At 71.3% G+C, this 56657-nt stretch carries 53 protein-coding genes (2 of these 53 cut by a window edge); 27 read left to right on the plus strand and 26 right to left on the minus strand.

Annotated features, from left to right (window positions below; translation table 11 throughout):
* Nucleotides 1-1442 carry the end of a fused isobutyryl-CoA mutase/GTPase IcmF gene (icmF, locus tag CF165_RS41280; protein ID WP_093953027.1) on the plus strand. The gene continues 1792 nt to the left of window position 1, outside the view, so 1442 of the gene's 3234 nt are visible here — the last part of the coding sequence; the start codon falls outside the window, past its left edge; the stop codon is at nt 1440-1442.
* Here icmF and CF165_RS41285 read toward each other — a convergent pair.
* Nucleotides 1439-2134 (minus strand): class I SAM-dependent methyltransferase, encoded by a 696-nt coding sequence (locus CF165_RS41285; protein WP_093953028.1) that lies wholly within the window; start codon nt 2132-2134, stop codon nt 1439-1441. The genes icmF and CF165_RS41285 overlap by 4 nt on opposite strands.
* Nucleotides 2135-2211: 77 nt before the next feature.
* Here CF165_RS41285 and CF165_RS41290 point away from each other — a divergent pair, with 77 nt between their 5' ends.
* Entirely contained in the window at nt 2212-3042 is an 831-nt protein-coding gene (locus CF165_RS41290; RefSeq protein WP_093953029.1) for an LLM class F420-dependent oxidoreductase, read from the plus strand.
* An 8-nt stretch (nt 3043-3050) separates the two neighbouring features.
* Here CF165_RS41290 and kstR read toward each other — a convergent pair whose 3' ends face one another.
* Nucleotides 3051-3677: a cholesterol catabolism transcriptional regulator KstR gene (kstR, locus tag CF165_RS41295; protein ID WP_086849903.1), complete on the minus strand. Its 627-nt coding sequence runs from the start codon at nt 3675-3677 to the stop codon at nt 3051-3053.
* A 245-nt stretch (nt 3678-3922) separates the two neighbouring features.
* On the opposite strand from kstR, the gene CF165_RS41300 reads away from it, so the two are divergent.
* The 3 genes from CF165_RS41300 to CF165_RS41310 all read left to right on the plus strand — a co-directional run bounded on the left by CF165_RS41300 (nt 3923) and on the right by CF165_RS41310 (nt 10176).
* Nucleotides 3923-5977: an acyl-CoA dehydrogenase family protein gene (locus CF165_RS41300; RefSeq protein WP_093953030.1), complete on the plus strand. Its 2055-nt coding sequence runs from the start codon at nt 3923-3925 to the stop codon at nt 5975-5977.
* Between the two features lie 186 nt (nt 5978-6163).
* A complete protein-coding gene (locus tag CF165_RS41305; RefSeq protein WP_093953031.1) occupies nt 6164-9016 on the plus strand; it encodes a DEAD/DEAH box helicase in 2853 nt (950 codons plus the stop codon).
* The gene (locus CF165_RS41310; protein WP_093953032.1) at nt 9016-10176 is read left to right on the plus strand and encodes an SWIM zinc finger family protein; all 1161 of its coding nucleotides are present in this window, start codon (nt 9016-9018) and stop codon (nt 10174-10176) included. Before CF165_RS41305 ends, CF165_RS41310 begins: the two co-directional genes overlap by 1 nt.
* A 94-nt stretch (nt 10177-10270) precedes the next feature.
* Here the strand turns inward: CF165_RS41310 and CF165_RS41315 are convergent, their stop codons facing one another.
* On the minus strand, nt 10271-11506 hold the full coding sequence (locus CF165_RS41315; protein ID WP_093953080.1) for an alpha/beta hydrolase: 1236 nt from the start codon (nt 11504-11506) through the stop codon (nt 10271-10273).
* Nucleotides 11507-11571: 65 nt separating this feature from the next.
* Between CF165_RS41315 and CF165_RS41320 the strand changes: the two genes are divergently transcribed.
* Entirely contained in the window at nt 11572-12966 is a 1395-nt protein-coding gene (locus tag CF165_RS41320) for a WS/DGAT/MGAT family O-acyltransferase (protein ID WP_093953033.1), read from the plus strand.
* Here CF165_RS41320 and CF165_RS41325 read toward each other — a convergent pair.
* Both CF165_RS41325 and CF165_RS41330 read right to left on the minus strand, forming a co-directional pair.
* A complete protein-coding gene (locus CF165_RS41325) occupies nt 12953-13447 on the minus strand; it encodes a nitroreductase family deazaflavin-dependent oxidoreductase (RefSeq protein WP_093953034.1) in 495 nt (164 codons plus the stop codon). The two genes, CF165_RS41320 and CF165_RS41325, sit on opposite strands and share 14 nt — an antisense overlap.
* 14 nt (nt 13448-13461) lie before the next feature.
* The gene (locus tag CF165_RS41330; protein ID WP_167441726.1) at nt 13462-14298 is read right to left on the minus strand and encodes an alpha/beta fold hydrolase; all 837 of its coding nucleotides are present in this window, start codon (nt 14296-14298) and stop codon (nt 13462-13464) included.
* A gap of 86 nt (nt 14299-14384) precedes the next feature.
* On the opposite strand from CF165_RS41330, the gene CF165_RS41335 reads away from it, so the two are divergent.
* From CF165_RS41335 to CF165_RS41360, 6 genes are all read left to right on the plus strand, one after another.
* A complete protein-coding gene (locus tag CF165_RS41335) occupies nt 14385-15434 on the plus strand; it encodes an acyl-CoA dehydrogenase family protein (protein WP_093953035.1) in 1050 nt (349 codons plus the stop codon).
* A gap of 4 nt (nt 15435-15438) precedes the next feature.
* Entirely contained in the window at nt 15439-16593 is a 1155-nt protein-coding gene (locus CF165_RS41340; RefSeq protein ID WP_093953081.1) for an acyl-CoA dehydrogenase family protein, read from the plus strand.
* The gene (locus tag CF165_RS41345; protein WP_093953036.1) at nt 16590-17498 is read left to right on the plus strand and encodes a bifunctional MaoC family dehydratase N-terminal/OB-fold nucleic acid binding domain-containing protein; all 909 of its coding nucleotides are present in this window, start codon (nt 16590-16592) and stop codon (nt 17496-17498) included. Before CF165_RS41340 ends, CF165_RS41345 begins: the two co-directional genes overlap by 4 nt.
* Nucleotides 17495-17881 (plus strand): hotdog family protein, encoded by a 387-nt coding sequence (locus CF165_RS41350; protein WP_093953037.1) that lies wholly within the window; start codon nt 17495-17497, stop codon nt 17879-17881. Before CF165_RS41345 ends, CF165_RS41350 begins: the two co-directional genes overlap by 4 nt.
* Nucleotides 17878-19047, plus strand: coding sequence for a lipid-transfer protein (locus CF165_RS41355; RefSeq protein WP_093953038.1), 1170 nt, complete (start codon nt 17878-17880; stop codon nt 19045-19047). The genes CF165_RS41350 and CF165_RS41355 overlap by 4 nt, the downstream gene beginning before the upstream one ends.
* 88 nt (nt 19048-19135) lie before the next feature.
* Nucleotides 19136-19687 (plus strand): DUF5134 domain-containing protein, encoded by a 552-nt coding sequence (locus CF165_RS41360; RefSeq protein WP_093953039.1) that lies wholly within the window; start codon nt 19136-19138, stop codon nt 19685-19687.
* Between the two features lie 3 nt (nt 19688-19690).
* On the opposite strand, the gene CF165_RS41365 is transcribed toward CF165_RS41360, so the two are convergent.
* Genes CF165_RS41365 through kstD form a run of 6 tightly spaced genes read right to left on the minus strand, consistent with a single transcriptional unit; the run spans nt 19691 to nt 25132 of the window.
* Entirely contained in the window at nt 19691-20143 is a 453-nt protein-coding gene (locus CF165_RS41365; protein ID WP_093953040.1) for a riboflavin kinase, read from the minus strand.
* A gap of 53 nt (nt 20144-20196) precedes the next feature.
* Nucleotides 20197-21048, minus strand: a complete 852-nt coding sequence (chsH3, locus tag CF165_RS41370; protein ID WP_093953041.1) for an enoyl-CoA hydratase ChsH3 — start codon at nt 21046-21048, stop codon at nt 20197-20199.
* Nucleotides 21049-21056: 8 nt separating this feature from the next.
* The gene (locus CF165_RS41375; RefSeq protein WP_093953042.1) at nt 21057-22088 is read right to left on the minus strand and encodes a ferredoxin--NADP reductase; all 1032 of its coding nucleotides are present in this window, start codon (nt 22086-22088) and stop codon (nt 21057-21059) included.
* On the minus strand, nt 22081-22338 hold the full coding sequence (locus CF165_RS41380; RefSeq protein ID WP_093953043.1) for a hypothetical protein: 258 nt from the start codon (nt 22336-22338) through the stop codon (nt 22081-22083). Before CF165_RS41380 ends, CF165_RS41375 begins: the two co-directional genes overlap by 8 nt.
* Nucleotides 22335-23471: a 3-ketosteroid-9-alpha-monooxygenase, oxygenase component gene (locus CF165_RS41385; protein WP_093953044.1), complete on the minus strand. Its 1137-nt coding sequence runs from the start codon at nt 23469-23471 to the stop codon at nt 22335-22337. The genes CF165_RS41380 and CF165_RS41385 overlap by 4 nt, the downstream gene beginning before the upstream one ends.
* Nucleotides 23468-25132: a 3-oxosteroid 1-dehydrogenase gene (gene kstD, locus CF165_RS41390; protein WP_093953045.1), complete on the minus strand. Its 1665-nt coding sequence runs from the start codon at nt 25130-25132 to the stop codon at nt 23468-23470. The genes CF165_RS41385 and kstD overlap by 4 nt, the downstream gene beginning before the upstream one ends.
* A gap of 123 nt (nt 25133-25255) precedes the next feature.
* Between kstD and CF165_RS41395 the strand changes: the two genes are divergently transcribed.
* The 7 genes from CF165_RS41395 (at nt 25256) to CF165_RS41425 (ending at nt 33905) form a co-directional block, all read left to right on the plus strand.
* The gene (locus CF165_RS41395; protein WP_093953046.1) at nt 25256-26857 is read left to right on the plus strand and encodes an FAD-binding protein; all 1602 of its coding nucleotides are present in this window, start codon (nt 25256-25258) and stop codon (nt 26855-26857) included.
* 34 nt (nt 26858-26891) lie between these two features.
* Nucleotides 26892-28055, plus strand: coding sequence for a 3-hydroxy-9,10-secoandrosta-1,3,5(10)-triene-9,17-dione monooxygenase oxygenase subunit (hsaA, locus tag CF165_RS41400; RefSeq protein ID WP_093953047.1), 1164 nt, complete (start codon nt 26892-26894; stop codon nt 28053-28055).
* A complete protein-coding gene (gene hsaD / locus CF165_RS41405) occupies nt 28055-28900 on the plus strand; it encodes a 4,5:9,10-diseco-3-hydroxy-5,9,17-trioxoandrosta-1(10),2-diene-4-oate hydrolase (RefSeq protein ID WP_093953048.1) in 846 nt (281 codons plus the stop codon). Before hsaA ends, hsaD begins: the two co-directional genes overlap by 1 nt.
* Nucleotides 28900-29814 (plus strand): iron-dependent extradiol dioxygenase HsaC, encoded by a 915-nt coding sequence (gene hsaC / locus CF165_RS41410; RefSeq protein WP_093953049.1) that lies wholly within the window; start codon nt 28900-28902, stop codon nt 29812-29814. The genes hsaD and hsaC overlap by 1 nt, the downstream gene beginning before the upstream one ends.
* Complete coding sequence (hsaB, locus tag CF165_RS41415; RefSeq protein WP_093953050.1) at nt 29811-30350, plus strand: 3-hydroxy-9,10-secoandrosta-1,3,5(10)-triene-9,17-dione monooxygenase reductase subunit; 540 nt, start codon at nt 29811-29813, stop codon at nt 30348-30350. The genes hsaC and hsaB overlap by 4 nt, the downstream gene beginning before the upstream one ends.
* A 135-nt stretch (nt 30351-30485) precedes the next feature.
* Entirely contained in the window at nt 30486-31085 is a 600-nt protein-coding gene (locus tag CF165_RS41420; RefSeq protein ID WP_093953051.1) for an Rv1733c family protein, read from the plus strand.
* Between the two features lie 42 nt (nt 31086-31127).
* Nucleotides 31128-33905, plus strand: coding sequence for a hypothetical protein (locus CF165_RS41425; RefSeq protein WP_093953052.1), 2778 nt, complete (start codon nt 31128-31130; stop codon nt 33903-33905).
* Nucleotides 33906-33909: 4 nt separating this feature from the next.
* Here the strand turns inward: CF165_RS41425 and CF165_RS41430 are convergent, their stop codons facing one another.
* The 13 genes from CF165_RS41430 to CF165_RS41490 all read right to left on the minus strand — a co-directional run bounded on the left by CF165_RS41430 (nt 33910) and on the right by CF165_RS41490 (nt 45611).
* Nucleotides 33910-34164 carry a Smr/MutS family protein gene (locus CF165_RS41430; protein ID WP_003092780.1) on the minus strand — a complete coding sequence of 85 codons (255 nt, stop codon included), beginning with the start codon at nt 34162-34164 and terminating at the stop codon, nt 33910-33912.
* 154 nt (nt 34165-34318) lie between these two features.
* On the minus strand, nt 34319-35380 hold the full coding sequence (locus CF165_RS41435) for an MBL fold metallo-hydrolase (protein WP_093953053.1): 1062 nt from the start codon (nt 35378-35380) through the stop codon (nt 34319-34321).
* A 9-nt stretch (nt 35381-35389) separates the two neighbouring features.
* Nucleotides 35390-36406 carry a fatty acid desaturase family protein gene (locus CF165_RS41440; RefSeq protein ID WP_093953054.1) on the minus strand — a complete coding sequence of 339 codons (1017 nt, stop codon included), beginning with the start codon at nt 36404-36406 and terminating at the stop codon, nt 35390-35392.
* Between the two features lie 186 nt (nt 36407-36592).
* Nucleotides 36593-38971, minus strand: a complete 2379-nt coding sequence (locus tag CF165_RS41445; RefSeq protein ID WP_093953055.1) for an ATP-binding cassette domain-containing protein — start codon at nt 38969-38971, stop codon at nt 36593-36595.
* Between the two features lie 36 nt (nt 38972-39007).
* The gene (locus CF165_RS41450) at nt 39008-39265 is read right to left on the minus strand and encodes an AraC family transcriptional regulator (RefSeq protein WP_093953056.1); all 258 of its coding nucleotides are present in this window, start codon (nt 39263-39265) and stop codon (nt 39008-39010) included.
* Nucleotides 39250-40467, minus strand: coding sequence for an MFS transporter (locus CF165_RS41455; RefSeq protein WP_093953057.1), 1218 nt, complete (start codon nt 40465-40467; stop codon nt 39250-39252). The genes CF165_RS41450 and CF165_RS41455 overlap by 16 nt, the downstream gene beginning before the upstream one ends.
* A 32-nt stretch (nt 40468-40499) precedes the next feature.
* Nucleotides 40500-40910, minus strand: coding sequence for a VOC family protein (locus CF165_RS41460; RefSeq protein WP_093953082.1), 411 nt, complete (start codon nt 40908-40910; stop codon nt 40500-40502).
* Nucleotides 40911-40920: 10 nt separating this feature from the next.
* A complete protein-coding gene (locus CF165_RS41465) occupies nt 40921-41364 on the minus strand; it encodes a helix-turn-helix transcriptional regulator (protein WP_093953058.1) in 444 nt (147 codons plus the stop codon).
* Nucleotides 41365-41956: 592 nt separating this feature from the next.
* Nucleotides 41957-43396 carry an NAD(P)/FAD-dependent oxidoreductase gene (locus tag CF165_RS41470; protein WP_093953059.1) on the minus strand — a complete coding sequence of 480 codons (1440 nt, stop codon included), beginning with the start codon at nt 43394-43396 and terminating at the stop codon, nt 41957-41959.
* Entirely contained in the window at nt 43389-43619 is a 231-nt protein-coding gene (locus tag CF165_RS41475) for a ferredoxin (RefSeq protein WP_093953060.1), read from the minus strand. The genes CF165_RS41470 and CF165_RS41475 overlap by 8 nt, the downstream gene beginning before the upstream one ends.
* A gap of 1 nt (nt 43620) precedes the next feature.
* Nucleotides 43621-44238: a ferric reductase-like transmembrane domain-containing protein gene (locus CF165_RS41480; RefSeq protein WP_093953061.1), complete on the minus strand. Its 618-nt coding sequence runs from the start codon at nt 44236-44238 to the stop codon at nt 43621-43623.
* Nucleotides 44231-45022, minus strand: a complete 792-nt coding sequence (locus CF165_RS41485; protein ID WP_093953062.1) for a DUF4142 domain-containing protein — start codon at nt 45020-45022, stop codon at nt 44231-44233. Before CF165_RS41485 ends, CF165_RS41480 begins: the two co-directional genes overlap by 8 nt.
* Nucleotides 45006-45611 carry a hypothetical protein gene (locus CF165_RS41490; protein ID WP_093953063.1) on the minus strand — a complete coding sequence of 202 codons (606 nt, stop codon included), beginning with the start codon at nt 45609-45611 and terminating at the stop codon, nt 45006-45008. The genes CF165_RS41485 and CF165_RS41490 overlap by 17 nt, the downstream gene beginning before the upstream one ends.
* 239 nt (nt 45612-45850) lie before the next feature.
* Here CF165_RS41490 and CF165_RS41495 point away from each other — a divergent pair, with 239 nt between their 5' ends.
* The 4 genes from CF165_RS41495 (at nt 45851) to CF165_RS41510 (ending at nt 50049) form a co-directional block, all read left to right on the plus strand.
* Nucleotides 45851-46411 (plus strand): sigma-70 family RNA polymerase sigma factor, encoded by a 561-nt coding sequence (locus CF165_RS41495; RefSeq protein WP_093953064.1) that lies wholly within the window; start codon nt 45851-45853, stop codon nt 46409-46411.
* A gap of 7 nt (nt 46412-46418) precedes the next feature.
* Nucleotides 46419-47210 carry a zf-HC2 domain-containing protein gene (locus CF165_RS41500; protein WP_093953065.1) on the plus strand — a complete coding sequence of 264 codons (792 nt, stop codon included), beginning with the start codon at nt 46419-46421 and terminating at the stop codon, nt 47208-47210.
* A gap of 317 nt (nt 47211-47527) precedes the next feature.
* The gene (locus CF165_RS41505) at nt 47528-49027 is read left to right on the plus strand and encodes a DUF1996 domain-containing protein (RefSeq protein WP_093953066.1); all 1500 of its coding nucleotides are present in this window, start codon (nt 47528-47530) and stop codon (nt 49025-49027) included.
* A gap of 53 nt (nt 49028-49080) precedes the next feature.
* Entirely contained in the window at nt 49081-50049 is a 969-nt protein-coding gene (locus CF165_RS41510) for an SCO0930 family lipoprotein (protein WP_093953067.1), read from the plus strand.
* A gap of 588 nt (nt 50050-50637) precedes the next feature.
* Here CF165_RS41510 and CF165_RS53550 read toward each other — a convergent pair.
* Nucleotides 50638-51702 carry an Lrp/AsnC family transcriptional regulator gene (locus CF165_RS53550; protein ID WP_276209765.1) on the minus strand — a complete coding sequence of 355 codons (1065 nt, stop codon included), beginning with the start codon at nt 51700-51702 and terminating at the stop codon, nt 50638-50640.
* A gap of 68 nt (nt 51703-51770) precedes the next feature.
* On the opposite strand from CF165_RS53550, the gene CF165_RS41520 reads away from it, so the two are divergent.
* The 4 genes from CF165_RS41520 to CF165_RS41535 are packed head-to-tail and all read left to right on the plus strand — an operon-like array spanning nt 51771 to nt 55826.
* Complete coding sequence (locus CF165_RS41520; RefSeq protein ID WP_093953068.1) at nt 51771-53003, plus strand: M20 metallopeptidase family protein; 1233 nt, start codon at nt 51771-51773, stop codon at nt 53001-53003.
* 5 nt (nt 53004-53008) lie between these two features.
* Nucleotides 53009-53206, plus strand: coding sequence for a hypothetical protein (locus CF165_RS41525; RefSeq protein WP_093953084.1), 198 nt, complete (start codon nt 53009-53011; stop codon nt 53204-53206).
* The gene (locus CF165_RS41530; protein WP_093953069.1) at nt 53203-54627 is read left to right on the plus strand and encodes a sodium:solute symporter family protein; all 1425 of its coding nucleotides are present in this window, start codon (nt 53203-53205) and stop codon (nt 54625-54627) included. The genes CF165_RS41525 and CF165_RS41530 overlap by 4 nt, the downstream gene beginning before the upstream one ends.
* Nucleotides 54624-55826 (plus strand): metal-dependent hydrolase family protein, encoded by a 1203-nt coding sequence (locus tag CF165_RS41535; RefSeq protein ID WP_093953070.1) that lies wholly within the window; start codon nt 54624-54626, stop codon nt 55824-55826. The genes CF165_RS41530 and CF165_RS41535 overlap by 4 nt, the downstream gene beginning before the upstream one ends.
* Before the next feature lie 4 nt (nt 55827-55830).
* Here the strand turns inward: CF165_RS41535 and CF165_RS41540 are convergent, their stop codons facing one another.
* Nucleotides 55831-56657, minus strand: the 3' portion of a protein-coding gene (locus CF165_RS41540; RefSeq protein ID WP_093953071.1) for a hypothetical protein. It continues 676 nt past the right edge of the window; the window shows 827 of its 1503 coding nt (coding positions 677-1503); its start codon lies beyond the right edge, outside the window; the stop codon is at nt 55831-55833.

Consider the following 56657-nt stretch of genomic DNA (forward strand, 5'->3'; position numbering starts at 1 on the left):
TCTCGGCCGACTCCGAGGCGAAGCGGCTCTCGACGGCGTTCGACTCGGTCACGCTCTACGGCCACGACCCCGGCACCCGCCCCGACATCTACGGCAAGGTCGGTACCTCGGGCGTGTCCATCGCGACGCTCGACGACATGAAGGTCCTCTACGACGGCTTCGACCTGACCGCGCCGAACACGTCGGTGTCGATGACCATCAACGGCCCGGCGCCGACGATCCTCGCCTTCTTCCTCAACACGGCGATCGACCAGAAGCTGACGGACTTCCGCGACGAGCACGGCCGCGAGCCGTCCGACGCCGAAGCCGCCGAGCTGCGCGAGTGGGTGCTGCGCACCGTCCGTGGCACGGTGCAGGCCGACATCCTCAAGGAGGACCAGGGCCAGAACACCTGCATCTTCTCCACCGAGTTCAGCCTCCGGATGATGGCGGACATCCAGGAGTGGTTCATCGAGCACGGGGTGCGGAACTTCTACTCGGTGTCGATCTCCGGCTACCACATCGCCGAGGCCGGGGCGAACCCGATCTCGCAGCTGGCGTTCACGCTGTCCAACGGCTTCACCTACGTCGAATCGTACCTCGCGCGCGGCATGGACATCGACGACTTCGCGCCGAACCTGTCGTTCTTCTTCTCCAACGGCATGGACGCGGAGTACTCGGTGCTGGGCCGGGTGGCGCGGCGGATCTGGGCGGTGGCGATGCGCGAGCGCTACGGCGCGAACGAGCGGTCGCAGAAGCTCAAGTACCACGTGCAGACCTCCGGGCGGTCGCTGCACGCGCAGGAGATGAGCTTCAACGACATCCGCACCACGCTGCAGGCGCTCTGCGCGCTGTACGACAACGCGAACTCCTTGCACACCAACGCCTTCGACGAGGCGATCACGACGCCGTCGGAGTCGTCGGTGCGCCGCGCGATGGCCATCCAGATGATCATCAACAAGGAGTGGGGCCTGTCGAAGAACGAGAACCCGCTGCAGGGCTCGTTCATCATCGACGAGCTGACCGACCTGGTCGAGGAGGCCGTGCTGGCCGAGTTCGACCGGATTTCGGAGCGCGGCGGCGTGCTCGGCGCGATGGAGACCGGCTACCAGCGCGGCAAGATCCAGGACGAGTCGATCCTGTACGAACGCAAGAAGCACGACGGGTCGCTGCCGATCATCGGCGTCAACACGTTCCGCAACCCGCGCGAGGGCGAGGATGACGTCGAAGTCGAGCTGGCGCGCGCGACGGAGGACGAGAAGAAGTCCCAGCTGGACCGGCTGGCGGACTTCCAGCACCGCCACCACGAGGAGGCCCAGCAGGCCCTGAAGGCGCTGCGCGAAGCGGCCACCCGCGGCGGCAACCTGTTCGGGGTGCTGATGGATGCCGCGCGGGTGTGCTCGCTCGGTCAGATCACGGAGGCGTTCTTCGAGGTGGGCGGCCAGTACCGCCGCAACGTCTAGCGGCGCACGGCCGTCAGGTACCAGACCGGGACGAGGGCCCGGCCGTCGGCGTCGGTGTCCATCCCGGTGAGGCCGCCCGGCTCCTCGCCGAGCACCACGCGGACGCTCTGCCGCAGCTCTTCCGCCGTCATCGACGTCGTGTAGACGGTCGGTTCGAGCTTCTCGATCGTCCAGTCCTTCCCCACGGTCTCCCGCAGGTCGGCCTCGCTGATCAGGTACGGCGCCGGGAAGCCGTCCGGCACGTCCGGGGAGAAGGCGAACAGGTGCAGGCGCGCCCCCGGCCGCGTCGCGCGGGTCAGCGCGGCGAGGTATTCGCGGCGCTCGTCCTCGCTCAGGCAGTGGTAGAGCGCGCTGTCGAGGACCGTGTCGAAGCGGCCTTCGTAGCCTTTGAGCTTGGTCGCGTCGGCGACCGCGAACTCGATGTCGAGGCCCTTGTCCGCGGCGCGGGCGCGGGCCTGCTCGACCGCGGACGGTGCCCCGTCCAGGCCGGTGACGTGCAGGCCGCGGGAGGCGAGGAACGCGGAGTTGTCCCCGAGGCCGCAGCCGATGTCGAGGACGTCACCGGTGAACGCGCCCCCGTCGGCCAGCGCGACGACGGCGGGCTGCGGCGCGCCGAGGTCCCACGGCATCTTCCGGCCCATCGGCGTGTCGCCCTGGTAAAGCTCCTCGAAGTCGACGTCCTGAACGTCCATCACTGCCCCCTTATTCAACGTATGATGAGATGACTCCATCCTGCACCCCCTGGCAGGCGGGTGGTAGTCCTTGAAGCATGAAATTCGGGATTTCGACGTTCGTGACCGACGAGGGCATCCGGCCGGACGTGCTGGGCGCGGCACTGGAGGAGCGCGGGTTCGACTCGCTGTTCCTGGCCGAGCACTCGCACATCCCGGTCAGCCGGGAGACGCCCTACCCGGGCGGGGGCGACCTGCCCCGCGTCTACTACCGCACGCTCGACCCGTTCGTGGCGCTGGCCGCCGCCGCGACCGCGACGTCCGAGCTGCTGCTCGGCACCGGGATCGCCCTGCTGATCCAGCGCGACCTCATCCACACCGCCAAGGAGGTCGCCTCGCTGGACCTGATCTCCGACGGCCGGGCGCTGTTCGGTGTCGGCGTCGGCTGGAACCGCGAGGAGATGCGCAACCACGGCACCGACCCGACGACGCGGGGCGCGCTGATCGACGAGCAGCTGGCCGCGCTCAAGGAGATCTGGACGAAGGACGAGGCCGAGTTCCACGGCGAGCACATCGACCTCGACCCGATCTTCAGCTGGCCGAAGCCGGTGCAGAAGCCGCACGTCCCGATCTACATCGGCGGCGAGAGCGAGGCCGCCCTGAACCGCCTGGCCAAGTACGGCGACGGCTGGCTGCTCCGGGGTTACACGAAGTACCAGGAGGCTCAGCGGGTCCGTGGCTGGCTGGCCGAACAGGGCCGCGAAGACGTCCAGTTCGCGGTCTTCGGCGGGCCGACGACGCCGAAGGTGATCGACGGTTTCCGCGAGGCCGGCGTCGAGCGGTACACGTTCCTGCTGGACACGCTGCCGGAAGCGGAGACGCTGAAGGCGCTCGACGAGCTGGCGAAGGTGGCCGCCGCCCACCGCTGAGGCGGCGGCTACTTGTCCAGCAGCAGGTGGACCGACAGCTCGAGGCGGTTGGCGACGTCGGCGGCCGAGGCGCGGCGGGTCACCCAGGCCACCAGGTTCGCCATCCAGACGTCCGCGACCACGTGGAAGATGTCGCGGTCGGCTTCGGTCGGCTCGGCGATGCCCATCGCCTTGGCGAACATGTTCTCCATCAGCCGCCCGACCTGCTCGACCTCGGCCGCGGCGGAGGTGTCGGCGAACATGAAGGCCCGCACCATGGCTTCGGTCAGGTGCGGGTCGCGCTGCATCATGCGGGTGTTGCGGCCGAGCACGAACATCAGCCGTTCGGCGGGCGTGTCACCGGGAATGGCCTGGCGTTCCAGCTTCTCCTGCGCGCGCTCGAACTCGCGGGCCAGCCCGGAGACGAGCAGGTGGATCTTCGACGGGAAGTACCGGTACAAGGTGCCGAGGGCGACGTCGGCCTTCTCCGCGACGGCGCGCATCTGCACGGCGTCGTAGCCGCCCTTCGAGGCCAGTGCGAGGGTCGCGTCGATGATCCGGCGGCGGCGGTCGCGCTGCGCGGCCGAGCCGAGTTCGTCGGCGCCGATCGCGCTCAGGCCGTTGCCGCGGGCCTTCGTCTTGCCGGGCATCGGCATTCTCCCGTCCTTCGGAACTTGTTCCAGTTCACGAAGTAGATTACCCGTCCTGGCGAAACGTTCAACGATCGACTCGCTGGCCTAAAAACTATAACACGTTCTACACTCGTGAGTAGTGTTGCCGATCCGGCCGCGAAAGCAGGCGGAAACGGTCCGGAGCCGACCTGCTCACCGGCACCCGTTCCGCCGTGGCTGCCGGCCGGATCGGCAAGGGTAGACACAGCCATGGCTTGCGAGGAGACCTCATGCCGGTCGCGCTCACCGAGGAACAGGCCGCGCTGGCCGAGGCGATCCACGCCTGGTCGGCCGCGCGCCACCCGCGAGAGGCGGTGCGGGCGGCGGAAACCGGGGCCGGCGCGGGGATTCCCGCCGGCTTCGCCGGCCTCGGCCTGATGGGCGTCGCCCTGCCCGAGACCGCCGGTGGGGGTGGCGGCAGTATCGCCGATCTCGCCGCCGGGCTCGCCGCGGCGGCCGAAGAACTCGTTCCAGGACCGGTGCTCGGCACCGCGCTCGGCGGGCTCCTGCTGGCGGAGGTTCCCGCGGCGAAGGTGCTGCTGCCCGCTCTCGCCGAGGGGGAGGCCACGGTCGCGGTGCTGCTGGACGCGCCGTCGCTCGAGGACGGCGTCACCGGGCCGGTGCCCGGCGCGCACCCGGGAGCCTGGTTGCTGGTGCCGGTCGACGGCGGCCACGTGCTGCTCGCACCCGGCACGCCGGGCGTGACCGTCGAGCCCCTCGCGCCGTTCGACTTCTCCCGCCCGCTGGCGCGCATCCGGTTCTCCGGGGTCGAGGCCGAACTCCTGACCCTGCCGCCGGTCGCTGCGCAGGCGGCGACCCTCGCCGCCGCCGAGGCCGCCGGGGTGGCGCGGCGGTGTCTCACCATCGCCGTCGAGTACGCCAAGGTCCGCGAGCAGTTCGGCAAGCCCATCGGCGCCTTCCAGGCGATCAAGCACCTGTGCGCGGAGATGCTCTGCCGCGCCGAGGCGGCCGAAGCGCTGGCCTGGGACGCCGCGAGCGGGCAGCACCCGCTTTCGGTCGCGAGCGCCGCCGTCGTCGCCCTCGACGCGGCCGTCGCCAACGCCAAGGACTGCGTCCAGGTCCTCGGCGGAATCGGGTTCACCTGGGAACACGACGCGCACCTCTACCTGCGCCGGGCCGTGGCCCTGCGGCAGTGGCTCGGTGGGTCGTGGCGGCGGCAGGCGGCGTCATTGGCCCTCGCCGGGACCGAGCGCACTCTGGGTGTCGATGTAGGTGACGATCCTTCGTTGCGCGAAGAGGTCGAGCGCATCGCCGCGCTGCCCGATGCATGGCGGCGTGTCGCGCTGGCCGATGCCGGCCTGCTGACGCCGCACTGGCCGGCGCCCTACGGCCGGGGGGCCGATGCCGCGGAGCAGCTGCGGATCGACGCCGAGCTGGCGGCGGCCGGCGTCCGCCGTCCCGACCTGGTGATCGGCGCGTGGGCGGTGCCGACGATCCTCGAGCACGGCAGCGACGAGCAGCGGGCGCGGTTCGCCCGGCCGACCCTGCGGGGCGAGATCACGTGGTGCCAGCTGTTCAGCGAGCCCGGGGCGGGGTCCGACCTGGCCGCGCTGCGGACGGCGGCCCGGCGCGTCGAGGGCGGCTGGCGGCTGTCCGGGCAGAAGGTGTGGACGTCGCTCGCCCGTGAAGCCGACTGGGGCATCTGCCTGGCCCGCACCGACCCGGACGCGCCCAAGCACAAGGGCATTACGTATTTCCTGGTCGACATGCGCGCCGAGGGCATCACGACGCGGCCGCTGCGGGAGATCACCGGTGAAGCGGTGTTCAACGAGGTGTTCCTCGACGACGTGTTCGTGCCGGACGCCGACGTCGTCGGCGCGCCGGGCGGGGGCTGGCGGCTGGCGCGCACGACCTTGGCGAACGAGCGCGTGGCCATCGGGAGCGGCTCGGCGGTGGGGGAGAGCGTGCAGTCGCTGATGTCCACAGTGGACGCTTCGGCCCTCGGCGACGTCGCCCTGGACCGGCTCGGTGCGCTCGTGGCCGACGGGGTCGCCGGCTCGGTCCTGGACCTGCGGGCGGCCCTGAAGCGGCTCGGCGGGCAGGACCCGGGCGCGGAGTCGAGCGTGCGGAAGCTGCTCGGGGTCCAGCACCGCCAGGACGTGGCCGAGTTCGCGCTGGAGCTGGCCGGTGCCGGGGCCTTGGCCGCGGACGGCCCGGCCCAGCACGAGTTCCTCCTGACCCGCTGCCTGTCGATCGCGGGCGGCACGACCCAGGTCCTGCGTTCCCTGACAGCGGAACGCCTGCTGGGCCTCCCCCGCGGCTGATGCCCCCTCAATCACGCGAGATGCCCTCCCCATCACGCGAGTTACGCGCTCAATCACGCGAGTTCCGGTTTCGAGCACGCGAGATCCGGGTCTGATCACGCGGGCGCGGGCCGCGGACGCGGCACGAACGGACCGTTCGTGCCGCCGCGGGCAAAACTGTCGGGGTCGTGTTCTAGCGTTGCGGTCGTGGAGTTCAACGCAGACACCCAGGCCACCTACCTCCCCGCGGATCCCCCGCGGGACGGGGTGCTGGCCTTGTGGGGCGACGACGTGGCCGGCGGGACCACGATCGAGCTCGTGCTGCCCCGGGGCGCCAAGTTCGCGCGGACGAAGGTCGACGCGGAGCTCGTCCCGCTGGAGCGCGCGTTGCCCCGCCTGCTGGCGGTGGGGGAGGAGGCCAGCCCGGCCGTCGCGGCCTGGTCGGCCGCCGTCAACGCCGGGGTGAACCTCGTCGCGCGGGGGCGGCTGCGCCCTGCGGCGTCCCCGGGCGGCGCGGCGGCCTGGCGGATCGGCCCGCTCGACGCCGCGGACGAGGAACTGTTGCGCGGCCTGGCCGGCGCCCTGCCACCGGAGGCGTACGCGCTGCCGTTGACCGGGCTGAAACGCATCCGGCTGCACTCGCCGGACTCCCTGGTGCGCGCCCTCTGGGACGCGACGGCCGACCTGCTGGTGCGCAGCCCGGCGGCGCCCGTCGGGGCCGGTGACCCGGCCTTCGCGGCGCGCGAACCGGCGCTGCTGGGCCCGGACGGCGCCGCGTGGCTCGCCGAGCTGGAGGCCCGCGAACCGCGTGGCGTGCAGGTGCTGCTCCGCGTCGAGGGCCGGGGCGAGGACTCGTTCGCCGGTGTCCTCGCCGTGCGCAGCATCGCGGAGCCGAGCCTGGTGGTCGAGGCGGCGACGCTGTGGGACGCGCCGGACGCGGTCCTGAACCGGCTTGGCGAGCAGGTGGAGACGCAGCTGCTGCTCGGTCTGCGTCGTGGCGCGCGGGCCTGGGCGCCGCTGGGCCGGGTGCTGGCGGAGCCGGCGCCGGCGGAGCTGCCGCTGTCGGACGACGAGGTCGTCGATCTGCTCACCGACGGCTCCCGCGAGCTCGGCGGCGCCGGGATCGAGGTGCTGTGGGCGAAGGGCCTGTTCGCCGGCGAGGTGAAGGCGAAGGCGAGCGCGACCCAGGCGCCGGCGAGCGTCGCCGGGCCGGAGTTCGCGCTGCGGAGCCTCCTGGAGTTCCGCTGGCAGCTCAGCCTGGGCGGCGAGCAGCTGACCGAGGCCGAGGTCGCCGCGCTCGCCGAGGCGAAGCGGCCGCTGGTCCGGCTGCGCGGCCAGTGGGTGCGCGTCGACCCGGAGCTGCTCGCCCGGGTGCGCGGCCGCACCCGCAAGCTCGACGCCGGGGAGGCCCTGGCCGCCGCGCTCACCGGCGAGCTGGAGCTGGACGGCGAGCGCGTCGAGTTCGCCGCGCCACCGGTGCTGGGTGGGCTGGCTGAGCGGATCCGCGACCGCGCGGAGGCTGCGGTCGCGCCGCCGCCGGGCCTGCACGCGACCCTGCGGCCGTACCAGCAGGCCGGGCTCGGTTGGCTGGCCACGATGACCGGGCTGGGCCTCGGCGCCTGCCTGGCCGACGACATGGGCCTGGGCAAGACGATCCAGCTGATCGCCCTCCACCTGCACCGGCGCGCGCTGGCTGGGGCGGCCCGCTCGCGGCCCGAGCCCGGCGGGCTGCCGGGCGAGGCCGGTCCACCGGATTCCCCCGCCAGTCGTGAGGTTTTGGTTGCCGGTGAGGAGGTTTCCCTGGCCGGTGGCGGTCCCACCCTGGTGCTCTGCCCGACGTCCCTCCTCGGCAACTGGGAGCGCGAGTTCGCCCGGTTCGCGCCGGACATCCCGGTCCGCCGCTTCCACGGCGGCGGCCGCCACCTCGACGACCTCGCGCCGGACGAGGTCGTGCTCGCCACCTACGGCGTCCTCCGGCGCGACCGCGAGACACTGTCCGAAGTGGACTGGGGGCTCGTCGCGGCGGACGAGGCGCAGCACGTCAAGAACCCGTTGTCCGCCACCGCCAAGGAACTGCGCAAGATCCCCGCGCAGGCCAAGGTCGCCCTCACCGGCACCCCGGTGGAAAACCGGCTCACCGAACTGTGGTCCATTGTGGACTGGACCACGCCCGGGCTGCTCGGCCCGCTCGACCGCTTCCGCCGCACGGTGGCGCGGCCGATCGAGCGCGACCGCGACAAGGCCGTCACCGAACGGCTGGCCGCCACCGTACGGCCGTTCCTGCTGCGGCGCCGCAAGACCGACCCGGACATCGCCCCGGAGCTGCCGCGCAAGACCGAGACCGATCGGTTCGTCCCGCTCACCGCCGAGCAGACCACGCTCTACGAGGCCGTGGTGCGGGAGAACCTCGCCGAGATCCAGGCGACACAGGGCATCCAGCGGCGGGGGCAGGTGCTGAAGCTGCTGACCGAGCTCAAGCAGATCTGCAACCACCCCGCGCAGTTCCTGAAGGAGCCGCACGGCGCGCTCACCGGCCGGTCCGGCAAGCTCGCGGCGTTCGAGGAGCTCCTGGACGTGATCCTCGACGAGGGCGAGAGCGTGCTCGTGTTCAGCCAGTACGTCCAGCTCTGCCGGTTGCTCGAACGGCGTCTCAAGGAGCGCGGACTGCCGACCGAGCTGCTCTCGGGCGACAGCTCACCGGCGAAGCGGCAGGACATGGTCGACCGGTTCCAGGCCGGCGAGATCCCGGTGTTCCTGCTTTCGCTGAAGGCGGGCGGGGTCGGGCTCAACCTGACCCGGGCCACCCACGTGATCCACTACGACCGCTGGTGGAACCCGGCGGTGGAGGACCAGGCCACCGACCGCGCGTACCGCATCGGGCAGGACCGGCCGGTCCAGGTCCACCGGCTGATCGCCGAGGGCACCCTCGAGGAGCGGATCGCGCAGGTGCTCGAGAAGAAGCGCGGGCTGGCCGAGTCGATCGTCGGCGCGGGGGAGGACTGGATCACCGAACTGTCCGACGACGAGCTCGCCGACCTGGTCCGGCTCGGGAGCGGGTGATGCCCCCGAGGCGGAACTTCGGCACGACGTGGTGGGGCCGTGCCTGGGTCGACGCGCTGGAGCAGCGCGCGAAGCTCGACCCGAACCGGCTGCCCCGCGGGCGGACGTACGCGCGGAAGGGCACGGTCAGCGAGCTGCACGTCGGCGCCGGGGCCGTGACCGCCCGGGTGCGCGGCAGCCGGCCGCAGCCTTACAAGGTTTCCATCACGATGCGGACGTTCACCGACGGCGAGTGGGACACGCTGCTGGGCGTGGTCGGCACGCAGCTCGGGCACGCGGCGGCGCTGCTCGACGGCGAGCTGCCGGGCGCGCTCGCCGAGCAGGCCCGCGAGGCGGGCGCCGACCTGCTGCCGGGGCCGGGCGACCTGCGGCCGCGGTGTTCGTGCCCGGACTCGGCGAACCCGTGCAAGCACGTCGCCGCGGTGTATTACCTGGTTGCCGACGAGGTGGACCGCGACCCGTTCACCCTGTTCCTGCTGCGCGGGCGCCCGCGGGCGGACGTCCTGGCCGAGCTGCGGGCCCGCCGCTCGCCGTCGCGCGGCGAGAAGCCGAAGCTGCCGAAGCTCGCGGACGAGGGACTTACCCCTCGCGTGGCTTTCGCCCGGCGGCCGGGCGCGATCCCGGCCCTGCCCCGTCCGCCGCGGGTGGCCGGACCGCCGGCGATCCTGGACCTCGACCCGCCGCCGAGCACGGGCTGGACGGCGGCGGCGCTGTCCGGGCTGGCCGCGGACGCGGCCTCGCTGGCCCGCGACCTGCTGTCCGGCGGGGTGACGGCGGCGGAGCTGACGTTCGAGGAAGACCTCGCCCGCCGCGCGGCCGGCCGTTCCGGCCCGGAGGTCACCGCCCTCGCCACAGCGGCCGGGGTACCCCCGCGCGACCTGGCGAAGTGGGCGGAGGCTTGGCGCGAAGCCGGCCGCGGCGGCCTGGCGGCGCTGCGGGAGAGCTGGCAGCCGGGGCCGGGCCCGCTCGCCGAGGCCCAGTCCGTCCTGGCCGACGCGGGTCTCGCAGGGAAGCCGAAGATGTGGCGCAATCGCCTCACCCAGGGGGAGCTGCAACTGCGCTACGGCCGGGACGCGCGCTGGTACCGGTTCGTGCGCGCGGGGACGGAGTGGCGCCTCGACGGCCCACCCTCGGCAAGCCCGGTGGACCTGGCCTACTGACCGGCGGTTCGGGACCGGCCCAAACGCCCCAATGTGGCGTTGGGTGCGTCCAACGCACCCAACGCCACATTGGGGCGCAAGCGGCTCCGCCCGGCTACCGGTTCTCGGCTTTCCAGGCGTGGTAAGTGAAGTCCAGGAACCGCGCCACCCCGCGAACCACGTGCGCCGAACGCACCGACGTGAACACGTCGAACGCGTGCTGCGCCCCCGCCAGCTCCGCGTACGCGACCGGCTGGCGGGACTTCTCCCGCAGCCGCCGGACGAACTCGCGGGCTTCGCGGACCGGGACCAGCGAATCGTCCCGGCCGTGGATCACGAAGAACGGCGGTGCCTCCGAGGAAATCCGGTCCAGCGGCGATGCCGCGATGTAGTCGTCCAGGTGCCGCACCGGGTCGCGGTCCGGCGCGAACACCCGCCGGGCGATCAGGCTCTCCAACCGGTACTTGCTCGCCTGCGACCCGGAAGTCGCCGCGAAGTCGTACACGCCGTAGTGCGGCACGCACGCTTGGACGCTCGTGTCCACATCCTCGAACGACGGCTGCAACGCCGGGTCGTTCTGCGACAACGCCAGCAACGCCGACAGGTGCCCGCCCGCCGAGCCGCCCGTCACCGCGACGAACCGCGGGTCGCCGCCGTACGAAGCGATCGAAGAGCGAATCCACGCCAGCGCCTGCTTCGCCGCCACGATGTGCGCCGGCCAGCGGTGCGCCGGCGACAGCGGGTAGTTGATCGCGACGCACACCCAGCCGCGGCGGGCCAGGTAGCGCATCAGCGGGCGGCCCTGCTCCTCCTTGTTGCCGATCACCCACGCGCCGCCGTGGACCTGCAGCAGCACCGGTGCCCCCGAAACCGGTGCCGAAGGCCGGTACACGTCCAGGAGGAACCGCTTGCCGCCCGGGGCGTACGCGATGTTGCGGTCGACGTGGACGTCCGGTGCGCCCATCCGGAACGGCAGGGCCAGCTCGCTCCACGGCAGGCCCAGGTCGGAGCGGCCCAGCTCCGACGCGTAGTCCTCGCCCAACGCCGACGTCAGGGCCTTCTCGATCTCCTCCCGGGCGCCGTGCCCCGTGCGGATCAGCGTGGCCAGGCCGGCGGCGGACGCGGCCGCCATCGCCAGGCCCGCCTTCGTCGACCGGTCGCCGGTGCCGTGGCGGGCCACGTGGGCCAGGGAATCCGCCACGGTCAGCGCCAGGAACTGGGGCGCCAGCTCGCCGGTCAGCCAGCCGGCGAAGAACGCCGGGATCGTCGTGGACCGCGCCCGCAGCGGGCGGAGCGCGTTGGCCGTGAGCCCGAGCTGGACCGCGCGGCGGATCAGGAAGTTCGGCTGCACCACCGCGATGATACCGGCGAGTAGGGTGACGCGCCGCTCACTGGAAGTGGCTTACCCTGGGCGCCATGCAGAGACTGAGCGGCCTCGACGCGAGCTTCCTCTACCTCGAGACGTCGTCGCAGGTCCTGCACGTCTGCGGGCTGCTCGTCCTCGACGGCTCGACCGTCCCGGGCGGCTACACCTTCGCGAAACTCGCGGAAAAGCTCGACGAGCGGGTCCGGCTGATCCCGGCATTCCGCCGCAAACTGCACAACCCGCTCTGGAACATCGGTCATCCGGTGTGGATCGAGGACGAGGACTTCGACCTCGACCACCACGTGCACCGCATCGGCGTGCCCGCCCCCGGCGACCGCGTCGAGCTGGCCGCGTTGTGCGCGCACATCGCCGGGCAGCAGCTCGACCGCGCGCACCCGCTGTGGCAGCTGTACGTCATCGAAGGCCTGGCCGACGGCCAGATCGCCGTGCTGCTGAAGATGCACCACGCGAGCGTCGACGGCGTGAGCGGGGCCAGCCTGATCACCTACCTCGCCGGCCTGGAACCGGACGGGCCGATGCCGGCGATCGACGAGGGCCGCAATTCCGCGATGCCGTCGCCGTTGGACCTGCTCCGTTCGGGCGTCGAGAGCGTCGCGAAACGGCCCGCGGAGGTCGCCCGGCTGCTGCCCGACCTGCTGGGGCTGGTGCCGCGGTGGCTCGGGAAGGCGGTGCGCGGCAAGGGGATGCCGGTCCCGTTCACCGCGCCGAGGACGTCGCTGAACGGCACGATCACCGGCCACCGCAGCGTCGCCTTCGCCCAGCTCGACCTCGCCGAGATCAAGGACGTCAAGAACGCTTTCGGGGTCACGGTGAACGACGTCGTGCTCGCGCTCGTCGCCGGCGCGCTGCGGGAGTTCCTCGCCGCGCGCGGGGAACTGCCGCAGGACCCGCTGGTGGCGACCGTCCCGGTCTCGGTGCACGACCGCACCGAACGCGAGCACGGCAGCAACAAGGTTTCGGCGTTCTTCGCCTCCCTGCCGACGCACCTGGCCGACCCGGCCGCGCGGGTGTTCTTCCTCGCCGAGGCCAACCGGCGGTCGAAGGACCACCACTACGACATCGACGCCGACATGCTGCAGGACTGGGCGCAGTTCTCCGCCGCGACGGCGTTCGGGCTCGCGGTGCGCGCCTACTCCGCGTTGCGCCTGGCGGAGAAGCACCCGGTGGTGCACAACCTGGTCGTCTCGAACGTGCCCGGGCCGCCGATGCCGCTGTACTTCCTCGGTGCGCGGATCACCGGCTTCTACCCGCTCGGCCCGGTTTTCCACGGCGCCGGGCTGAACGTCACCGTGCTGTCCAACGCGGGCAAGGTGCACGTCGGCCTGCTCGGCGCCCGCGAGCTGGTCAAGGACCTGTGGCTGCTCGCCGACGCGCTGCCCCACGCCATGGCGGAACTGCGCAAGGCCGCGCCTAGCGGGGGCTGAGCACCACCACCGGGATCTCCCGCTCGGTCCACGCCTGGTACTTCGCGAAGTCGGCATACAACTCGACCAGCCGCGGCCACAGTTCGGCGCGCTCCGAAGGCCCGGCGACCCGCGCCCGGACCGGGACGTCGCGACGGCCCTTGAGGTGGATGCGGGGTTCCGGGTGCGCCAGGAGGTTGAAGTACCACTGGGGGTGCCGGGGCAGCCCGCCCTGGGAACCGACGATGACGACGTCGCCGCCGGATGCCAGGTACAGCAGCGGAGTCGTGAACAGCCGGCCCGACTTGCGTCCGCGGTGTTCCAGCAGCAGCGTCGGCACCGGCTTGCGGAACCCGGCGCCCACCCGCCAGGTGCTGCCGACGCGGCCGTTCGTCAGCCGGAACACCGACACCTGGGCCTTCGCGGCGTACTTCATGACCTTCGCCGTCACGGGCGAGTCCAGGCCGTCGGGTTTCTGTTCGGGCAGGCTGAAACGTCCCATGGCGAGTTCCTTCCTCAAAGGGATCCGACCGCGGCGAGCAGGGCGGGCACCCAGCGATCCGCGGCCAGGACGCAGGCCGCGTGCCCGGCCGCGACCTCGTAGGTCGCCGCGCCGGGGATCCGGCGGGCCAGTGACCGCTGGTGGTCGGGCGCGATGAACCGGTCCCGGGTGGTCACGACGACCGCGGCCGGCAGCCGCAGCGTGTGCAGCCACGGCGTCGAGTCGAACCGGCCGATCTCGTCGACGGCGACGGCGATCTCCCACGGCTTGGTCGACCGGAACTCTCGCAGCCCCCATCGGTGGTCCTCGACGCGATCGCGGGGGACCGCGACCGGCGCGGCCGGCGGCCTCACGCGCTCGCGCAGCCGCCGCAGGGTCCGGCCGAACACGTCGAGGGCGACCCGCTGGCGCACCCCGCGGCGGAAGGTGCTCGCGGTCGAGCAGAGCACCAGTCCGGTAACACGTTCTGGTTCGGCGTGGGCTACGAGCTGGCCGACCATGCCGCCCATCGAGTACCCGGCGAGCGCGAACCGCCCGATGCCGAGCGCGTCGGCGACCGCGGTGACGTCGGCGGCGCAGTCGGCGAGGCGGAACTCGGGCGAGCGGATGCCCCGGCCGTGCCAGCGCTGGTCGAACACGACGACGCGGTGGCGCCGCGCCAGCCGGTCGAGGGCCGGGTACCAGGTCAGCAGGCCGGTGCAGGCCACCGAATGCAGCAGGAGCAGGGCGGGCGCGTCACGCGGGCCGACGTCGGTGACCACCGTGCGGCCGCGGCCGGGCAGGTCGAGGAGGACCGGGTCGGGCACGCCGGCGGTCGGCGGCACGGTGACCAGCCGCCGTGTCCCCGCCATCCAGCCTCCTCCGGGGGTTGCCGAGCCGGTCCTTTCCGGTTAAGACTAGAACATGTTTCAGTATTGCGCCGATCCGGAGGACAGGCGTGGACTTCGCCCTTGACGATACGCAGACCGAGATCGCCGCTCTCGCCGCGAAGGTGCTCGGCTCGCCAGACGATCCCTGGCGCGCCCTGGCGTCCGCGGGCTTGCTCGCGCTGGCCTTGCCCTCGGACCTGGAAGGCGACGGCCTGGGCATCGCCGAGGTCGCGCAGGTCCTCACCGAGGTCGGCCGCGCCGCCGCGCCGGTCCCCGCCTACGCGGCCCTGGCGCTGGGCGTCCTGCCGGTCGAGTCGCTCGGTACCCCGGCGCAGCGCGCGGAGCTCCTGCCGCCGGTCGCCGCGGGGGAGGCGGTGCTCACCGCGGCCCTGCACGAGCCGTCCGCCCCGCTCGTCGGCGAGCCCGCCGCGACCGCGCGGGCCGCCGACGGGAAGTGGCTGCTCAACGGCGTGAAGACCGCCGTCCCGTACGCCGGGCAGGCCATCCGGATCCTGACGCCGGTGAGCACTCCGCACGGCACCGCCGTCTACCTGGTCGACCCGCACGCCGACGGCGTCACGCTGGTCCCCACCCGGAACTCGGCCGGGACGCCGGAGTGCACCGTGCGGCTCGAGGACGTCGCCGTGGCGGAGACCGACCTGCTGTTCGACCGGGGCGCCGTCGCGGTCCTGCACCGGTTCGCCCTGGCCGGGGCTCTCGCGCTGGGCGACGGGCTCCTCGCCGGTGCCCTGGCGCTGACCGTGAAGCACGTCGGCGAGCGGACCCAGTTCGGCCGCCCACTGGCGACGTTCCAGGCGGTGGCGGGGCAGATCGCCGACGTCTACGTGGCCGCCCGGACCGTGCACCTCGCCGTGACGTCCGCGGTGTGGCGGCTGGCGTCCGGCCTCGACGCGGACGCCGAACTGGACGTCGCCGCCTACTGGTTCGCCTCGCAGGCCCCGGAAGCGCTGGCGACCTGCCACCACCTGCACGGCGGTGTCGGTGTCGACGAAACCTATCCGCTGCACCGGTATTCGTCGGCGGTCAAGGATCTCGGCCGGGCGCTCGGCGGTGCCGCGCACCGGCTCGGCAGGCTCGGCGAACGAGTGGCGGGGTGAGCGGATGCACGTCGAACTGACCGCGGCGCAACGGGAACTGCGCGCCGAGCTGCGCGAATACTTCTCGGGCCTGATCAGCCCCGAGGAGCGGCAGGCGATGCGCCGAGAACGGCACGGGCCGGTGTTCCGCGAGATCGTCCGCCGGATGGGCCGCGACGGCCGGCTCGGCGTCGGCTGGCCGGTCGAGTACGGCGGGCAGGGCTTCGGCGGGATCGAGCAGCACCTGTTCGTCGACGAGGCCGCCCGCGCCGACGTCCAGCTGCCGTCGGTGACGCTGCAGACGGTCGGGCCGACGCTGCAGGAGTACGGCACGGACGAGCAGAAGTCCTTCTTCCTGCCGAAGATCCTGGCCGGCGAGATCCACTTCGCGATCGGCTACACCGAGCCCGACGCCGGTACCGACCTGGCGTCCCTGCGGACGACGGCGGTGCGCGACGGCGACGAATACGTCGTCAACGGGCAGAAGATCTTCACCACCGGCGGGCACGACGCGGACTACATCTGGCTCGCCGTGCGGACGGCGCCCGACGCGCCGAAGCACAAGGGCATCTCGATCCTCATCGTCGACACGAGCGACCCGGGGTACTCGTGGACGCCGATCATCACCTGCGACGGCGCCCACCACGTCAACGCGACGTACTATTCGGACGTCCGTGTTCCGGCGGATCGGTTGGTGGGCAAGGAAAACGGCGGCTGGCGGCTGATCACGACGCAGCTCAACCACGAGCGCGTGATGCTGGGCCCGGCCGGGCGCGTCGGCGGGCTGTACGACCGCGTGCACGCCTGGGCGTCCGCCCACGGCCTGCTGGACCTCGCCGACGTCCGGGCCGTGCTGGCCGACGCGCTCGCCGTCACGCGGGTGAACGAGCTGCTGAACTGGCAGGTCGCGGTGTCCTCGGCGAGCGCGCCGGTCGGCGTCGCGGACGCGTCGGCGACCAAGGTGTTCAGCTCCGAGGCCATCCAGCGGATCGGCCGGAACCTGGAGGAACTGGTGGCACGTCACGGCGATCCGGCCGATCCGGACACCGCCGAGCTGGCGGACTGGCTCGACCTCACGGCGAAGCGGAACATCGTGCTGACGTTCGGCGGTGGGGTCAGCGAAATCCAGCGGGAGCTGATCTCCTCGATCGGCCTGGGCCTGCCGAGGGTGCCGCGGTGAACGTAGAAGAAGCAGCCGCGGAGATCGCCGCGCGCGGGGAAAGCGCGCCGCGCCTGGCGCGCGACCCGGTCAACCAGGCCATGGTGAACAACTGGGTCGAGGCGATCGGCGACCCCAACCCGGTCTACACCGACCCGGAATCCGCCGCCGCGAGTGTCCACAAGGGACTCGTCGCGCCGCCCGCGATGGCCCAGGTGTGGACGATGAACGGCCTGCACGGCACCCGGGCGGACGACGACCCGCTCGGCGCGATGATGGCCGTGCTCGACGAGGCCGGGTTCACCTCCGTGGTGGCCACGAACTCCGAGCAGACCTACCACCGGTACCTGCGGCCGGGTGAGCACCTGGCGGCGACGACTCGCCTGGAGAAGGTCGTCGGCCCGAAGAAGACGGCGTTGGGGGAAGGCTGGTTCGTCACCACGCGGACGACCTGGTCCGTCGGGTCCGAAGCGGTCGCGGAGATGATGTTCCGGGTGCTGAAGTTCCGGCCGCCCGGCCCGAAGCCGCCGCCGGCGCCGGTGCTGCGGCCGGTGATCAGCCGGGACACCGAGTTCTTCTGGGACGGCCTTCGCGAGGGCGAACTGCGGATCCAGCGCTGGGGCGAAACGCTGCGGCACCCGCCGGGGCCGATGCCGCCGGACGGCTCGCTGGACACCAAGCCCGACTACGTCGTGGCCAGTGGCCGGGGAACCGTGTACTCGTACGTCGTCCACCACCACCCGCCGGTGCCGGGCAAGGAGCTGCCGTTCGTCGTGGCCCTGGTCGAGCTGGAGGAAGGGGTTCGCGTGATGGCCGAGCTGCTCGACGCGTCGCCGGACGAGGTCCACATCGGACTGCCGGTGGTGGCCGCGTTCGTCCGCGTCGACGACGACCTGACCCTGCCCGCGTGGAAGGTGGCCCGATGACCGTCGCCGAAGGGACCGAGCTGCCGCCGCTGACGATCGAGGCGACGCCGACGTTCGTCGTCAGCACGGCGCTGGCCACCCGGGACTTCCAGGACGTGCACCACGACCGCGACGCGGCCGTCGAGCGCGGCTCGAAGGACATCTTCCTCAACATCCTCACCGACACCGGTCTCGTGCAGCGGTTCGTTTCGGCGTGGGCCGGGCCGGAGGCGCTGATCCGGTCGATCAAGATCCGGCTCGGCGTGCCGTGCTACGCCTACGACACGCTGACGTTCACCGGCCGGGTGGTCTCTTGCGAAGGGCGGGACGTCGTGGTGTCCGTGTCCGGTGTGGACAGTCTCGGCGAGCACGTCGCCGGCACCGTGGAGGTGACCCTCCCGTGACGCTCTCGGGCAAGGCGGCCATCGTCGGGATCGGCGCGACGGAGTTCTCGAAGGACTCGGGCCGGAGTGAACTGCGGCTGGCGGCGGAATGCGTGTCCCACGCGCTGGCCGACGCGGGACTCACCCCGTCTGATGTGGACGGACTGGTGTCGTTCACGATGGACGGCAACGCGGAGATCGCTGTCGCCCGCGAACTCGGCATCCCCGAACTGAAATTCTTCAGCCGCATCCACTACGGCGGCGGCGCCGCGGCGGCGACTCTGCAGCAGGCCGCGATGGCGGTGGCGACCGGCGTCGCGGACGTCGTCGTCGCCTACCGGGCGTTCAACGAGCGGTCGGGGCACCGCTTCGGGCAGGTGTCGTCCGCCGCGGCGGGCCAGGTCAACTCGTCCGGGGTCGACAACGCCTTCCACTACCCGATGGGCATCGCGACCCCGGCGGCGACGGTCGCGATGGTCGCGCGGCGGTACCTCCACGACTACGGCGCGACGAGCGAGGACTTCGGGCGCGTCGCGGTGATCGACCGCAAGCACGCGGCGACCAACCCGAACGCGTGGTTTCACGAGCGGCCCATCACCCTCGAGGAGCACCAGGCGTCGCGCTGGGTGGCCGAGCCGCTGCACCTGCTCGACTGCTGCCAGGAGAGCGACGGCGGGGTGGCGCTCGTCGTCACCAGCGTGGAACGGGCGCGTGACCTGGCCCGGCCGCCGGTGGTGATCGCGGCGGCGGCGCAGGGGAGCGGGCCGGACCAGTACGTGATGACCAGCTACTACCGCGACGACCTGGCCGCGTTGCCCGAGATGGGCGTCGTGGGCGGGCAGCTGTGGGGACAGTCGGGGCTGACACCGTCCGATGTGGACGTTGCCGTGCTGTACGACCACTTCACGCCGTATGTGCTGATGCAGCTGGAGGAACTGGGTTTCTGCGGCCGCGGCGAAGCGAAGGACTTCATCGCCGACGGCGCGCTGGAGCTCGACGGCGCGTTGCCGCTCAACCCGCACGGCGGCCAGCTCGGCGAGGCGTACATCCACGGCATGAACGGCATCGCGGAAGGGGTGCGCCAGATCCGCGGCACGGCGGCCAACCAGGTACCGGACGCCGCCCGGGTGCTGGTCACGGCGGGGACGGGCGTGCCGACGAGCGGACTCATCCTGACGGGTGACTGAGGTGTCACCTCATTGACGGCTGGTGCGCGGCCGACGTGGATGTCACGGTGGAGACACCATCCACGACGGAGAGTGAGGCCGACTGGCGATGGTGGTCGACTGGGCGCTCACGGCGGTGTTCGCGGCGCTGGTGCTGCCGTGCGTGCTGCGCCTGGTCCGCCTCGACTACGCGCGGCTGGGCCACGGGGTCCGCCACGGCGACCTCGCGGAGCTGCTGCTGGTGGTGGCGATGCTGGCGATGGTCTCCCCGGTCGGCGGCCCGATCCCGGCGGCGGGCTGGCAGGCGGTGCTGGCGCTGACGACGGGCTGGTTCGCGGTGGCCTGGTGGCGGGGCAGGTCGTGCTGCGCCCACCACGCGCTGTCGGCGGCGGCGATGTTCTACATGGTGACGGCGATGCCGCACGCCGGAATGGACCACGGGCCGTGGCTGACTATGTCCACAATGGATTCACGGTTGGCGTTGCCGCTGATAGCGGTGGTGGCGGCGGGGTACTTCGTGGTCGATGCCGCGTGGTCCGGAGTGCTGGTGGTGCGGGGCGCGGCCATCGCGGGCTCGGGCTCCGGGCAGGCGTCGCGCGCGGTGTGCCGGGCGGCGATGGGGGCCGGGATGGGCTACCTGCTGCTGGCCTCGGCCCTGTGAACTTCAGCCCGCGACGCGGCGGACCTCGCCGAGCGGGCTCTCGCCGGGGGCCGGGAGGGAAGCCGCCGGATGGCCGGCCGTCCACTGGGTCGCGGCCGCGATGTCGTTCTTCAGCGCCGTGATCAGATCCTCCGCCGACGCGTACTTCTCCTGCTGCCGCAGGTGTGTCCCGAGCCACACCGCCAGCGTCTCGCCGTACAGGTCGCCGGTGAAGTCCAGGAGGTGGGCCTCCAGCAGGCGGTAGCCGTCCGCGCCGTAGTACGTCGGGCGCCTGCCCACCGAGATCGCCGCCGGGACGTGCGTGCCGTCCGCGCGGCGGACCCAGCCCGCCCAGACGCCGTCGCCGAGCGAGCCGTCCTGGTCGCGCAGGGCGATGTTGGCCGTGGGAAAGCCCAGCTCACGGCCGCGCTTGTCGCCCGATTCGACCGTTCCCCGCACCACGAAGTATTCCGGCATCCGTCCCCTCCCGAGGTTCTCCCTCCTACGGTAGCCGCCCCCGCCGGAACAGCTCACGAAGTGGGCACGAGCACCGTGTCCGCCAGCACCGGGGCATCGTCCCGCTCGGCCGCCGACGTCGTCACCAGCAACCGGCCGTCATCCTCGCGCCACACCCGGCTCCGCAGCGTCTCACCCGGGAACACCACGCCGGCGAACTTCGTCGCGAAGGACGCCACCCGGGCCGGGTCGCCGTCCAGGAACTCGTTCACCAGCACCCGCGCCACGATCCCGTACGTGCACAGGCCGTGCAGGATCGGCCGCTCGAACCCGGCCGCGCGAGCGAACGCGGGGTCGGCGTGCAGCGGGTTCCGGTCGCCGCACAGCCGGTACAGCAACGCTTGCTGGGGCAACGTCGGCGTCTCGAGAACAAGATCAGGCGAACGTGTCGGCCAGTCGATCCGATCCGAAGGTCCCCGCGACCCGCCGAAACCGCCCTCGCCGCGGGCGAAGATGCTCGACCGGGCCGTCCACAGGGGATCGCCGGACGACGACGTGGCCGAGACCTCCTGGACCACCACAGCCGCCTTGCCCTTGTCGAAGACGTCGGCGATCCGCGACCGGGCCACCGCCTTCCCGGACGTCGGGATCGGCCGGTGCATCGTGATTTCCTGCTTGCCGTGCAGCACCTTCGCCAGGTCGATCTCCACGCCGGGGAACGACACCGCCGGCGGGTCGAACACGCGCAGGTTGGCCGCCACCGTCGCGAACGTCGGCAGCACCACCAGGTCCTGCTCGTAGGTGTACCGCAGCTCGTCCGGGCCGGCACCCAGCGCCAGGTGGTAGAGCAGCACGTCCGACGACGTCCAGGCGAAGCTCACCTCGCCGATCTCGGCGCCGATCGCGACGTCCGGGTTGATGGGCACGCGGGCTCCTATTCGTAGCTGATCGAGACCTCGTCGGTGACCGGCAGGGACTGGCACGCCAGGACGATGCCGTCGGCGATGTCCTCGGCGTCGAGGACCTCGTTGTGCAGCATCTTCACCTCACCCGAGACGATCCGGCACGCGCACGCACTGCATTGTCCCTCGCGGCACGAGTACGGCGCGTCCATGCCTTCGTCCAGGAGCCGGTCCAGGAGCTTCCGCTGCCGCGGCCACGCCATCGACCGCGTGTCCCCGTCGAGGGTCACCGTCAGCGACACCGGCGCCTCATCGGACTCGACCTCGGGCTCCGGCTCACCGGACTCGAACGGGTTCCCGGTCAGCGACGTGAACTTCTCGACGTGCACGCGGTCCCGCGGCACGCCGAGCTGCCCGAGGGCTTCCCGGACGGCGGCCATGAACGGCGCCGGCCCGCACAGGAACGCCTCGTGCGACGTGTACGCCGCCGCCAGCCCCCGCAGCTGCGCGACGTCCGGCAGCCCCTGGACGCTTTCCAGCCAGTGCACGACGACCAGGCGGTCGCCGTACCGCTTCGCCAGCGACACCAGCTCGTCGGCGAAGATCACCGAGCGCTCGTCGCGGTTCGCGTAGACCAGCACGACCCGGCCGGAGCCCTCCTCAAGAGCCGTCTTGAGGATCGCCATCACCGGCGTGATGCCGCTGCCGGCGGCGAACAGCAGGAAGTCCTCGTCCACCGACGTCGGGCAGAACACGCCCGCCGGCGCCAGCACGTCGAGCTGCATCCCCGGCTGCAAGGACGAGCAGATCCAGCTCGAGCCGTAGCCGCCGTCGGTCCGCTTGACCGTCACCTGCACGCGGTTCTCGTGCGGCGCGCTCGAAAGCGAGTAGCACCGCGCGACCGAACCGGTCCGGTCGCTCGGGATCCGCAAGGTCAGGAACTGGCCTGCCGTATAGGAAAACGCCGAAGCGTGCTCGTCGGGGACCTCGAACACGACCGACCGCGCGTCCGGCGTCTCGACGATGACGTCGGCGACGGTCAGCGTGTAGACCCGCTCAGCCATCGGCCACCGCCAGCGTGCCTTCGCGCACGGCGTCGGAGATGCTGTCGGCCAGCTTCGGGCACGTGTCGAGCAACGCCGAAGGGCCGTCCGCGTCCGCGAACACCGGGCAGGTGTCGGCCGGCCGGGACGTCCACTGGATGCTCGTGTGCTGGATGCTGTTCTTCTTCACCAGCACGCACGTCCCGCAGCTGCGGCACTCGTGCGGCCGCAGCCCGCCCGACAGGAATTCGGTCTGCTCGGCGGTCGTCACACTTCCGCCTCGGTCTTCTGCCGCGCCAGGTTCTCGGCCACCTCCGCCGCCCACGCCTCGTTCGCCTTCGTGGTGTCCACTTCGAACTCGAACCGTTGCGTCATGTCCTCGGTGACGTCGGCGACGTCGACGTAGAACTGCTGGTACCACCGGCGGAGCTGGTAGACCGGACCGTCCTCTTCGCACAGCAGCGGGTTGTCGATCTGCGTCTTGTGCTTCCAGATCTCGACGTCCTGAAGGAACCCGGCCCCGATCCCGCGGGCCAGCTTCGCGGCGATCTTGTCCGCGTGCTCGTCGGAGATGCCCGGCGGCTTCCGCACCTTCATCCCGTACTGCAGCACGAACGACGTCGGCGTGACGGGGTAGTGGCAGTTGATGAGCACGCTCTCGATCTCGTAGCCCTGGAACGAGTTCACCAGCTTGTTGATCATGTACGAAGGTCCGAAGTACGAAGCCTCCGACCGCAGCAGGTTTTCCTCGCCGCCGTAGTTCGACGCCATGCCCATGTCCGGGCGGCCCTTGGTGTTGAGGTACTGCGTGGCGATGTGGCCTTCGAACACGTTCTTGAAGTACGTCGGGTAGGCGTAATGGATATAGAAGAAGTGCGCCATGTCGACGACGTTGTCGATGATCTCGCGGCAGTTGGAACCGTCGATGAAGATCTCGTCCCAGGTCCAGTTGCTCCACTCGGCGCTGTCGGCGGCCTCGATCCGCGGGATCGCCAGCTCCTCCGGCGGCGGGTTGCCCTCGGGGTCGTGCCACAGCAGCAGCTGGCCGTTCCGCTCCTCCGTCGTCCACGACCGCGTCCGCGCCCGCAGCGGAACCCGCTTGGCGTAGGGGATCGAGACGCACTTGCCCTTGCCGTTCCAGCGCCAGTCGTGGAACGGGCAGGCGACCTCGTCGCCCTTGACGCTGCCCTGGGTGAGGTCGCCGCCCATGTGCCGGCAGTAGCCGTCGAGCACCTGCAGTGCACCGTGCGAGTCGGCGAACACCACGAGCTTCGTGCCGAACGCCGTGATCGCGTGCGGTTTCCCGTCGCGGAAGTTCTCCGCCAGGCCCAGGCAGTGCCAGCCGCGGGCGAACCGGGTCGGTGGCTCACCGGCGTAGATGGTGCGTACCGAGTCCTGCGTCATCGCTGCCCTCCCGTGGTCCCCTGATCTTCGTTCGCCAGCCGCGTCGCCGCAAGGTAGCCGAACACCATGGCGGGGCCGATGGTCGCGCCCGGCCCGGCGTACGTCCGGCCCATCACGGCCGCGCTGGCGTTGCCCGCGGCGTAGAGCCCAGGCACCACCGAACCGTCTTCGCGGAGTACCCGCGCGTGTTCGTCGGTGCGCAGCCCGCCTTTGGTCCCCAGGTCGCCCGGCACGATCTTCACCGCGTAGAACGGCGCCTTGTCCAAGGGGCCGAGGCTGGGGTTGGGTTTGTTGCGCGGGTCGCCGTAGTAGTGGTCGTACTTGCTGACCCCGCGGTGGAAGTCCTCGTCGACGCCTCGGCGTGCGAAGCCGTTGAAGCGCTCGACGGTGGTTTCCAAAGCGGAAGCCGGGACGTCGATCTTCGCGGCCAGCCCGGCCAGTGACGACGACTTCGCCGCGATCCCGGCCTTGAACCAGCGGCCGGGCAGCGGCTGGCGCGGCCCGATGCCGGTGAACATGTACCGGTCCTTGTAGCGTTGGTCGAACACCAGCCAGGTCGGGATGTGCTCGCCCGGCCCGTCGCCTTCGCCGTACATCGCGTGCACGGCCTCGACGTAGGGCGCCGACTCGTTGACGAACCGCTTCCCCTGCGCGTCGACCATGATGCAGCGCGGCCGCGACCGTTCGGCGAGCGCGAACCACGGGCCGCCGGTGAGCGGCAGCGACGGCCCCCACCAGGCGTCGTCCATCAGGTCGAGCGCCGCGCCCAGCTTCAGGCCGGCGGTGATGCCGTCGCCGGTGTTGGCTTCCGCGCCGACGGTCCAGTCGACGCCGATCGGGGCGCGCTGGTACTTCTCGCGCATCTCCAGGTTCCGCTCGAAGCCGCCGCTGCCGAGGATCACGCCCCGCCGGGCTTCGATGACCCCCTGCGAGGTGACCACGCCGGTGACGCGGTCGCCGTCGACCCGCAGGTCGGTGAGGGGCGTGTTCAGCCGGACTTCGACACCGGCCCTGGCCAGGCCGACCCGCAGGCCCCCCGCAAGCGCTTGCCCCATGCTGAGCAGCCGCTGCCCGCGCACGCGCCCCACCAGCCACTGGACGCCGAGGGACAGCATCCGGACGGCGCCGCGGGGGTGTCTCGCCAGCAGGCTCAGCCAGCGGTAGTCCGCCTGGGTGATCGGCACGCCCATCGGGGGAGCGCTGTAGGGCGGTTCGAGGTGGGCCAGCTCGGCGCCGAGCAGCTTGCCGTCGAAGGCCATCGGCTCGACCGACCGGCCGCCGGGCCGCCCGCCGGGGGCCTCGGGGTGGTAGTCGCTGTAGTCGCGGACCCAGCGGAACTTCAGCGGCGTGTGGTCGCAGACGAACCGCAGCACCTCGGGGCCGTGCGCGAGGAACGTGTCACGCCGGACGGCCGGGACGACGTCACCGACGATCGAGGCCAGGTACTCGCGCGCCCGCTCGGGGGGCTCGTCGATCCCGGCGGCGCGCAGCGCGTGGTTGCCGGGGAGCCAGACGCCACCGCCGGAGCGCGCGGTCGAGCCGCCGAAGCAGGCCGCCTTTTCCAGGACGACGACGCTCAAGCCGTGGTGGGCCGCAGCCAGCGCGGCGGTCATCCCGGCGGCCCCGCTGCCGACCACGACGACGTCGAACTGCTCGGTCATCTCACCTCACTTGTCGGGCGTTCCGGGGAACACTTGTAACGTGTTCCACAGGACGAGTCTCCAGTTGAGAGCCGCTTTCGGTCACCATAGACGAGAACGTGTTTCAGTTCTAGGGTAGCGACCATGGACGCACTCGTCGCGGACGTGGTCATCGTGGGGTTCGGAGCGGCCGGCGCCTGTGCCGCCCTCGAAGCGGCCGACGCGGGCGCCGACGTCGTCATCGTCGAGCGCTTCGCCGGGGGAGGGGCCAGCGCGGTCAGCGGTGGCATCGTCTACGCCGGTGGCGGAACCCGCCAGCAGCTCGACGCGGGCGTCGACGACTCCGTCGACGCGATGTACGCCTACCTCCGGCTCGAAACCGGCGACGTCGTCTCCGAAGCGACGCTGCGCCGGTTCTGCGAGGGCAGCCGGGAGATGATCACCTGGCTGGAGGACAACGGCGTGCCGTTCGAAGGCAGCCTCTGCCCGTACAAGACGTCGTACCCCAGCGACGACCACTACCTGTACTACTCCGGCAGCGAGTCCGCCGGCGGGTTCCGCGACGCCGCGAAGCCCGGCCCGCGCGGCCACCGCGTCAAGGGTCCCGGGACCTCGGGGAAGATGCTGATGGCCCGGCTCAAGGCGGCCGTGCGCGCCCGCGGCATCCGCGTGCTGACGCAGACGACCGCCCGGACCCTGATCCGCGACGACGAAGGCCGCGTCACCGGGCTCATCGCCGACACCCTGAGCGACGCCCCCGCCGGCGTGCGGGCCCAGCATCAGCGCTTCGCCCAGTACGCGGCGAAGCCCGGGATCTACATCCCGTCGCTGCGCAGGTCGCTGCACCGCCGCGTCGAGCGCTTCGAGCGCGCGCACGGCCGTGAGCTGCGGATTTCCGCCCGGCGCGGGGTCGTCCTCGCCGCGGGCGGGTTCATCGCCGACCGCGAGATGGTGCGCGAACACGCCCCGGCCTACCGCGGCGGGCTCCCGCTCGGCACGTCCGCCGACGACGGCTCGGGCATCCGGATGGGCGTCGAAGCCGGGGCGGCCACCGGTGAGCTGGGCCGGATCTCGGCGTGGCGGTTCGTCACGCCGCCGAGCGCGTTCCTCGGCGGGATCATCGTCGACGCCGAGGGGCGGCGGGTCATCGACGAATCCCGCTACGGCGCCGCCATCGGGGAAAAGCTCATCGAGGACCACGGGAGCAAGGGCTGGCTGCTCGTCGACGCGCCGATCGTGGCCGAGGCGCGCCGGGACGGCCGCAAGCAAAGCCAGTGGTTCCAATGGCTTCAGCTGCGGTACCTGCTGCGCCGCGGCCGGGTCGTCGGCGCGACGCTGGGCGAGGTCGCGCGCAAGGCCGGGATCGCCCTCGAGGGGCTCAAGGCGAGCGTCGAGGCCTACCACGGCGCCGTGGACCCGATGGGCAAGCCCGCCGAGTTCGCGCGGCGGCTGGAGAACCCGCCGTTCTCGCTCATCGACATCTCGGTGCGGCCGAACCTCGGGTACCCGACGCCGATGCTGACCCTCGGCGGGCTGGTCGTCGACGAGGAGACGGGCGCCGTGCGGAGCACGGCGGGGGAGCCGATCCCGGGCCTGTACGCGGCCGGCCGCACCGCCGTGGGAATCTGTTCCAGGTCGTACGTGAGTGGTCTGTCGCTGGCCGACTGCGTTTTTTCTGGCCGCCGAGCGGGGATCAACAGTGCCCTGGCGCAGGGAGTTCTCGACAAAAACGAGAACGTGTTCTAGTCTTGCCGTACTGAAGACTAGAGAGGAACTGCGCATGAGCGAGCAGGTGATCGCCGGGGTCCGGGACCTCCTGCCGGTCCTGCGGGAACGGGCCCAGGACACCGAGGACGCGCGCCGCGTCCCCGAGGAGTCCGTCAAGGCCCTGCAGGAGACCGGGTTCTTCAAGCTGCTGCAGCCGAAGCTCCACGGGGGCTTCGAAACCGACCCGACGAGCTTCTACACCGCGGTCAAGCTGATCGCGAGCGCGTGCGGGTCCACGGGCTGGGTCGCCTCCATCCTCGGCGTCCACCCGTGGCACGTGGCCCTGTTCGACGCGCAGGCGCAGCAGGAGGTCTGGGGCGAAGACCAGGACGTGCGGATCTCCTCGTCGTACGCGCCGATGGGCAAGGCCGAGGTCGTCGAGGGCGGCTACCGGCTGTCGGGCCGGTGGAGCTTCTCCTCCGGCTGCGACCACTGCACGTGGGTGCTGCTCGGGGGCCCCGCGTTCAAGGACGGCAAGCCGGTCGACTTCTGCACCTACCTGCTGCCCATCGCCGACTACTCCATTGTGGACGTCTGGGACACGGTGGGCCTGCGCGGCACCGGCTCGAACGACATCGTCGTCGAGGACGTTTTCGTGCCGCAGCACCGGGCGCTGAGCTTCATCGCGACGTCGAAGTGCAAGGTGCCGGGCCAGGCCGTCAACCCCGGGCCGCTGTACCGGCTCCCGTACGGCTCGGTGCACCCGACCACGATCACCGCGCCGATCATCGGCATGGCCCAGGGTGCTTACGACGCGCACGTCGAGCACCAGGGCAAACGCGTCCGGGCCGCGTACGCCGGTGAACAGTCCAAAGAGGACCCGTTCGCCAAGGTGCGGATCGCGGAGGCGGCCAGCGAGATCGACGCGGCCTGGCTGCAGCTGACCCGCAACATCGAGGAGCTGTACGAGCTCGCCAAGCGCGAAGAGCGGCTGCCCGTGGACCTGCGGCTGCGCGTCCGGCGCGACCAGGTGCGCGGTACCGAACGCGCGATCGCCGCGATCGACCGGCTCTTCGAGAACTCGGGCGGCCGGGCGATCCAGCGCGGCACGCCGATCCAGCGCTTCTGGCGCGACGCGCACGCCGGCCGCGTCCACGCGGCCAACGACGCCGAGCGCGCGTATGTCATGTTCGGCACCGGCGCCTTCGGGCTCCCCGTCGAGAACGCGATGTACTGATGGCCGCTCCCGAAGGCAAGTACGTCCAGGCCGGCTCGCTGAAGCTGCACTACCACGAGGCCGGTGCGGAACACGCCGAGACGGTGATCCTGCTGCACGGCGGCGGGCCCGGCGCGTCGGCGTGGAGCAACTTCGGGCGCAACCTGCCGGAGTTCGCCAAGCACTACCGGACGATCGCGGTCGACCAGCCCGGCTTCGGGCGGTCGGACAAGCCGACGGAGCACCCGCAGTACTTCCGGCACAGCGCGGACGCCGTCGCGGGCTTGATGGACTCGCTCGGTATCGAGCGCGCCCACTTCGTCGGCAATTCGCTCGGCGGGGGAGCGGCGGTGCGGTTCGCGCTGAACCACGGGAAGCGGGCCGGGCGGCTGGTCCTGATGGGGCCGGGCGGGCTGAGCGTCAACGTCTTCGCGCCCGATCCCACCGAAGGCGTCAAGAACCTCGGGCGGTTCGCGGCCAAGCCCTCGCGCGAGCGGATGGAAGCGTTCCTGCGGATCATGGTCCACGACCAGGGCCTGATCACCGACGAGCTGATCGACGAACGCTTCGCCGCGGCGAACACCCCCGAGTCGCTCGCCGCCATGCGGGCGATGGGGATGTCGTTCGCGCAGCCCGACACGTACGAAGAAGGCATGCTCTGGCGCGAAGCCCACCGCCTGCGCCAGCGCGTCCTGCTGATCTGGGGGCGCGAGGACCGCGTCAACCCCCTGGACGGCGCCCTGCTCGCACTCAAGACGATTCCGCGCGCGCAGCTGCACGTGTTCGGCGGCTGCGGGCACTGGGCCCAGCTGGAGAAGTTCGACGAGTTCAACCGGCTGGCCCTCGACTTCCTCGGGAGTTCCTGATGGGCATCCGGTCACTGGGCTACCTCCGCATCGAAGCCACCGACATGGCGGCCTGGCGCGAGTACGGGCTCAAGGTGCTCGGCATGGTCGAAGGCAGCGGCACCAACCCGGACGCGCTGTACCTGCGCATGGACGACTTCCCGGCGCGGCTGGTCGTCTCGCCCGGGGAAGCGGACCGGCTGGCCGTCACCGGCTGGGAGGTTGCTCACGCGGGTGAGCTGGCCGAGCTGCGGTCCCGGTTGGACAGTGCGTCGGTGCCGTACAAGGAGGGCACGCCGGACGAGCTGGCCGACCGCCGCGTCGACGAGCTGATCAGCTTCGAGGACCCGTCCGGCAACACCCAGGAGGTGTTCCACGGCGTCGCGCTGCAGCACCGGCGCGTGGTCAGCCCGTACGGCCACAAGTTCGTCACCGGCGAACAGGGCCTCGGCCACGTCGTTTTGTCCACAAAGGATGACGAGGCGTCGCTGCGGTTCTACCGGGACGTCCTCGGCTTCCGGCTGCGCGACTCGATGCGCCTGCCGCCGCAGCTGGTCGGCAGGCCCGCCGACGGCCCGCCCGCGTGGCTGCGGTTCTTCGGCTGCAACCCGCGCCACCACAGCCTGGCGTTCCTGCCGATGCCGACGCCAAGCGGGATCGTGCACCTGATGGTCGAGGTGGAGAACACCGACGACGTCGGCCTGTGCCTCGACCGCGCGATCCGGCGGAAGGTGCCGATGTCGGCCACCCTCGGCCGGCACGTCAACGACCTGATGCTGTCGTTCTACATGAAGACCCCGGGCGGCTTCGACGTCGAGTTCGGCTGCGAAGGCCGCCAGGTCGACGACGACAACTGGATCGCGCGCGAGAGCACCGCGGTTTCGTTGTGGGGCCACGACTTCTCGGTCGGCGCGCGGCCGCCCGGCGCGTCATGACGTCGGTGGCGGTCGACCAGACCGAGTTCCGCAGCGTCCTCGGGCACTTCTGCACGGGTGTCACGGTGGTCACCGGCCGCGACGGCGACACCCTCGCCGGGTTCGCCTGCCAGTCGTTCGCGGCGCTGTCGCTCGACCCGCCGCTGGTGCTGTTCTGCCCGGCTCGCACCTCGCGGACCTGGCCGGTGCTCGCCGCGGCCGGCCGGTTCGCGGTCAACGTCCTGGCCGAGGACCAGCAGGAGGTCAGCGCCGTGTTCGGCGCCCGCGGCGAGGACAAGTTCGCCCGGTTCGGCTGGACGCCCGCGCCGTCCGGGGCGCCGCTGCTCGAAGGCGCGCTCACCTGGATCGACTGCACGCTGGAGACCGTGCACGAGGCGGGGGACCACTACGTCGTGATCGGCCGGGTCACGGCGCTCGGCACGCCGTCGGACGCGCGTCCGCTGCTGTTCCACCGCGGCCGGTACGCCGTCACCGAGCCGGCCCGCGACGCGCTCGCGGCGTTGATGCCGTGGCCGCGTCCCGACGACTGGCTGTGATCGAGGCTTAACGCGCTTCCGAGTGGTTGTGCAGGGTTTCACAGGTGGGCCGCATCCCATTGACGCGAGAAAGCCAGGCCCGGCGCGCACACTGTTACCGAGAAGACATCTTCGGTGGACAGGAGTGAGTCGCGCATGCGTGGGCCCAGCGGACGGATCACCCGGTTCCGGCGCCGGTTGCACCCCGGCCGCAACCCGATCGCGCGCGCGGGCGACCGCGTCGAAGCCGTCCTCCTCATGCTGGTGGTCGCCGGCGCGCTCCTGGCCGTGCCCTTCGCCGCGGCGTTCGGTTCCGACACCTACGCCGCGCAGACCACCCGGGCCGGGGAGGAACGCACCACCCGCCACCCGGCGACGGCCGTTTCGCTCACCGCGGCGTCCGGCCAGTCCTACGGCACCGACGGCGCCGGCGCCCCGGCCGACCAGACGACGGTCGAGGCCGCCTGGTTCGACGCGCGCGGCACCCGCCACACCGGCGAGGTCCTCGCCGACGCGGGCAGCCCGGCGGGCACCCGCGTGTCCGTGTGGCTGGACCAGCACGGCGAGCTGACCAGCGAGCCCCTCTCGCCGTCCGCTTCGGCGGCCGACGGCGTCTTCGCGGCGGTCCTGCTGTGGGTCGCCGTCACCGGCGCGCTGGCCGGGCTGTACGGCGCCGTCCGGTTCGTCCTGAGCCGCCTCCACGCGGCGGCGTGGGACCGGGCCTGGGCGCAGGCCCGGCACGACAGCCGCTTCTGATCAGCCTGTTCGGACCGTCGCGGTCCGATACTGTTCCCATCCGTGACCGCTCCACCACCGGCTTATCCCGTCTCCCGGCACGCCCTTCCCGAGCCGGACGGCGGCCCGCCCGACGAGCTGGTCGAAGAGCTCCGCGACCGGCTCCCCGCCTTGGCGGAGCAGGTGCTCGACAAGCTCGTGCCGCAGCTCACCCAGGACCTCTCGGAGACCCAGTTCGCCGGCCTGCGGGCCGAAGTCGTCAAGCGGGTGGCCGGTGACGGGGTCGCGCTGCTCAGCGACACCAACAACGAGATCGCCCAGCTGAGGCGCGCTCGCACGGCGCTCGCCGCGCACGAGAACCCGCCCGAGCGACCGGCGGGCCGTCCCGATCCCCGTGACAAGGGCGCGCACGCGGCGATCGGCACCGCGCTCTGGCTGGGCATGATCTTCCCGCTGCTGTTCTGGCAGCTGCTCCAGGCACCGTTGAACTCCGCCGGCCACTTCTGGGTTTCGGCGGCCGTGGTGGTGGTGGGCTTCGCCGCGCTCCGCCCGGCCTACGTGGCGATAAAGCGGGCAGGGCGTCGGCTGACCGGCGAACCGGCCCGCGGTGGCTCGGGCTGGCCCCTGGTCACCGGCTTCGCCTCGGTGTACCTGATGTTGCTCTGGCGGCTGTGGACGCCGTCGGTCGAAGGCATGGGCTCGGTCCTGGCTTGGGGTCTCTGGATCATCGCGGGCGTGCTGACCCTCGTGCTGGCCTTCGGCGCGTACGCGGCGTCCAACGCGCCCGCGCAAGAGGACCTGAAGCGCTACACGATCCCGGGCCCGGTCGTCGGCCGGGAGACCCGCGTCATGCTCGGCGCGTATGTCCTGACGGCCCTGGTGCTGACCGTGGTGCCGGTGCCGGGACCCGACTGGGTGCGGTGGCTGTCCGCGGACGTGGTGTCCCTGCTGGCGATGGTCCTCGGCGGCCCACTGGTGCTCGGCTTGCGGCTGCCTCGCGCGCTGTCCCAGGACGTGGCCCTCTTCCGCAGCCAGGGGTGGCTCGGGCAGCGGGACCGGCTGCGCGGCGAGCTGGAAGAGGCCGAACAGGCGTGGTGGGCGGCGGCCGAGGAGCCCATCCGGCAGCGGGTCTTCCACCACGTCAACGCGATGCTCAACCCGCCGTTCAGCACGACGTTGCCCGCCTACGACCGCGGCGTGCTCGGGCAGATGCGCACGAGCAAGCCGATCGTCCGGAAGACCGCCGGCGGCCTCCGGCTGGAACTGGTCCTGGCGGGCATCAGCGGGGGCGCGGTCGGTGTGGCCGGTCCGCGGGGTGCGGGCAAGTCGACGTGGCTCGAAGCGTTCCGCGACCGCCGTCTGCTCGACGTGGACAGCGCGCACATCGCGTTGCTCGAAAGCGTGCCAGTGCGCTACGACGTGCGGGAGTTCGTGCTGTACCTGTACGCGCGGATGTGCGCCGCGGTGGTCGCGTTCTGCGACGAGCGCGGCGCCGGCGCGGCCGAGCAGCCGAGCCCGTGGCCGGCCTGGCGCGCCCGGCTCCGGCGCTGGTGGCCGTTCGCCGCGGTCGTGGTGGTGTGGCTCGCCCTGGGCCTGGCGGGCTCGTTGTCGTTGCGCGACCCCAAGATCGACCTCAGGTCGTGGTTCGCTTCCCTCTGGTGGCCCGTCGTGTCCCTGCTCGCCGCCGGAGCGCTTCTCGCGGTGGCCGCGCGCCGTCGCTCGGCCATGCCCGCCGCCCCACTGCCGGAGCGGCCGCGCGTACCCCGGGGGACGCCCGTGGGCGGCCTGCCCGCGCTGCGGCGGCTGGCGGTGGACCGGCTCGAGGAGATCGAGTTCCAGCAGAAGCACACCGCGGGGTGGTCGGGGAAGGTCGGCGGGCTGGCCGGCGCCGAAGTCGGGCTCAGCGGTTCGCGCGAGGTGACCCGGCAGCCGCGCACCTACCCGCAGATCGTCCGCGACTTCAGCGACTTCCTCGCCGCGACCGTCACGTACCTGGCCGAAGAGCCCAAGGTGGCCACGCCGTCGGTGGTGATCATCCTCGACGAACTGGACAAGATCGCTTCGCCGGAGGCCGCCCAGGACTTCGTCAACGAGCTGAAGGCGTTGGTCGACCTGGGCGTGCCCGGCTTCCTGCTGCTCGTCTCGGTGTCGGAGGACGCCCTCGCGTCCTTCGAACGGCGAGGGCTCCCGGTGCGGGACGCGTTCGACAGCGCCTTCGACGTCATCCTGCGGCTGGAGTACCTCACCCTCGCCGAAGCGCGGCAGGTGCTGAACAACCGCATCCTGACCCTGCCGGAACCCTTCGCGTGCCTGTGCCACTGCCTGGCGGGCGGGCTGCCGCGCGAGCTGATCCGGGTGGCCCGGCAGGTGATCGGCGAGAGCGGCTCGCTGCCCGACGTCGCGCGGCGCCTGGTCGGCGAAGACCTGCGGAACAAACGCGGCGCGCTGCGCACGGTCATCGCGCGCGGCACGTACGACGACGTCGTGGTGAGCGAACTGGTCCGGCACCTCGACGCGCACGGCGTCGCCGATCCGGAGGTGCTGCTGCGCGCGGTGCGGCAGCCGCCGGTCGTCGCCGGTGCCGTGGCCGAGCCCGGCGCCCTGCAGCGGCTGCAGCTGGAAACCCTCGGATACCTGTACTACCTGGGCACCGTGCTCGAAGTGTTCGGCCCCGGGTTCAGCCCGGCGGACCTCGAGCGCGGCCGCGCGGAAGGCGACGCGTCCTTCGACACCCTCAGCTCGGTGCGCCGGCTGTTCGCGGTCAACGCCCGGCTGGCCTGGCTGACCGTCAGCGCGTTCCGCTCGGCGTGGGGGCTCGCGGCCGTCCCGCCGCCCGGCTGAGCCCTCACTTCCAGCGGAAGTGCACGAACACCCGGCCGAAGTTGTCCTTGTCCTTTTCGACCCGGTGGTACAGCGCCTTGACGTCCTTGCGCTCGAGGAACCGCAGGACGTGCTTCTTCAGCTGGCCGGAGCCCTTGCCGGGGATGATCTCGACGAGCGGCGCCTTCTTCGCGACGGCCTCGTCGATGATCGCGCGCAGGGCCCGGTCGATCTCGCCGCCGCGGTTGTAGATGTCGTGGAGGTCCAGCTTCAGCTTCACACGCGCTCCAAGGCTCGACGACGTGCGGGGACGGTCGACACGCGTGATTGAAGCGCCGACACGCGTGATCGGAGGGGCGACACGACCGCGCCGCGTCGTGTCGTCGCCCCGATCACGCGTGTCGACCTCCTGATCACGCGTGTCGACCCCAGGGTCACAGCGCCTGCCACCAGCCGTCCACCGCGGGCGGTGCCGCCACGTCGATGCGCTCGCCCGGGCGGGGGATCGCCAGCGGGAGGTCGGCCTCCTTCGCCTCGCTCCACACGCGGTCCGCCGGCTCGCCCCACGGGTGCATGGCCAGCTGGAACGTCGCCCAGTGCACCGGGACCAGCAGCTTCGCCCGCACGTCGAGGCCGGCCGCGACGCCCTCTTCCGGAGTCATGTGGATGTCCGGCCAGTGCGGGGCGTACGCGCCGATCTGGATCAGGGCCGCGTCGAACGGGCCGTGCTCCGCGCCGATCGCCGCGAAGCCGTCGAAGTACCCCGTGTCGCCGCTGTAGAACACGCGATGGGACGGGCCCAGTAGCGCCCACGACGTCCACAGTGTGTCGTCGTTCGTGATGCCGCGGCCGGAGAAGTGCTGGGCCGGCGTCGCGACGAAGCGGACACCCGCCACCGTCGCCTCTTCGTGCCAGTCCAGCTCGATGATCCGCGAAGCCGGGACGTGCCAGCGCTCCAGGTGCGCGCCGACGCCGAGCGGCACCAGGAACGGGGCCTCGGAGGAAGCCGTCAGCGCCCGGACGGTCGCCAGGTCCAGGTGGTCGTAGTGGTCGTGTGAAATCACCACGGCGTCGATCCGGCCGAGTGCGGACAGCGCCACCGGCGGCTCGTGCAGCCGCCGCGGTCCGGCGAACGCGGCGGGGGACACCCGGTCGCTCCACACCGGGTCGAGCAGCACGCGGGCGCCGTCCAGCTCGACGAGCGTGGACGCGTGGCCGTACCAGGTCAGGTACAGGCCGTCGGCCGCGAGAACCGGCTCCGCCGCGACCAGCGGCACCGGGTGGGCGGGTTTGCGCAGCTCGCGGTGCTCCCCGAAGAACATCTCGCGGAAGATGGTCCGCATCGCCGCCGCGGTCATCGGGTGCCGCGGCGCGACGTTGCGGAACACCTTGCCGTCGAACTGCGGCGACGAGCGGACCCGCTCCGCCCGCGCGCCGGTGGCCTTCGCGCCGAACGCCGCCGGCAGGTCCCGCAGGGCCGCGATCCTCTTCCTCATACCCCGAGTCTACGAACGGTTCCTGAGAGGGGCCCCAGCTTCATGCAGGTGGGTGAGGGCCTGCCGGTAGGACTCGACGAGGCTCGTCTGCAGGTAGGGGACGCCGAGCTCGGCGCAGTAGGCCTGGACGATCGGCTGCGCCCGCCGCAGGTGCGGCGACGGCATGCTCGGGAACAGGTGGTGCTCGATCTGGTAGTTGAGCCCGCCGAGGGCGGCGTCGGTGACGGCGCCGCCGCGGACGTTGCGGGACGTGAGCACCTGCTTGCGGAGGAAGTCGAGCTCGGTCCGCCCGGTCAGCGTCGGCATGCCCTTGTGGTTGGGGGCGAAGATCGATCCCATGTAGACACCCCAGAGTCCTTGGTGGACGGCGAAGAACAGCAACGCCATGCCGGGGCTGAGCACCGTGCCCAGCGCGCCGAAGTAGAGGACGAAGTGCGCGGCGAGCAACGCGGCTTCGAGACCGCGGCGGCGCAGTCCCGGCGTCCGGACCGCGCGGACGCCGGACCAGTGCAGGTTGAGGCCCTCGAGGGTGAGCAGCGGGAAGAACAGGAACGCCTGGTACCGCCCGATGAACCGGGGGACCCCGCGGCTGGCGCGGGCCTGGTCCTTCGACCACACGAGGATGTCCGGGTCGACGTCCGGGTCGAGCTCCTCGTGGTTCGGGTTGGCGTGGTGGCGGGTGTGCTTGTCCATCCACCAGCCGTAGCTCATCCCGATCCCGAGGTTGCCGAGCAGCATCCCGGCGATCTCGGTGGGACGCCGTCGCCGGAACACCTGCTTGTGCGCGAGATCGTGGGACAGCAACGCGATCTGGCCGAACAGGAACGCCTGGAACACGGCGATGGCGAGCTGCCACCACGAGTTCCCGAGCAGCGCGAAGGCGACCCAGCCGGCGGCGGACGCCCCGATGACGACGGCGAACCGGGCGGTGTAGTAGCCGGGACGGCGTTTCATCAGGCCGGCGGCGGAGATGCGGTGGCTCAGCCGGGCGAAGTCGCTGCCGACGAGGTTCTCGGTGGTGGTCACGCACCCGAGTCTTCGCGGCGGCGGGTCTCCGGGGAAGCCTGCGCGCCCCAGGCACTGTGCGGGGGCCAGCCCTACCGGCCGCGCTGGTATGCGAGCGCCCCAATGTGGCGTTGGTTGCGTTCAACGCACCGAACGCCACATTGGGTGCGTCTGACGCACCGAACGCCACATTGGGGCGCTTGAGACTCAGCCCACGTACTCCGCGAGGTGCTTGCCGGTCAGCGTCTTCTTCCGCGCCTTCACCAGCTGCGCGGGCGTGCCCTCGAACACGATCCGGCCGCCGTCGTGACCCGCGCCCGGGCCGAGGTCGATGATCCAGTCCGCGTGCGCCATCACGGCCTGGTGGTGCTCGATGACGATCACCGACTTGCCCGAGTCGACCAGCCGGTCCAGCAGTCCCAGCAGCTGCTCGACGTCGGCCAGGTGCAGACCCGCCGTCGGTTCGTCGAGGACGTACACCCCGCCCTTCTCCGCCATCCGGGTCGCCAGCTTGATCCGCTGCCGCTCGCCGCCCGACAGCGTCGTCAGCGGCTGGCCGAGCGTGAGGTAGCCGAGGCCGACGTCGGACAGGTGCGTGAGGATCTTGTGCGCCGCCGGGATGCTCGCCTCGCCGTCGGCGAAGAACGCCTCGGCCTCCGTCACCGACATCCCGAACACGTCGCTGATGTTCTTGCCGCCGAAGGTGTACTCCAGCACCTCGGCCGAGAACCGGTTGCCGTCGCACACCTCGCACGGCGTGGCGGTGCTCGCCATGATCCCCAGGTCCGTGTAGACGACGCCGGCGCCGTTGCAGTTGGGGCAGGCGCCCTCGGAGTTGGCGCTGAACAGAGCCGGCTTCACGCCGTTGGCCTTGGCGAACGCCTTGCGGATCGGCTCCAGCAGCCCGGTGTAGGTCGCCGGGTTGCTCCGGCGCGAACCGCGGATCCCGGTCTGGTCGATCGCCACCACGCCGTCCTGCCCGGCCACCGAGCCGTGGATCAGCGAGCTCTTGCCCGAACCCGCCACCCCGGTCACGACCACGAGCACGCCGAGCGGGATGTCGACGTCGACGTCCTGCAGGTTGTGCGTGGCGGCCCCGCGGACCTCCATGACACCCGAAGGCGTGCGCACCGAGTCCTTCAGCGACGCGCGGTCGTCCAGGTGCCGCCCGGTGAGCGTCCTGCTCTTGCGCAGACCGTCCACAGTGCCCTCGAAGACCACCTCGCCGCCCGCGGACCCCGCCCGGGGGCCGAGGTCGACGACGTGGTCGGCGATGGCGATCGCCTCCGGCTTGTGCTCCACGACCAGCACTGTGTTGCCCTTGTCGCGCAGCTGCAGCAGCAGTTCGTTCATGCGCTGGATGTCGTGCGGGTGCAGGCCGATCGTCGGCTCGTCGAAGACGTAGGTGACGTCGGTCAGCGACGACCCGAGGTGACGGATCATCTTGGTGCGCTGGGCTTCCCCGCCCGAGAGCGTCCCCGATGGACGGTCGAGCGAGAGGTAGCCGAGCCCGATCTCGACGAACGAGTCGAGCGTGTGCTTCAGCGCGTCCAGCAGCGGCGCGACCGACGGCTCGGACAGCTTCCCCACCCACGCGGCGAGGTCGCTGATCTGCATCGCGCAGGCGTCGGCGATGCTGATCCCGTCGATCTTGGACGACCGGGCCTCCGGCGACAGCCGCGTGCCGTCGCAGTCGGGGCAGGTCTGGAACGTCACCGCACGCTCCACGAACGCCCGGATGTGCGGCTGCAGCGAGTCGACGTCCTTGGACAGCATGGACTTCTGGATCGCCGGCACCAGCCCCGAGTAGGTCAGGTTGATGCCCTCGATCTTGATCTTCGTCGGTTCCTTGTACACCAGGTCGTCGAACTGCCTCTTGGTGTACTTCTTGATCGGCTTGTCCGGGTCGAAGAAGCCGGAGCCGCGGAAGATGCGGCCGTACCAGCCCTCCATGCTGTAGCCCGGGATCGTGATCGCGCCTTCGTTGATCGACTTGTTCTCGTCGAACAGCGCGGTCAGGTCGATGTCGTTGACCTTGCCGCGGCCCTCGCAGCGCGGGCACATGCCGCCGGTGATGCTGAAGCTGCGGCGCTCCTTGATCTGCCTGCCACCCTTTTCGATGGTGACCGCGCCCGCGCCGCTGATGGAGGCGACGTTGAACGAAAACGCCTGCGGCGAGCCGATGTGCGGCGTCCCGAGCCTGCTGAACAGGATCCGCAGCATCGCGTTGGCGTCGGTGGCGGTGCCGACGGTGGAGTGCGAGTTGGCGCCCATCCGCTCCTGGTCGACGATGATCGCGGTGGTGATCCCGTCGAGGACGTCGACGTCGGGTCTCGCCAGCGTCGGCATGAACCCCTGCACGAAGGTGCTGTAGGTCTCGTTGATCAGCCGCTGCGACTCGGCGGCGATCGTGCTGAACACCAGGGAGCTCTTGCCCGAGCCGGAGACCCCGGTGAACACCGTCAGCCGCCGCTTCGGCAGCTCGACGCTGATGTCCTTGAGGTTGTTCACGCGCGCGCCGTGGACGCGGATCAGGTCGTGGCTGTCCGCGGCGTGCGGTGCGGTCTTCCTCGTGGGCTTGCTCATCGGTGTTCTCCAGCGTTCAGAGTCGGGCGGGTGGAATCAAGCTACGGCGGGATCCGCGGCCAGTGCTTCTCGATTCCTGACGGCTTCGGCGGCCCGCCGGTAATCGTGCGGCGAAAGGCCGTAAGCGTCCCGGAACCGGCGGACGAACAATGCGATGGGCAGGTCCACCACGGCCGCGAGCGAATCGATGTCCAGCGGCAGTGCGTGCTCGCGGTCGATGCGGTCGCGGACGCGCCGCAACAATGCCAGCTCACGGAAATGTTGCTGTGCGGCGGCTTTCAGGCTGAGGCACATAGCGGATTCCTTTCCGGAATGCGTCCGAGCACCGCCCGGGCCGCGATCGGGAGCAGCAGGAGGGTCAGCACACCGGACAGCACGAGGCCGCCGGTGCTGCCCGCCAGTTCGATCAGGGGGCCGCCCAGGGCCAGCCCGAGCGGGGCGGCCACCGTGGAGCCGGTCGTCCACAGCGTGACGACCTGCTGCTGTTCCCCGGGGGCGAGCCCGGACTGCAGGAAGCTGTACGCGACCGGTGTGAACGGCGCGTACACCAGGCCGCCCAGGCCGAAGACGAGCAGCGCCACGGTGAGGTCGCCGGTGACGGCGAGCGCGATCGGGCACAGCGCCCACAGGCCGATGATCGCGACCAGCAGCGGCCGCTGCGGCAGGTTCCGCAGCCGGCCGACGAGCGCGGCGCCGAGGAACGCGCCGGCCCCGAGTGCACCCCACAGCACCCCCAGACCGGACGCGCCGGCGTGCAACGTCCCGCTCACGTACAGCGGCAGCGCCACTTCGACCGGCATGTACAGGAAGTTGAAGAAGAACTCGACCACCAGCAGCCGCGCGGCGACCGGGCGGCGGCGCAGGATCCGCCAGCCCGATTCGTGGGTTCCCCCGTCGCGCAGCGCGTCCTTGCCTTCGGCGCCGCGGGGGACGCACGCCAGCGTGGCGGCCAGCAGGATCAGCGCTCCGCCCGCGTCGACGAAGAGCGCCAAGCCCGCGCCGGCCGTCGCCACGACGACCCCGCCCAGCACCGGCCCGGCGATGTACAGCGCGAACGTCGTGTTCAGCCCCAGCAGGCCGTTGACCGAGAACCGGCCGGCCTCGCCCGCGGCCGACGTCGCCAGCAGGCGCCGGCTGCTCGACCCGGCCAGCCGGAACGTCGCGCCGAAGAGGAGACCGGCGACCAGCACGGGCAGCGTGAGCAGGCCGGCGACGGCCAGGACGCCGAGGGTGGCGAAGGTCAGCGACCGCAGCACGCAGTCGGCGACGAGCAGCGTGCGCGGCGGCACCCGCACCCGGCCGAGCCCGATGGCCAGCGCCAGCAGGGTGGACAGGACGAACGGCGCGGCCTCCACGAGCCCGATGGCGATCGCCTTCGGCACGCCGCCGTGGAGGGAGAGCGTCTGGACGGGCATGGCGACGAGCAACATGCCGGTGCCGACGTTGGCCAGGAGATCCCCCAGCAGGAGCCCGGCGATCCGCCGGTCGCGCAGCACCTCGCGGTAGCTGTGCGCGGGGGCGGTCGTGGTCAGCGCAGTTCCTGGATGCGCAGGAGGTTGCCCGCCGGGTCGCGGAACGAGCAGTCGCGGATCCCGTAGGGCTGCTCGACCGGCTCCTGGACGACCTCGGCGTTGCCCGCCTCGAGCTTGGCGAAGAGGGCGTCGAGGTCCTTGGTGGCCAGGTTGACCGAGGCGTAGGTGCCCTTGGCCATCATCTCGCCGATCATGCGGCGCTCGTCGTCGGTCAGGCCCGGCGTCGCGGCCACCGGTGACAGCACGATCGCGGTGTCCGGCTGGTTCGGCGGGCCGACGGTGATCCACTGCATGGCGCCGTACTTGACGTTCTGGCGGACCTCGAAGCCGAGGAGGTCGCGGTAGAAGGCGAGCGAGGCTTCCGGGTCCGTGTGGGGGAGGAAGCTCGAGTGAATGGTGACGTCCATGATGGTCACCCTAGGTGGCCGCCGAGGGCCGCGCTTCTCGATTCCTGATCGGTCTGGTGACCTGCTTGGCGACGCACGGCGGCATCCCGACGGTGGCCTCGGCCTGCTGCTCGCGGTAGACGCTCGGGGGCATCCCGACCAGCTCGGCGAACCGGGTGCTGAAGGTGCCGAGCGACGAGAAGCCGACGGTGAAGCACACCTCGGTCACGCTCAGCTCGCCCGTGCGCAGCAGGGCCATCGCCCGTTCGATCCGCCGGGTCATCAGGTACGAATACGGTGACTCTCCGTACGCCCGCCGGAACTGCCGGCTGAGGTGCCCGGCCGACATGTTCACGCCGCGGGCCAGCGCCTCGACGTCGAGAGGCTGGGCGTACTCCCGGTCGATCCGGTCCCGGACCCGGCGCAGCAGCGCGAGGTCACGCAGGTACTGCTCCGTGGAGGACGTGCTGGTCACCCCTGGATCCTGCCACAGGGGACGGGCTGCGGCGGAGGGTTTCGTGTCGCCCCTTCAATCACGCGTGTCGTCCCTTCAGACACGCGTGTCGTCCGCTGGGGCACGGCCTCCGCGTGATCGGGAGGCATCTCGCGTGATTGAAGAGGCATCTCGCGTGATTGGAGGGGCATCTCGCGTGATTGGGAGGTCGACACGGTGCGGCCGGGTTGTCCACAGGCGACGCGGGGCGGAGCCGTCCCGGGGGTTCCCGTTCCCCCGGGACGGCCGTGCACCGGTGCAGCGGACCGTGAAGCCCTTCCGGCGGCATACCCTTCCGCCGCAAGGCCGCCACGGCCCGTTCGCCCCGGCGGAAACCGCCGGAGCGCTCGACCCCGGGCCCCCGCCCGGTGCGCCGGAAGAAGGCCACCCCGGGGGCGTCGGGTTCCCTCGGGATGGCCCTCTCCTGGCCCGCCGGGCGGCCGGCGTCTGGTCCAGACGCGAGGCGGGCAGGGGGACGTTGGGGGCCGGCCACCACACCACCCAGCCGCGGAGGGGGTGTGGTGACCGGCAAGGGGACGGAGGCCGCCGCGCGCAGCCCCGCCCCGGCTTTTCTCTACCTCCCCATCGGGATGGCCATCGTCGGCAGCGCCCCCACCGGCAGCGACTGCGCCTGCAGCGCCGTCGTGGGCGGGGACTGCGCGGGGAACGCCGTCGTCGGGATGTCGTTGGCGAACTCGCTTTCGAACTCCCGCTCGAAGGCCTGCGCGTCGAAGCCGCTGTCGAACTCCGGCGGCACCTCGGCCGCCAGCGCGGCGAGCGCCGGCTCGACCACCGGGACCTGCGGGACCTCGGCGACGGGCGCGGGCTCCGGCTCCGGCACGTAGTCGGGTGCGGGGAGACGCCGGTCGAGCTCGGCCATCCAGTCGAGCATCGCCCGTGGCTTGTCCCACGCGGAGATGCCGACGAGCCTGCCGTCGCGGATGAACCCGGTGATGCCGTCGGCCAGCGACACGGTGTCCTCGGCCAGTGACGGCATCCCGCACATCTGCAGCCGGGTGTCGTACAGCGTCGACCAGGCGCGGGGGAGCGGGGTGAACGGGATGGCGCTGGAGTGGCCCATCAACAGGTTGTCCGCCGCGTGCCGGGCCGACTCGACGGCGTTGATCCAGTGCTCGACCCGCCGCGGGGTCTCGTCGAAGCGCAGGTTCGGCCAGCGCGCGATGTCCCCGGCGATGACGACGTCGGAGGCGCCTTCGGCGAACAGCTTGGAGTCGCACAGGACGCCGTCGCTGATGTCGAGGCCGGAGCCGCGCATCCAGTCCACCGACGGGACGCTGCCGATGGCGAGCACGACGACGGCGGCGACCAGCAGCTGGTTGTTCGTCAGGTGCAGCCCGACGGTGTCCTTCGTGCTGATCCAGTGCCGGACCTCGCTCCGCATCGCCAGGTTCGCGCGGTGCTCGTGGTGCGCCTCGACGATGCCGCTCGAGACGCGCTCGCCGAAGCGGTGCAGCGGCGCCTTCGCGTGCCCGATCAGGGTGACGTCCCGGCCGATGTGCCGCATGCTCGCGGCGAACTCGTTGCCGATCAGGCCAGCACCGATCACGACGGCCGGCTTCTTGCTGGCGTTGAGGCAGCGCCGCACGGCCATCGAGTCCTCGACCGTGCGCAGGATCCGCACGCGCGGGTCGTGCCGCGGTGCCCCGGGCAGGTGCCGCGGGTAGACGCCGGTCGCGGCGATCAGGCCGTCGTACCAGAGGGACTCGCCGCCGGGAAGGTGCACGACCCGCTCGGTCGTGTCGAGGTGCGTGACCCGCGCACCGAGCCGCCAGTGGACGTCGAGATCCGGCAGGTAGTGCGAAAGGCCCACGTCGCTGGGCCGTTCGGTCCCCATCACCAGCGCCTTGGAGACCATCGGCCGGTGGTAGGGCCGCCGGGCCTCGTCGCCGATCAGGACGATCTCGCCGTCGAACTTCTGTTCCCGCAGGCGTTCCGCGGCGCGCAGCCCGGCGACGCCCGCACCGACGATGACGATCCGGTCGCCGTCAGCCATCGAGGTCCCCTCTCATCACGACCGCCTGCATCGGGCAGCAGCGGGCGGCCATCTTCGCCTGTTCCATGGTGGTTTCGTCCAGCAGCCGCGTGTGGAAGCGCAAGCGGCCGTCCTGGCCGAGGTCGAACACGTCCGGCGCCTCCATGGCGCAGATGCCGTAGAGCTCGCACCGGTCGTTGTCGACGCTGATCCGGGGCCCGCTGCCGGGCAAACGGAGCGGCATGTCAGGCCACCTGCTCTTCCACGAGTCCGATGCGTTCGAGGGTCCGGGCCGGCATGAACCGCAGCATCGACACCGTCACGGCCGGGACGAGCAGCGTGATGCCGCCCAGCCAGGTGACCGAGAGGTGACCGTTGGCGATGGCGCCAAACCAGGAGTGGAGCGCGATGAGCGCCACCGCCGGGTACGCGCAGCGGTGCAGCCACAGCCAGCGCCGGTAGGACGTGAAACGCTGCAGGCCGGCGGTGAGGAAGATGGCGAACATGACCTCGAAGCCGACGATGCCCGCGATGTGGCGAACTTCCTGGCCGGAGCTGAACGGGATGAACATGTAGGCGAAGCTGTACGGCTGGACTGTCAGGTAGGTGAAGCCCAGCGCGTGGACGGCACCGAAGATGATCGTCGCGGTGGCCAGCACCATGTGGGTGCTGCGCAGGCCCTTCCGGCCGGTGACCGAGCGGATCCAGCCGGTCGCGGTGAGCACGCCCCAGGTGAGCGTCAGCATCGTCGCGGCGTAGGACGTCCGGGCGGCGAAGGCCGCGAGGCCGCGGGCCGCCGGGTCCGTCTTCGGCTGGAACTGCTGGGTGAGGAAGAGCGTGGCGTCGTGCCAGGTCTCAACCACGGCCGCCCCCTGCTCTGGCGGTGGCCGGCCGGGCCGCCCTGGCCCGGCTCCGGTTGCTCTTGACCTGGCGCAGCACGTAGAACAGGCCGCCGCCGAGCAGGAGGAACAGCGCCGCCACGACGGCGATCTGGGACGGGTCGAGGCCGAGCTGGATCCCGGTGGGCGCCGCGGTGGTCGAGACGGAAGGGGCGGGCAGCGCGGTGTAGTCGACCATCCCGGTGCTCTCGAGCATCGTCATGTGCCGCATCACGGCCTGGTTGCCGACGGTCGCGAAGGCCCGCACGTCGTCGTTGCGGGTGCCGGCCCGCAGCTGCGCGAGGACGGCGAACACCTGGCCGTGCGCCGCGCGCAGCCGGTTGGCGAAGACGCGGTCGAACTCCGGGCCGGGGGACGCGGCCATCTCTTCGGCGAGCCAGCCACGCTGTTCGTCGGAGGGCTGGTCGGGCACCGGCGAGTTCAGCTTCTGCGAGAGCGCGCGGGTCGCGACGTCGAGGCGGCCGTGGTCCATCATGATCGCGAAGCCGACCTTCTGGACGAGCGGGCTGCCCTTCTCCATCGCCATCATGCCGGAGGGCATTTCCCACAGACCGGCTTGGCGGACCTTGGTCAGCAGCACCGCGTCGGTGTCCGACACCGTGGTGGTCTGGGCCGTCGAGGTCGACCCCGGCGCGAGCAGGGCCAGTACCGCGGCCAGCACGAACAGGATCCGGACCAGCGGCCGGGAGCGCTCGAGCGCCGACGGCTGATCGAAGTCCAGCCCGGCGAACTCAGAGGCCGAAAGCATTTTGCCTCCACTCGTCCTGCGTCATCGTGATCTTCTTGCCGTCCGGCGCGATCGGGTACCAGGCCTGGTCGGCGCCCTGGCCGGACGTGTCGGCCGGTTCGCTGTCGCCGGTGAAGTGGTACAGCGGCCAGCCGGCGAGGGTGAGCTGCTGGGTGCCGTCGTCGCGCGTGATCTGGCCGATCAGCGACTGGTCGACGTCGATCGGCGCCAGGTTGCCGCCGGCCTTGACCGGGATCCACTTGGTCGCGCACGCATCGGTGCAGTTCGACCGCGAGGGGTTGGTCGTGTCCCGGTCGTAGCGGTAGATCGTGTACCCGGTCCCGTCGACGAGCAGGAGTCCGAGGTCGAACGTCTTCGCGGCCCTGAGCTGGCTTTTCGCCGGGTTGTTCGGGTCGGCGGTGATGGATTGCGGCATCGGCAGGACGATCTGTCCCTGTTGCTGCTGCATGCCGGGCATCTGCATGCCGGCGCCACCGGCGGCGTAGCCGCCACCCGAGGTGGTGGCCGCGCCGGCGGTACAGGCGGTGAGCAAGGCGAGTGCGGTGAGGCACACGGCGGCGGGGACCACCGGTCGGGGAATGCGGATCACTGCTCCTCCGTGGGGCATGACTACGCGCTGTTGCCGGGGGTGCAACGGAAAAGCGCGCGAAGGATCCACAGTGGACATTTGGTCCGGAGTGGATGCGGAGCGTTGCGGGGGACAACGCCTTGTCGGGGTCTTCGGTAGGGGATACGGACACGGTCCGGAAACGGTTCAAAAAAGTTTTGCCCCCGGTTTGCCGGCCGAAGGACTGGACTCCGGGCCTCCGGCACACCAGGATGTCCCGCGTGGGACGGCACACTCGAGCGCTGAGATCCGTCGGAGATCCCGAAATGGTCGTCGAGCCCAACGACGGCCACGACGATCTGGCGAAGGCGCTGTACCAGGAGTTCGGCGGGTCCCTGATGGCGTTCGCGCTGCGGCTGACCGGCCACGATCGGCAGTGGGCCGAGGACGTCGTGCAGGAGACCCTGATCAAGGCGTGGCGGAACGCCGACAAGCTCGACCGCCAGCCGGAGATGCTGCGTGCCTGGTTGTTCACGGTCGCCCGGCGTATCGTGATCGACGGCTGGCGCAGCCGTAGTGCCCGGCCCCAGGAGATCGAGGAGATCGAATCCGACGCGATCGCGGTGTCCGACGAATCGGACCGGACGCTCGCCGCGATGATCGTTTACGAGGCGTTGCAGGGCCTTTCGCCCGAGCAACGGGAGGCCATCCAGCAGACTTACCTGCGCGATCGGACCGTGAACGAGGTCGCGGCGACCCTCGGCGTGCCTCCCGGCACCGTCAAATCCCGCATCCACCACGCCGTCCGCGCTCTGCGCCGGGCCCTGCGCGAGCGGGGGTGAACTGAGCGTGGCCGGATCAGCACACACCGACGTCGCCGCCTATGTACTGGGCGTCCTCAGCGAGGCCGAGAACACCCAGTTCGAAGCCCACCTGATGAACTGCCCGCACTGCCAGCTCGACCTGATCGAGCTCTACCAGCTGCCGGACGTCCTCGACCTGGTGAAACGCAGCTGGCCGGAGCCGCCGATGCCGGCGCCCGGCCCGCGCACCCTCTCGCCGGGACCCCGGGTGCTCCGCGGCCTCATGGAAGAGGCCGCCGTCAAGCGGCGCCGCCGCAAGCGGATCGGTCTCCTCGCCGGCGCCGCGGCCGCGGCCGCGGTGATCGCGGGCCCGCTGGTGACCCTCGCGGTCCGGCCGGCCGACGCCGTCGCGCCCGCCGCCCTGGCCGCGCCGAGCGGCAAGCAGGCGCCACCGGTGTCGAGTGTCCCGGCGACGTCCACCGCGCCGCCCTCTTCCGGCGCTCCGGGCCAGCCCGGCGGCGGCCAGACCTACGGCCGCGGCAGCGGCGGGTCGGCCGTCAGCGCCGTGGTCACCGTGTCCCCGGTGGAGTGGGGCAGCCGCGTCGACCTCGAGCTGCGCGGGATCGTCGGGCCGGTGAAGTGCCAGCTGGTCGCCGTTTCGACCGGGGGCGACGAACGCGTGGTCTCCAGCTGGGCGGTGCCGCCCAAGGGGTTCGGCATCCCCGGCTCGCCGGAACCGTTGCGGCTGCAGGGTTCCATCTCCCTGGCGATGGACCAGATCGGCCGGTTCGAGGTTCGCGGTGACGACGGCTCCGTGCTCGTCGTCGTGCAGCGCTGAATCTCTTTATTTCGCGAAAACGCTGTGACCTGGGTGAATGCTGTCCGGTTGCGTTCCGGAAGATAACGAACAGATAACGGGCTGGTCGCTTTTGAACCTCTGCGCACCGGCGTCCGTATCCCCCAATGCATCCCCCGATGCACCCCGACGCGCTGGAACCGGCGCACCGGGCGGCACCGCCGGAACGTCCGGCGGGAGGCCCGGTGCGGAATCCCCGCGGGTTCCGCGCAATTTCGAGCTCAATTGTCGGTAGTTCTTGCCCGGGCCGCCGCGCTTTACGGCGCGCGCCCGGAATAACGAACGAGGTGAACTAGTCTATGGCCCGGAATTCTCGGCCCCCCGTGACGGGCAAACACCGCGTTGCCCGCCGAACCAAGATCGCGATGGGCGCGATCGGCCTGGCGATCGCCGTCGGCGCACTCGCCGTCGCCGTGACCGCGGGCCGCACGGGCGAAGCCAGCGCGGACCCCGCTGACCCGTCGTTCTTCATCGACATCAACAAGGTTCCCGCCGGCAACAACGTCAACGCGGCCTTGAAGAAGAAGGGCGCGCAGGGCTCCTTCACCGTCAACTGCGGAACGAACGCCGACGGCGCGCACCAGAACCCGGACAACTTCATCGCCCAGCCGGGGATCAAGAACGGTGCCCAGCACCTGCACGACTACGTCGGCAACTTGACCACCGATGCCGACTCCAGCCTGAAGAGCCTCCTGGCCGGCGGCACCACCTGCAAGAACGGTGACAAGTCCGCCTACTTCTGGCCCGTCATCCGGATCGACCGCGGGGACAAGGAAGCAGCGCAGCAGAAGAACCAGAAGGCCCAGCAGCAGCAGAAGGGCAAGACGGGCGACGTCCAGCAGGACAAGAGCGCCCAGGACGCCAAGGACGCGCAGGATCAGCGCAACAACCAGGGCCAGGGTGGCGGTGGCCGCTCGGGCAAGGCCGCGCGGCAGCAGCAGGGTGACCAGAACCAGAACCAGGACGGTCAGCAGCAGCGTCAGCGCAACCAGCAGCAGCAGAACCAGCAGCAGGACCAGAACCAGCAGCAGGACCAGAACCAGCAGCAGGACCAGAACAACCAGCAGGACCAGAACAAGCAAGGCCAGAACCAGCAGGGCCAGAACAAGAACCAGCAGCAGCAGAACCAGAACAACCAGCAGCAGAACCAGAACAACCAGCAGGACCAGAACAAGAACAACCAGAACAACGCCAACCAGAACGCCGGTCAGGCCGACCAGCAGGAGCTGGGCGGCATCCAGGGCGAGAACAAGGAGGTCGGCGACAACGACGGCACGATCATCGAGCCGGAGTCGGCGACGCTGAAGTTCATCGGCGGTGGCGCGCAGGACGTCGTCGCGATGCCGCTCGGCCTGAAGATCCTCTACGGTGACGCCAAGCAGAGTACCAACGGCCCGAAGAACGCCCGGCCGAGCTGGACCTGCACCGGGTTCGAGGACCGGCTGACCGACCTCTACCCGATCTGCCCGGCGGGCAGCAAGGTCGAGCGGATCCACGCGTTCCCGAACTGCTGGGACGGCAAGAACACCGACAGCACGGACCACCGCAGCCACATCGTGTTCGCCGACAAGCAGGGCAAGTGCCCCCAGGGCTTCAAGAACGTGCCGCAGCTCGAGGTCACGCTGGTGTACGACGTCCCGCAGGACGTCCAGCAGAACGGCGAGTACAAAGTGGACGCCTTCGCCCAGGAGAAGCACAACCCGCGTTCGGACCACGACGACTTCGCGAACGTGATGAGCAAGCAGATCATGGGCCGCCTGGTCAACTGCGTCAACTCCGGCAAGGCCTGCGCGGAATAACCGCCACCACCGCATCACCCCCGGCCACCTGAACCCAGGAAGGAGAAACTCCGATGAACCGCGCTCGCCCGGTCGCTGCCCTGACGCTCACCGCCGCCGCTCTCGCGCTGGTCGCGGCCTGCGGGACCAACCCGTACGCCACGTCCGGTGCCGTGCTGGCGCTCGGTGCGCAGCAGCAGCAACCGGCGAGCGCGGTTCCGGCGGGTTCGGTGGCCGGGCAGGCCCAGCTCACGGTGTCCACTGTGGAAGGTCTGGGCGCGGTACTGGCCGACGCCGAAGGGCACACGCTCTACCGCTACGCGAAAGACACGGCCAACCCGCCGAAGTCGGCCTGCGCCGGCGCCTGCGCGGAAACCTGGCCGCCGCTGCTCTCCGACGTCCCGGTGACAGCTGCCGGGGTCGACAGTCAACTCGTCGGCTCGGTCGTCCGGCCCGACGGCCGCAAGCAGGTGACCGTCGGCGGCCGGCCGGTCTACACCTACGCCAAGGACACCGGCCCGGGTGTCGCGCTCGGCCGGAACGTCAGCGCGGACTGGGCGGCGATCACCCCGGCGGGGGAGAAGGCGGCCGGGGACCCGGCCACGGAACCGGCCGCGGCCTCCACCACCCCCACCGTCGGCACGACGGACATCGGCGGGCTCGGTTCCGTGCTCACGGACTCGGCCGGCCGCACGCTCTACCTGTTCACCAAGGACGGCCGGGGTTCCGGAAAGTCCACCTGCGACGGAGTCTGCGCGCAGAAGTGGCCACCGGTGCCCGCGGACGGCCGGATCACCGCGGCCGGCGGCGTCGACGCCGGCCTGCTCGGGCGCATCCGCCGGGCGGACGGCAGCAGCCAGCTGACCGTCGGCGGCTGGCCCGTCTACACCTACGCCCAGGACGGCGCGCCCGGCGAGGCGAACGGCCACGGCGCGGGGAACACCTGGTACGCCGTGGAACCCAACGGCTGCAAGGTCGACCCGGCGCGCCGGCCCGACACCCGGCAGGCGATCGCGGCGTCTTCGGCCACCGGCGGGTACTGACCCGCCCCACGATCCCCGGCCCGGCGGACACTTCCCTCCACCTCACCCCCCTTGTCCGCCGGGCCGGTCGCACCACCCCGAGAAAACGCGGGACGTCAGTCCCGCTCCCGATCCCCGGTCCGGTGGACGCTTCCCTCCACCTCACCCCCCCAGTCCACCGGGCCGGGATTCCCACCCCGATCCGGCTCCGGCCGGGTCAGCGAAGGAGGAAACCGGCGGGAGCCCTCCCGCCCGCGAGTTCCGGCCCGGTGGACGTCTTCCCTCCACCTCACCCCCCACGTCCACCGCGCCGGAACTCTCCCCCAAACTTCCGCCCCCACCGCGAGCCGACCCTCCAGGTACGCGAGCCGACCCTCCAGGTACGCGAGTCGACCCTTCAATCACGCGAGATGCCTCCCCAATCACGCGAGATGCCCCTCCAGACACGCGAGTTCCGTCTCTGATCACGCGAGACCGGTCTTCGAACACGCGAATCACGCGAGATCCGTCCCGAATCCCCGCCCGGCGGCCGCCCCTCGGTCACCGGGCCGGATTCCGCTCCACCCCGGAACACCGGCCCGGGGGATGCTTCCCTCCACCTCACCCCCCTCATCCCCCGGACCGGTCAACGCTGCGGTCCCCGTGCCCCGGCACGGGGACCGCGGCCCAGAAGTCCAGCGGCACCCGCCCGGCGCCCCGGCCCGCGGAGTCGAGCAGACGGCCCATCAGCTTGACGTTCCGCAGCGTCACCGCCCGGCCGGCGATCTCCAGCCACGGGAGCTTCGCGGCCAGCACCGCCTCAAGCGAAAGCGTGTCGTGCTGCGAAGGCAGCCACACCACCAGCATCAGGTTCGCCGCCCCGGACAGCGCCGCGCACATCCGGACCTCCGGCAGCATCGCCAGCGACCGCGCCGTCGTCTCCAGCATGTCCGGCGGCACCCGCAGCCACAGCGTCATCGTGACCGGCGCCGGCGACGCCGACCGCGCGATCTCGCAGCGCACCCGGATCGCGCCCCGGCCGAGCAGCGCGTCCAGCCGCCGACGCACCGTCGTCGCCCCGACGCCGACCTCGACGGCCAAGGCCGCCGCCGACGCCCGCGCGTCCGCCCCCAGCGCCAGGACCAGCGCCCGGTCCGCCGCGTCGAACCGCAACGGCGCGCGATGGCGAGCCGGCTTCGCCGAGAGGGCTTCCCGCAGGCCCGGTGAGATCGCCCGCACCCGCCACCGGCTGCCCTCGGTGAACATCCGCGGCGACAGCGTCGTCCGCACCCGCGTCACGCCGGGCACCGCCGCCACCCGGCCCGCCACGTGCGCACCCAGCTCGCTGAGCGTCGGCGCGACGACGTGGGCGAGCAGGTCGCACGGCCCGGCGACGTGCTCGACGGTGACCACGTGCACGTCGGCGGCCAGCGCGAACGCGACGTCGAGCACCGCCCCGGGCTCGCAGTCGATCGACACGAACGCCAGCGTCAGCTGCGCGGTGAGCTCTCCGGCGGCGTAGGCGGTCAGCCACGCGTCGCCGCGTTCGACGAGGGCGTCCCAGCGCCGGGCGGCCGTCACCGCGCCCAGCCCGAGCGCGCGGCCGAGCGTCGACCACGACGCGCGCGGCGCCGCCTGGAGCGCGTCGACCAGTTTGAGGTCCTGCTCGGCCAACATGGCGGATTCTTCGCTCATCGATCCTCGAAATGGTGGTTTCGCGGGTTTTCCCCGGCCATTGTGCTCGACTCTCGCATGATCGGCGGATGACTCTGCGCTCCGACTCCGCCGCCCTGCTCGGCGACCTGGTCGCCCTGCGCCGCGACCTGCACCGCATCCCCGAGATCGGCCTGCACCTGCCGCGCACCCAGGAACGGGTCCTGACCGCCCTCGACGGCCTCGGCCTCGAACTCACCCTCGGCGAGAACCTGACGTCGATCACCGCCGTTCTCCGCGGTGGCAAACCCGGCGGCACGGCGTCTGGCGCGGTCTCAGCGGGAGGACGTACTTCGACCGTGCTGCTGCGCGGCGACATGGACGCGCTGCCGGTCACCGAGGCCAGCGGCGAGGAGTTCAGCTCCACCCTCGACGGCGCCATGCACGCGTGCGGCCACGATCTCCACACCGCGGGCCTGGTCGGCGCGGCCCGGCTGCTCGCCGCCCGGCGCGAAGAGCTGCGCGGCGACGTCGTCTTCATGTTCCAGCCCGGCGAAGAAGGCTGGGACGGCGCCGGCCACATGATCGAGGAAGGCGTCCTGACGGCGTCCGGCAAGCACGTCGACGCCGCCTACGGACTGCACGTTTCGGCCGCGAGCTACGCGAAGGGCCAGTTCGCCACCCGCCCGGGCACGCTGATGGCGGCGTCGGGCGCCCTCGAAGTCCGGGTGAAGGGCGAAGGCGGCCACGGCTCGTCCCCGCACGACGCCCGCGACCCGATCCCGGCCGCCTGCGAGATGGTGACCGCCCTGCAGACGATGGTGACGCGCACCTTCGACGTCTTCGACCCGGTCGTGGTCACCGTCGGTTCGTTCCACGCCGGCACCCGCCGCAACATCATCCCGGACGACGCGGTGTTCGAGGCGACGCTCCGGTCGTTCTCGCCCGGAGCCGCGGCGCGGGTGGGGAAGCGGGCGGAGCAGGTCTGCCGCGGCATCGCGCAGGCGCACGGCCTCGGCGTCGAAGTCGCCTACGAACCCGAGTACCCCGCGACGGTCAACGACCCCGACGCGTACGCCTTCGTGGCCGGCACGATCAGCGACGTCTTCGGCGCGGACCGGTTCACCGAGCTGGCCGATCCGATCACCGGTTCGGAGGACTTCTCCCGTGTCCTGGAACGGGTTCCGGGGGCGTACCTGTTCCTCGGCGCGTGCCCGGCGGACCCGGAGACCGCGCCGGACAACCATTCGCCGCGTGCCCGCTTCGACGACAGCGTGCTCGCCGACGGCGCCGCGCTGCTGGCCGAGCTCGCCGTCCGCCGCCTCGCGCTCCTGGCCGGGTGACGCCGGTGCGCAGCTACCACTGGCCGCCGGTGCTCCCCGTCGTCGCGCTGGTCCTGATGCCGTTCCTGCCGTTCGTCAACACCACCGGGCTGTGGCTCGGCCTGCCGCGGATGATCGTGTGGGGCGCGTTCTGGTGCCTCATGTTCACCCCGGCGCTGCTGCTGTCGGAACGCCTGATGCGCGCGCGGGAGGACGACGAATGATCCTCGCCTTCACCCTCGCGGGTATCGTGCTGATCGGCGTCCTCGGCTTCGTCGGACGCCGCCGCCCGGCCGCGGACCTCGCCGAATGGACCGTCGGCGGCCGCCGCTTCGGCGCCGTCACGATGTGGTTCCTCCAGGCGGGGGAGGTGTTCACCACCTTCACCTTCCTCGGCATGGCCGGCCTCGCCTTCTCCGGCGGCGTCGCCGCGATGTACGCGCTGCCGTACGTCCCGATCGCTTACGTCATCCTGTTCTTCCTCGCGAAACGCCTCTGGACGATGGGGAAGGACCGCGGCTACCTCACCCAGGGCGACTTCCTCGAAGACCGCTACTCCAGCCGGACGCTCGGCACGCTGTCCGCGGTGCTCGGCGTCGTGTTCGTGCTGCCGTACCTGCAGCTGCAGATCACCGGGCTCGGGCTGATCGTCCGGCTGGTCACCGGCGACACGGCGTCCGGCACGCTGAGCATGGTGGCCGGCAGCGTGCTGGTGGTCGCGTTCGTGCTGTGGGCCGGGTTGCGCGGTGTCGCGGCGACGTCCTACTTCAAGGACGGGATCATGCTCGCCGCCCTCGTCGTGCTGATCATCGCGGTGCCGACGCACTTCGCCGGCGGCATTCCCGCGGTGTTCCACAAGATCGAGCAGCTGCACCCCGAGAAGCTGATCGTCCACAGTGGAGCAAACGACCACGTCTGGTTCGTGACGAGCATGCTGGTCAGCGCGATCGGCGTCGGGCTGATGACGCTGCCGCACTCGTGGCCCGCCCTGATGTCCGCGCGCGACCCGAAGGTGCTGCGTCGCAACTACGCCTGGATGCCGGTGTACGAGCTGTGCCTGCTGCTGCCGATGATCGTCGGGTTCGCGGCGATCCTCGTGGTGCCGAAGGGGAGTGACCCGAACGGCGTATTGCTGACGCTGTCGAAGGACGCCTTGCCCGGCTGGGTGACGGGCATCATCGTGGTCGCCGCGACGGCCACCGCGATGGTCCCGGCGGCCGGCATCCTGATCGGCATCTCGTCGCTGGTGGCGCGCAACATCGCCCGCGTCCGCAGCGGCCGCGGGCAGTTCTGGATCAACCACGGCACGGTTGTGCTCGCGAGTACGCTGGCCCTCGTGCTCGGCATCTTCCGGCCCGATCTGCTGGCCAACCTGCTGTTGCTCACCTATTCGGGGTCGGTCCAGCTGGCCCCGGCCAACCTGCTGGGGTTCCTGCGGCGCGTGCCGGTCGGCAAGGGCCCGGTGCTGGCCGGGCTGGTCGCCGGCGAGCTCGTGGTCGTCTGGCTGACCTTTGTGGACACTCACCTGGCCGGTACGGTCAACGTGGGCCTGCTCGGGCTGGGCGCGAACGTCGTCGTGCTCGCCCTGGCCGCCGTGGTGGAACGGCTCGCCGTTCCCGCGCCCGCGAAGGAGGAGGCGGCGTGACGCGCACGGTCTTCACCGGCGGTTCGGTCTTCGACGGCACCGGGTCGGAGCCGTCGGCGGCCGACGTCGCCGTCGAGCACGGCCGGATCGTCGGCGTCGGCACGGACCTGGACGGCGACGAGGGCGTCGACTGCTCGGGTGCGGTGCTGCTGCCCGGGTTCTTCGACTGCCACGTGCACGTCACCGTGTCCGACATCGGGCTGCTGTCCCGCGTGCAGAAGCCGTTCTCCTACCAGTTCTACGAAGCCGCGCGGAACCTGTGGGCCACGCTCGGGCTGGGCATCACGACCGTCCGCGACGCCGCGGGCGCGGACCTCGGCATCAAGCAGGCCGTCGACGACGGGCTGATCCCAGGGCCGCGGCTGCAGATCTCGATCGGGCTGATCACCCCGACCGGCGGCCACGGCGACGCGTGGCACCCGTCCGGGATGTGCGTCCCCCTGCTGATGCCGCACCCGGGCCGGCCGGACGCCACCGCGGACGGTCCCGACGAGATGCGCCGCGTGGCGCGGACGATGCTGCGCGCGGGCGCGGACGTGCTCAAGGTCTGCACGACCGGCGGGGTGCTGTCCCCGCGCGACGACCCGCGTCACTCGCAGTTCACGCCGGAGGAACTGGACGTCCTGGTCACCGAGGCGGCGATGCAGGGCCGCCCGGTGATGGCGCACGCGCAGGGCGCGGCGGGCATCAAGAACGCCGTCCGCGCCGGGGTCCGTTCGATCGAGCACGGCATCTACCTCGACGACGAGGCGATCGAGCTGATGCTCGGCCACGGCACGTGGCTGGTGCCGACGCTGATCGCCCCGGTCAACGTGGTCCGGGCGGCCGACGCGGGCGTCGACCTCCCGGCGGCGGTGGTGGCGAAGGCCCGCGAAGTGGTGGAGGCCCACCGCGACTCGGTCCGCCGCGCGTACGCGGCGGGTGTCCGGATCGCGATGGGCACCGACAGCGGCGTGGGCCCGCACGGAACGAACCTGGAGGAGCTGGCCCTGATGGCGGCGTGCGGCATGACGCCGGGGGACGTCCTGGAGGCGACGACGTCGTCGGCGGCCCGGCTGCTGGGCCTCGACGGCGAGCTGGGCCGGATCGAGCCGGGGCTGCGGGCGGACCTCGTGGTGGTGTCGGGCGATCCGTACGACTTCCCGGCGCTGGCGTCGAACGTCCGGGAGGTCTGGAAGGACGGCATCCGGGTCGTTTGAGCGGCTAATCGGCGAGCCGGGCGAGGTCGACGACGGCCTTGTCGAAGCGGAAGTCGTCGGCCGGGACATTCTTGGTGTCGTCGGTGAGCAGTGCGACGTAGCAGCCGTAGTCGATGGCGAAGCCGTCGTACTGCCGTCCTGGGTGTCGGGGATCTACAACGCCCCGGCGGAGGACATGGAGTAGGCGCGCGTCGCACAACGCGTCGATCGTGGCCGGACGGTCCACCGCGGGCAGGAGGAAGGTCCGGGACCGGCGCCGTCCCACCACCTCGTCGACGAGACTGGTGAGGAGCCGGTCGGCGCCCTCGTACCTGCTCAGCGCGATCTTCTTGTCCCGCAGGTACCAGTCCTTCGCAGCTCGCCGCACGTGGGAGACATTGATCTTGCCGGTGTGTGCATGCTGGGCGGCGAGCGCGGCGATGTTGATCGCGTCCCGGGGTACTCCTTCGGCGGCTCTGACGAGCTCGGGTAGTGCTCCGTCCTGAAATGTGCCCTCCGCGAAGTCATCGATGTCCGGGGTGGCTGCGCGCAACATCGTCGCGAGAACTGGTCGGACGTGGTTGTAGAACAGCTGTCGAAAGAACGCCTGGGCTTGTTGTCGTGACTGGTCGAAGACCAAGGCGTCGTCGAGGCTCACAGTCGAAGCGGCGTCCGAGCCCACCTCGATGCCGAGGTAATCCTCGTGGACTGGAACGAAGAAGCGTGCGCGGTGCTCGATGGCAGCGATCTTCACTGTGATGCCGCGTATCGGCAAGACACTGCGTCGCAACAGGTCCGCGAGGAAGGGCTGCAGGTCGAGCGGTACGCTGCTCCATTCGTCGAGCAGTAGCC

The sequence above is a fragment of the Amycolatopsis vastitatis genome (assembly GCF_002234595.1).
In the GTDB taxonomy this organism is placed as follows: domain Bacteria; phylum Actinomycetota; class Actinomycetes; order Mycobacteriales; family Pseudonocardiaceae; genus Amycolatopsis; species Amycolatopsis vastitatis.

Excerpts from the sequence above, each read along its gene's own strand:
- CF165_RS41285 (WP_093953028.1), bottom strand. The coding sequence starts at position 2,134 with ATGGACGTTCAGGACGTCGACTTCGAGGAGCTTTACCAGGGCGACACG.
- CF165_RS41290 (WP_093953029.1), top strand. The coding sequence starts at position 2,212 with ATGAAATTCGGGATTTCGACGTTCGTGACCGACGAGGGCATCCGGCCG.
- kstR (WP_086849903.1), bottom strand. The coding sequence starts at position 3,677 with ATGCCGATGCCCGGCAAGACGAAGGCCCGCGGCAACGGCCTGAGCGCG.
- CF165_RS41300 (WP_093953030.1), top strand. The coding sequence starts at position 3,923 with ATGCCGGTCGCGCTCACCGAGGAACAGGCCGCGCTGGCCGAGGCGATC.
- CF165_RS41310 (WP_093953032.1), top strand. The coding sequence starts at position 9,016 with ATGCCCCCGAGGCGGAACTTCGGCACGACGTGGTGGGGCCGTGCCTGG.
- CF165_RS41320 (WP_093953033.1), top strand. The coding sequence starts at position 11,572 with ATGCAGAGACTGAGCGGCCTCGACGCGAGCTTCCTCTACCTCGAGACG.
- CF165_RS41325 (WP_093953034.1), bottom strand. The coding sequence starts at position 13,447 with ATGGGACGTTTCAGCCTGCCCGAACAGAAACCCGACGGCCTGGACTCG.
- CF165_RS41330 (WP_167441726.1), bottom strand. The coding sequence starts at position 14,298 with ATGGCGGGGACACGGCGGCTGGTCACCGTGCCGCCGACCGCCGGCGTG.
- CF165_RS41340 (WP_093953081.1), top strand. The coding sequence starts at position 15,439 with ATGCACGTCGAACTGACCGCGGCGCAACGGGAACTGCGCGCCGAGCTG.
- CF165_RS41350 (WP_093953037.1), top strand. The coding sequence starts at position 17,495 with ATGACCGTCGCCGAAGGGACCGAGCTGCCGCCGCTGACGATCGAGGCG.
- CF165_RS41360 (WP_093953039.1), top strand. The coding sequence starts at position 19,136 with ATGGTGGTCGACTGGGCGCTCACGGCGGTGTTCGCGGCGCTGGTGCTG.
- CF165_RS41365 (WP_093953040.1), bottom strand. The coding sequence starts at position 20,143 with ATGCCGGAATACTTCGTGGTGCGGGGAACGGTCGAATCGGGCGACAAG.
- CF165_RS41375 (WP_093953042.1), bottom strand. The coding sequence starts at position 22,088 with ATGGCTGAGCGGGTCTACACGCTGACCGTCGCCGACGTCATCGTCGAG.
- CF165_RS41385 (WP_093953044.1), bottom strand. The coding sequence starts at position 23,471 with ATGACGCAGGACTCGGTACGCACCATCTACGCCGGTGAGCCACCGACC.
- kstD (WP_093953045.1), bottom strand. The coding sequence starts at position 25,132 with ATGACCGAGCAGTTCGACGTCGTCGTGGTCGGCAGCGGGGCCGCCGGG.
- CF165_RS41395 (WP_093953046.1), top strand. The coding sequence starts at position 25,256 with ATGGACGCACTCGTCGCGGACGTGGTCATCGTGGGGTTCGGAGCGGCC.
- hsaA (WP_093953047.1), top strand. The coding sequence starts at position 26,892 with ATGAGCGAGCAGGTGATCGCCGGGGTCCGGGACCTCCTGCCGGTCCTG.
- hsaD (WP_093953048.1), top strand. The coding sequence starts at position 28,055 with ATGGCCGCTCCCGAAGGCAAGTACGTCCAGGCCGGCTCGCTGAAGCTG.
- hsaC (WP_093953049.1), top strand. The coding sequence starts at position 28,900 with ATGGGCATCCGGTCACTGGGCTACCTCCGCATCGAAGCCACCGACATG.
- hsaB (WP_093953050.1), top strand. The coding sequence starts at position 29,811 with ATGACGTCGGTGGCGGTCGACCAGACCGAGTTCCGCAGCGTCCTCGGG.
- CF165_RS41420 (WP_093953051.1), top strand. The coding sequence starts at position 30,486 with ATGCGTGGGCCCAGCGGACGGATCACCCGGTTCCGGCGCCGGTTGCAC.
- CF165_RS41435 (WP_093953053.1), bottom strand. The coding sequence starts at position 35,380 with ATGAGGAAGAGGATCGCGGCCCTGCGGGACCTGCCGGCGGCGTTCGGC.
- CF165_RS41445 (WP_093953055.1), bottom strand. The coding sequence starts at position 38,971 with ATGAGCAAGCCCACGAGGAAGACCGCACCGCACGCCGCGGACAGCCAC.
- CF165_RS41450 (WP_093953056.1), bottom strand. The coding sequence starts at position 39,265 with ATGTGCCTCAGCCTGAAAGCCGCCGCACAGCAACATTTCCGTGAGCTG.
- CF165_RS41460 (WP_093953082.1), bottom strand. The coding sequence starts at position 40,910 with ATGGACGTCACCATTCACTCGAGCTTCCTCCCCCACACGGACCCGGAA.
- CF165_RS41470 (WP_093953059.1), bottom strand. The coding sequence starts at position 43,396 with ATGGCTGACGGCGACCGGATCGTCATCGTCGGTGCGGGCGTCGCCGGG.
- CF165_RS41475 (WP_093953060.1), bottom strand. The coding sequence starts at position 43,619 with ATGCCGCTCCGTTTGCCCGGCAGCGGGCCCCGGATCAGCGTCGACAAC.
- CF165_RS41485 (WP_093953062.1), bottom strand. The coding sequence starts at position 45,022 with ATGCTTTCGGCCTCTGAGTTCGCCGGGCTGGACTTCGATCAGCCGTCG.
- CF165_RS41505 (WP_093953066.1), top strand. The coding sequence starts at position 47,528 with ATGGCCCGGAATTCTCGGCCCCCCGTGACGGGCAAACACCGCGTTGCC.
- CF165_RS41510 (WP_093953067.1), top strand. The coding sequence starts at position 49,081 with ATGAACCGCGCTCGCCCGGTCGCTGCCCTGACGCTCACCGCCGCCGCT.
- CF165_RS53550 (WP_276209765.1), bottom strand. The coding sequence starts at position 51,702 with ATGAGCGAAGAATCCGCCATGTTGGCCGAGCAGGACCTCAAACTGGTC.
- CF165_RS41520 (WP_093953068.1), top strand. The coding sequence starts at position 51,771 with ATGACTCTGCGCTCCGACTCCGCCGCCCTGCTCGGCGACCTGGTCGCC.
- CF165_RS41530 (WP_093953069.1), top strand. The coding sequence starts at position 53,203 with ATGATCCTCGCCTTCACCCTCGCGGGTATCGTGCTGATCGGCGTCCTC.